This window comes from Vibrio ouci, assembly GCF_004551525.1.
Taxonomy (GTDB): Bacteria; Pseudomonadota; Gammaproteobacteria; order Enterobacterales; family Vibrionaceae; genus Vibrio; species Vibrio ouci.
Genome location: NZ_SATR01000007.1, coordinates 1 through 57,671, shown reverse-complemented (window position 1 = coordinate 57,671; position 57,671 = coordinate 1). Strand labels below are relative to the sequence as shown.

Genomic DNA, 57,671 nt, shown 5'->3' with positions numbered 1-57,671 from the left:
AACCAGACATCATTCTCTAGGGTGATATCACCGACATCACAATCAAGGTCACCTTGCCCTTGAGCACGTAATTCTGAGTCCATTGAGTGGCCAGAGTAGCCGAATAGGAATGCTCTCCCAGCAATTCGAACATTGTCTCCGATGATGACTTTATTCCCGACAGCAATGGTGCTCTGCCAGCCAATGTCAACGTTGCTACCTACAATCAGTTGAGGTTGCTTACTTAGAGGGCGTGCACTAAACGTTGTTTGTCCGGAAATGCGGCAGTCATCTCCTAATGAGATGTTGAGTGGGCCGGAGACGAGTGGAACACCACCGAATAAGTAGAGTCCACGTCCATAGTGATCAAGCTTGCCTTTAAACGCGGGAGTGTTGATAAAGATACGTGTAGCACCATGGAGGATACTTCTCATGCCGCCATACAATAGGGCAATAAGACGGTTGAGCAATTTGGGCGTAGGTAAATCACATGCTCGAATTGCTTTTAAAGCATGAAAGACGCGACGAAAAGAGGGATTGTCGTGATTTTTGAGCCAGTCTTTAAGGCCGTGAGCTTGCTGTACCAACATAACGTGCTTCCTTTTTATCTATTTGAATAGAAGCTGTATCATGTTGCATGCCAAAATAATAATATTTAAGAAACAATGGGTTATGATATGGCCGTTTCAGTGTTATTGAGATTTCTCAATTTGAGAATACTTTTGAGTAATACGCGATAGCGAGATACAAAGCGCTGCTAGGATATAGATTGGCCAAGTAAATCCTTGGGTTAGGAAGGTACCAGAAACAATGGTGCCAATAACACCAGCGTAAACTGCAAGTGCAGTGGCTGGCAGGTAAGGAGAGACGGATGGTCCTTGTTTATCTAATACCGCCAGCGTCTCTTTACTGGTTTTGATCAGCGAGACAATAATAGCAATAAATATGATCAAACCAAGGAATCCGGTTTCGGCTAAAACACCAAACCAAGTACTGTGTACTGCGTGATTTAAACCATCCCAATGCGGGCTATAGAAAAAATAATTTGCATAGAAATTGTTCAAGCCAACCCCTGTTAGTGGGTTATCTAATGCCATCTTAAAAGCGGCTTCCCACGCGTATAGTCGACCCATCGCGGATGCGTCAATCCCTTCTTCCGCGGCGCCTCCAGATTGTCGATCAGAGATGCCAGCCATTGCGAAAAGTGCAAACAGTCCAATGGTTGCGATCATGATGAGCAGTGCTTTGGATTTGATTAATCGTAGGCCGAATATGCCAAAAACAGCGATGGATCCGAGCAGGCCACCGCGACTTTGGGTAGCTATAACCGCGGCCATAGCGAGTATCAGGCATACAACGCCGATAAAACGAGAGAAACCAATCCCTTTCGTCACCGCAAAGCTAATCGCAAAGGCGAGTGGAAACATAAGAACCAGCGATAAGTCGTTAGGATCGCCGAGCACCGAACCCAATTGACGTCCGATTGTGACACGGGAGCCTTCAACAATCCCAATCCCATTGATTGAGTTAAATAACGCTACGCAAGCGGTGAGTAGGCCGGCGAGAATGATTAAAGTTGAGATCTTTTTTACCGACTCTTCGCTATTAACCAACCAAGCAATCGCCAGCGTCATGATGATTATTTTCCAATAAATATTTTTGAAATAGGTAATCGCAAGACCCGGATTGGAGGATAAAACAGCCCCAATAACCACCAGCAGCCAGAATATGGCCAGCCATGTAAAGCTAGGGTGCCAGTAGGTCTCGAGTTTACGGCTGATCAAGCTATGCCATAACAATGCTGCCAGCGCCCCCATTGACAGGAGTAACGGAATTTTAAGTGAGTAGAGAGCGGGTAAAGATTCATGAATACGGAAGAAAGAAAAGAGTACAAATAGACTGACGAACCAAAAGGTCTGATTGAGTACAAACAGAGCCCCCAATGGCGCAAAGCATATTGCAATAATTAACAACGGGTTAGGTGCAATCGCCCAGACTGCCGCGAGCAGCATGCATACGGCAGTCATTACAATAGTGGCTTTGGTTCTTTCTAGGTCGGTCATTGCGCTTTACCTAAATAGGTTTGCAGCGCATTGTACGCAGACTTAAACGACGCAATATCGATGAGTTTGGCTCTAAGCGCATAAGCCAGCAAAGCTAGAGGTTGCAAGAACAGCATCAGTAATGAAAGCTCAACATGTTGTTGATAGCGACTGGTCACCAAAAACAGTGTCGTGAGAACAATTAAGCCGGCGAGTGCTGGAGCTTGGTATTGAATTGGAGCGAGTGTCTGACTGCGCCAATAGGTCGCTAAAAAACGACATAGCTGGCCAATAATTAATGCAAAGAGAATGGCATCTATGCCCGCCCCAATGGTGGCTAGGCATATCAGAAAAGCGGTCACCGTTGCGCCGATATTGATCATCAGAAGTTGAGTTGTTTTCTTGCGATACAACACGCCAAAATTAGTAAACTCAACCAGCTCTTTAAAGAGCATCATACAAATGGTTAGGCTTACATATGAGGCGGCGAGTTTGTAGGTGTCAGGTAACGCGACCGAGATAAATACTTGGCTTAACCAGGAAACTATCACGGCGACTACGCAAAGCAGCATGATGCCTTGTTGAGTAATTTGTGCTGTGTACTGTGCTCCTAGACGTTCCATGGCTGAGAATCGCTTAGGCATCCACCACATATGAAAAGGCTGAACTAGAATGCCTACACCAATCGCGAATTTTGCTGCAATGGCGTACATACCGAGAGTTTCTAGGTCGGTAGTACCTGCAATGATCCAACGCTCTGCACCGCTTAGGCCAAAAGCGACAACACCAGAAAGCATCAACGGGGCTGAATAACCAACATATCCTTTGAATTCCGAGTAACGTGGTAGGGAAAATTTGAATCCAAGTTTATGGTGTAGGAAGAGGAATTGACCAAATGTACATAACACATTGAGTGCAAAGATAGCGGTCACGCTTGGAATAACATTGAGTGCAATGATAAGTAAACTAACTTGCAGTGATACAGTCGCAATGCATACTTTGAAAAACAGCGTAGCTTGATTTTTCAATCTTAACCACGCTAAGCAAATTGCTAGCGGTGCTTCATAACATAACACCAAAGCGATAAGACATATGATGTTGTTGGACATCGATTCTATTTCAACTGCAAACACCCAGTAAGCTAAGAGTACGATGACACTTAAGCAAAAAGAGAGGAAAAGTGTCGCACTGTAAAGTTGGCCTGCTTTCTGTTTTTGTTCTTCATCATCTTGCACCACACCAACAAAGCGGTAGAGGTTTTCGTGCATCGCAAGACCAATGACGAGGCTAAAAAACATGGTGGTGACGCCAATGAGTTCAAGTTGACCAAGCTGAGCCGGAGATAAGTAGTAAGCCATCAAGGGCAGCGTGATTAGAGAGATACCTTTCATTAAGATCACGCTACATGCGTATAGGCTGATGCTTTTAAGTTGTTTTTGACTCATTTGGCTTCTCCTACACTCATCTACTCACAAATATGAATAACTGGTGTGACGGTGTCACTATTTATATGCTGTGCAAGTCTTAAGTAGCGGTATTCTGCTTTGTATTGTTCGGCCGTTTGTAATGCGTTGGCCTGGCATCGATTCAACACACTGGCATCATTGGTTGCATAGAGCAGGGCGTTGACCAGAGAGTGAACGTCATCGGGTTGATATTTGATGCAGTCTTGGTCATGCGTGAGTTCGTTATCCCAGAACGCACCATCTTGAGGAATGATCACACACATACCAGCGGCAAGCGCTTCAAGGATTGATAGCCCGAACGGTTCTTTTTGGCTAGTTGAAATGAATATGTTGGATTGAGCTCTGATTGCATCTAAATCGACAGGGTCGTCATACCATTTGATATGGCGAATATTAATTGGCGCTTCAGAAATGGGTAAGCAAGTGTCTTTGGGGCGGATAAAACAAATGTTTGCCGATACGGGCTTAAAGCGGGAGCATTCCTTGAGCGCTTCAACGAAAAGATCCAGTCCTTTCCACTTAAGTAACGACGCCGCCCAAAAGCAGATTGGCAGATCTTGCTGTGCTTGGGTGGGCCAGCGAGCGTGTGGCAGTCCGTTGATAAAAGATTGGTAACTGGAAGAGTTGAGATAATATTTAGCAAGAACGCGGCTGTCAGACACTCCCGTTGCATGAGCTAAATAGCACTCAAGCGCTGCCAGTAAGCTTTGCTCTGTCGACGGTAAATAAAACACCGCTTCCGCTTGCGCAAGGCAATATCCAATTGAGCGCGAGCGCCCGACATTTCCGTGAATAAGTTGGGTGACACGGTAAGTGAATAGGCGTCGTGCCAAATAGATCGGCATATCAATACCGGGCCCAGAGGCACCAACGACTTGATGGATATGGCCAAATCGTAATAGCGAGAAGAGAAGTTGTATCAGTAGTAAACCCTGATTTAGCCAATAGAGATAACCATGGTGATGCTTCATCAGCCAAGCAACATGCCATAACTTGGCGACTCTAACATCGTTATCAGCGCATAGCTCTGTTGCTTGCCAATATGCAGGGTCGACAGTAAGAATGATAAATTCGCAGTTTTTACGGTCACACAGGTTCAACGCGTCACTGGTTGCTATCTTCGACCCTCCTTTAAAAGGGATAGGATCGAATACTAAGGTTTGGCTTCGACTACCCATGCTCACCCCCTAATGCTAAGCGGTTCGCGACAAATGTTTTCAGTGGCGAGAATGTATGTAAGATTGAACGCGCTTGCTCTTGAGGTTGAGATAACATTTGGCGATACAGTGCTTCAATTCGACGACATGAGTTATCAAGAGAGTGATTAAGAGAAATGTATTGGTGCGCTTGTTTGCCGAGCTTTTTACATAGATTTGGATTAGCGACGGTGATGCGCATCGCATTGGCTAGTGGGGCAATCTTGTAGTTAGGGTAAAGAATACCGGTCTTACCATGACGGATAAATTCAGGGATACCACCTTCGAATGGGGCAACAATTGGAAGCTTGGCAAGGGCCGCTTCTGCGACAACCAGACCAAACGCTTCACTTCTTGCGCCACTGACAAACGCATCACAGCCTTTAAGCCAGCCTAAAACATTGCTTTGCTCACCGACAAAATGAATATTGGCAGCAAGGTGAAGGTAATCCGCTTGTGATTCCAGTTCATTACGTAGTGGGCCATCACCAATTACGACAAGGTGTACATGCGGATACTCTAAGGTAACGTGTCGCAGAGCTGTAAGAATGCGATCAACCCCTTTGCGCTTAATTAGCGAGCCGACCGTGGCAAATACGAAGCTATCTTCAGGCAGCAATAGCTTGGTTTTGACGTCTACTTCTGGCTGAGATTCTAGGCTTTTTACATCAATACCATTATGGATAATTGATAGTTTTTCTTCTGGGTAACCGTCTTGTAGTAAAGACTTAGCAACGTAACGACTGACAGAAATGATATGCGGAGATAAATGTAAGCCAGTCGTTAGACGTTCACGCGCTGGGTAAGGGCTATGTAGCTGTGTTACTAACGGGATTTTCTTAGCGCGGGCAGCGGCGAGCATCCATTGACAAGGCGCGGCACTGTTAACATGGATCAGGTCGATCTCTCTGTGTTCAATGATGTCACACGCTTTTTTGAACAGGCGGTACCATTCGCTAACGTCATATTTAGGCGCTTTCCATCCGAGTAAAAGTGGGAAATCTGAAGTTTCACCAGGAACAAAGTCGCTATCTAATGCGGCAAGCAGCGCTTGATTGTTAGTCCAAACATACGGACGGTACTGACGATTGTCTAAATAATGAATTAAGTCGAGTAAGCACTTCTCGCTACCACGAATCCAATTATCACCGTAATGTACAAATAAGATTTTCTTAGCCATAACCCGTTCCTTCAATTCAAAATAGTATCGATACTGATGTCGACTACTATTGATAAGGCAAGGGGAGTGCCAATAAATCAATAATGATAAGCTACTGATTTTATAGGACTAAAATTAATGACTGTAATGTGAAACTGCTATTTCTCAATTTGAAAGTCAGATTGATAGCTGGATGGAAAGTAAAGACGGAGCAGTTGTGGGATAACGGCTTCGGCAGAATAAGCCTGTTTGATGGTGTTAATTGCAGAGGTCTGCATCGCCAGTAGCTGAGTATCATCAAAAGCAGCAAATTCGGCTAAAGCGCCATTTAGTTCCGTCATTGAATCGGCGAGAAAGCCGTTGTCGTTATTAACAATTAGGTGAGAAAGATTGCCAACATTAAGAGCAAGCACCGGGATGCCACGCCCCATCGCTTCTAATGCGGTCATTGGCAAACCTTCATAGCGAGAACATATGATGAGCAATCCGATTTTGTTCCAAACCGAGCTCATATCAGATTGATGACCATGAAAAGTCACATTAGGTGGCGCTGTTTTTCTTAGTTGCTCTTCCATTAGCCCACCACCATAAATTTCGAAGTTTAGTGCCTTGTTGAGCTGCGCCAAATCTACGATTCGGTCTGGGCCTTTCTCTTCACTTAAGCGGCCGACAAAGGCGATAGACTTTCCTCTGCTTGGAGTGAGATTACGGTCGTCGATAAAGTTATTAAACGCGAGTGTTTTGACTGGAAGTTTTGCAGAAATTTTCTCGCTAACCGCGATGGAGTGGCATGAGAGAAAGGCGCTAAATCGGTCGATCAAATCATATAGCCAAACTATACCATTGGGGGTCTCGCCCGCATGATAAGTCGATATTTGTCGAACGCCTGTAACTACGCGCGCTAGCTTACTGACAATACTGGCTTTGTATCCATGAGCGTGGATCAGTGCAGGGCGCTCAGATTTAATCTGCTTGAGCAAATAGCGGATGTAATGACGATTCGTTTGGTCAAGATATTCAACCTCAATGTCAGCATCGCGTAGTTTAGTCGCCAGTAGAGATTCTGAGTCATATCGACGAATAAGCCAGACTTTGACAGGGGCTTGATGTTGCTTGAGCCCATTTGCGAGCTCAAGCAAGTGTGTTTCGATGCCACCAAAAGTGAAGCTATCGATAATGAGCCATACCTGATTAGACGACTTGGTGCTCATCCTCTGCTTCCCAAGCTTGTTTCTTGCGGTAAACAGTTGAAGGGCTCAGCTCCAACAATACTGCCGCATTCAAGACGTTTCCATCACAATAATCGATCGCTTGCTGGATGGTTTCTCGCTCTATTTGCCACATAGGGCGAATGGTTACAGGACGATCCGGTGCGTTTGCAAAAGATGGCTCAGGACTTGGTGCCACATTGGAGTGAGCGGGTTCTTGTGGCGTAGGCGCTGAGACAACAGGTTGAGTCACTGCAGTTTTTGCTTTTTGGTTTCGGGTAATTTGTTCTGGCAAATGAGATAAGCGTAGGTGCGTGTCATCATTGAGGACCACAATATTACGAATAATATTTTGCAGCTGTCGGACATTGCCTGGCCAGTTGTAACGCTTTAAGGTTGATTCAGCATCACGATGAATGGCAGCGAACTTTTTACCATCTTCTTTTGCGTACATTTTCAAGAAGTGTGTTGCTAATGTGAGAATGTCATTACCGCGCTCTCTTAGCGGTGGCATATCAACAGGAACCACATGTACGCGATAATAAAGGTCTTCTCTGAAGCGGCCTTCTTCAACTTCAAGTAGAGGATCTCGGTTGGTTGCACAGATGATTCGTACATCCACCTTCATTTCCTTTGTCGCGCCAAGAGGAGTGAAAGTACCAGTTTGCAGGAAACGCAGCAGCTTTTTCTGCATTTCCAATTCCATTTCGCACAACTCATCTAGGAAAAGTGTACCTCCATTGGCCATTGATGCCGCGCCTTTGCGGTCAGCCGTCGCGCCAGTGAATGCCCCTTTTACATGGCCGAAGATTTCGCTTTCCATCAAATCTTTAGGTATCGCGCCGCAATTTATAGCAATGAATGCTTTGTCTTTACGCTTGCTTTCTTGGTGAATAGCTTCTGCGCAGACTTCTTTACCTGTACCACTTTCGCCAATCACGAATACGCTTGCGCTGGTGGGCGCGACGGAATCAATGATCTTATAGACCCCTTGCATCGGTAAGCTTGAGCCGATAAATCCGTGGAAACGATTACGGTCAAACTTGTTCTCGATATCCTCTACAAGGTTAGCAAGTTTCACTTGCTGTAAGTGCAGGGCGATTGACGTTTTGAGGCGATCAGCATTGATCGGTTTCTCTAAGAAGTCTTTCGCACCCTTTTGAACCAAATTGACCGCCAAATCTACAGAGCCATGGGCTGTTGCCACGACAACGGATGTCGGAACTTGGCGCTCATTGATCCAATCGAGTATTTCTTCCCCGTGCATATCAGGAAGTTTGAGATCAAGAATCACCAGCTGCGGGATATTGCGTTCGATGAAGGCAATAGCTTCCTTGCCTGTTTCAACATGGAAAAGATCGTAGGGTTCATCTTTTACATATTGCTTATACAAAATCGCCAAAGAGGTGGAATCTTCTATTAATAATACTTTTGGTTTCATTCGTGATGTCCTATCTATTAAGCCTTATAACTCTGTTGGCTCACTAAATCCTTGTTGTTTACGCACCTCGAGTGCCTCAAGTGAGCTTATAGCGATATGTTTTAATTCATCTTTTAATTCGAAGGCATCACTTTGCTTATTATCAAGGCATAGGTGCTCAATCTTTCTTGCTAAGTTCGATAAGGTACGATTACCCAGAGCGAGTGCTGAACTGCCTAAGGTGTGTGCTTCAAATTCCAACACATCTTTATCGGAATCATCGATTGCCTGATAGATTTTGCGTAGTCTATCCTGAGACTCCTCAATGTAATGATCGATGAGTATCGGAATAACTTCAGCAGAAGTATCTTCAATCATTTGTTTTATTACTTGCTCATCTACGAGTTCCAATTGTGCTGCATCCTCATACTGTGTCTCTACGGGTATAACTTTAGTTTTATATGTAACTTCCTGCTTATTCAATGGCGATGGTTGTAATTCTTGATCTACTTCTTCATCAGGGGCCTTATCTAAGAATAGATTAATTTTATCAACTAGTTGTGAAAGTCTTAGCGGTTTGGAAAGATAATCATCCATTCCTGATGCTAAAAACTTCTCTTTGTCTCCGGCTAGGGAATGAGCGGTAAGGGCAATAATAGGTATGTTCGCTGTTGTATCATCATCAAGATCACGAATAGCGCGGCAGGCTGTCATGCCGTCCATTTGTGGCATGGAAATATCCATAAATACTAGGTCGTATTGGTATTGCTTAACCATTTCAAGCGCTTCAAGGCCATTTTCGGCAATGTCAATTTGGCTACCAACGCGTTTGAACATTTCGCGGATCACCAGTTGATTGGCTCGATTGTCTTCGGCGACGAGAATTCGGGCATCTTTGTTGATCAATTCTCGTCGAGTGTTAGTCACTGGTGAGGCGATAAGTTCATCGGTGACTTCTAAACTAATGTCGAAGATGAAGGTACTGCCAATATCTGGCTCACTGACAACACTCACTTCACCATCCATTAAGTTACATAGACGTCGACAGATAGCGAGACCTAAGCCAGAACCTTCTTTGCTTCGAGAGTAGGTTTGGTCAACCATAGTAAATTCGTCAAATAAGTAATCAATCGCGTTTTGACTAATGCCAATACCAGTATCCTGTATTTCAAATTTAATCTTGGCTTTGTTCTCTTCGAATGTGTTTGCACAGACTTTAATTGTCACGCTACCTTCATGGGTAAATTTGATTGCATTGCCGATTAGGTTGAGCAATACCTGTTTGACTCGATTTTCATCACCGTTAACTTTGCTTGGCACGCTACCTTCAATGTAGCAATGTAAGATTAGGTTTTGGTTAGTAGCCGCAGGAGAAAAGGAGTCGACAACACTTTCTACACAGTGGCGAAAATCAAATGGCTTGTGTTCCAAGATTAGAGTGTTGGATTCCATACGAGTGAAGTCGAGGATGTCATTGATAACCGATAATAGGAAATGACCAGATTCGGTGGCCGTGCTCACCAGTTTCTGCTGCTCACGGGTCAGCTTGGTTTCTTCAAGAATATTGAGTATACCCAGAACACCATTCATAGGCGTGCGTATCTCATGGGACATGGAGGCGAGAAAGCGACTTTTAGAGTCACAAGCTTGCTCGGCACCTTCACGGGCCGCCGTCAACGTTTGGTAATCTTTTTCAAGTTTCGCTGACATATCATCGAAGGCTTTAGTTACTTCCCCTAACTCATCTTTAGAGTGGTCTTGCAATTGAAAGCCAGGCCCGCTCAGTCCAACGGTATTAACGGCACTGGTTAAACGCGTTAACCCGCGGGTTAGATAGGTGCCTAGCACAAACGAGACAATGGCAACGAGCACCACTTCAACGGTCGCAATACCAATGATCGCTTTTTGCGCTTGAGCAAGCATGGCGTTAATTGGTCCTGTTTCGAAGCCAATATCAACGTATGCATAGGGTAAGCCGCCATTTTCGATCGGTGTTCGTAAATCGAAAATTCCGTCGTCTACACTACCCAAAGAACTATCACTAGACATTGCACGGGCGAGAAGATCTTTATCGCCAGCACATGCCATGTCTTTTTCGTTGCGTAAGACGCGAACGTACGCAACGTCTTCTAGAGTCATGAACTCATTGACGAGATCATCCAGAGTGGCGAGGTCGGTTGAAAGGACAGCGTCTTTTGCTGCATGTGCAAACATGGTTGCACTTGAGTTAGCACGCTGAATTAATTGTTTCTCATTCGAATCGGATAAGAAACTCATAGCACTAAATACTAGGATCATTAATACGGTGATCTCGATAAGTGCTATACCTAATACGGTTTTTGAACGTAAGGTCATGATCAGATCCTTTTAGTCAAGTAAGGTAATATCGAGCGCTCTGACGTCATCCCAGTCACTGTCGTTAGCATCAACGAAGCCTTTGATATTGAGTTTTTTTAGCTGCGTTTTACCTGATGCGTTATTTTCTAAGTTTTGTAATGCCTGACGAATAGCATTGGCTTGAGAAGCCGACAAACGGGGGTGATAAGCAATTGCGTGTGGTGTATATGGCTTGGTGATCCATAATGGAGTGAGCTGGTCACGCAATTCGTCAGGAATGGATTTAAAGGTTCTCATCACGCCACCACCTGCGGGATAGAAACCTCTCGCGACAGAAAGATAAACCGAATCATGTGATGAAACGTAGTCGGGCTCAAAATCAACGCCAGCTTGGTTTAAATCGCTCTGCGTTAAGATAGTGGCAGCGAATGCCGCCGGAGAAGGAAAAGCAAGTTTCTGGCTATCAAGCTGCTGCAGCGACTCTATGTTTTGGTCTTTACGTACAACAATAATCCCTTTAATACGCTTATCTTTTGCTTTTGCCATCGCTTTGTAGCCTGGGTTAGCACTAAATACTGTGTAGTGATAAGGGTTCATATAAGCGATGTCATACTCACCATTAGCGAGGCGCTTCTCGAAGGTAGGAATATCTGCAGCGGTACTGAATTCGATCTTTTGCCCAGTTTGCTCTGACAAGTAGTCCATCACAGGACCCCATTGCTCAGCCAAGCGACTCGCTGATTGTTGGGGAACAACACCAAACGTCAAGGTCTCTGCGGCAAAAGAGGTGCATGAAGCAAAAGTAATTAAGAGTAGAGTGAGCTTTTTCATAATGATTACCTATGCAGATTGGGCCAAAAATTCATTGCTAAGTATTTTTTGCGCTAAATAAGCCCGCCATTTTCCTGGTAGGAATTTACAGCGGTCGATTTCTCTGACAATTTCTTGTCCGAGTGTTGGTTGATCTCTCATGTTGAGTACAGTGCCTAGCAGCTCGACTGAGTCACTATCGAGTAATGACATTGCTCTTCTCAGTTGGCTGGAGGACGTTTTACCACCTAAAACCACTAAGGCAGTTTGATCGCAAGCACTGGCAACGACTTGAGCTGGAATGTTGCCGCGATTGACGTGAAGTAGTGGGGAGGTATCGAACACCACGCGATCGAAATGATTGAGCCATTTGTCGACCGTTCTTGTTAAGCAAGATGGGTCCTTATACTCAAGTAATGCCGCTTGCGTTGTGGGGATCGTCAGTCCCGTGAACAGCTGATGCGTATCGGAATGAGAAATAAGTGAACCGATTTGCTGCTCGGAAAGAGTCTGAGAAAAATCGACGCCTTCAAATGCTGGGTGATAAGTATTGAGATCGACGACCAATGTTTTAAGGCCAGCAAACAAGTAACGCTCTGCCAATGCGGTAACGATTGATGTTACGCCGTCACCTGATTGGCAAGCGGTCACGCATAGTGAACGACACCCGCGCATTTCAGCGGCTAGATAAATCTGTTCGATTTCTGAGTGGGTTGCAGGAATAATCATTACAGCGCTCCTATTAGGACAATAGTGGTGGTGAGGCGAAGAATATCTTCTAAACCCACGCGCGCTTTCTCTAGGAAACTTTCACTTCGGTCTGGCACATAGATAGTGTCACCAGCTCTTAAAACGGGCAGTTTGTAAATATTGGCTGTTCTACTGAAATCAACTAGGTCAAATACACGGGCTTGGCCTTGGCAGCAAGACATGTTAACGATCGATATCTTCTCAAGATATGCACGCTCTGAAGGGCCACCAGCTTCCGCAAGTAGGTCAAGTACCGTCATATTGTCATCAAACACATAACGTCCTGGGCTATTAACTGCACCTAGCACGCGGACAGTGGACTCTTTAGAGCGGTCTAACCAAATTTTATCTTTTTCAGGGATATAGATGGTGTCACCCATAGTCACGAGAGGAAGTAAGCTTTCATCACCGGTTTCAAAGTAGAGTGATAGATTGAGCTTGCTGACTTTTGAATAGCTTTTGTCGCGATGAGTGATACGGATGTTGTGGATGTCGGCATCTTTGGTTGGGCCATCTGCCGCAGACAAAATATCTAAAAAGTGCATGTCTTTAGTAAATCGATAACGGCCCGGTGCATTCACTTGGCCAAATACATAAATCGATGCATCTGAACTTTGGCGTACCCATTGCGATTTATTGTCTGATGGATCTTGAGGTAGATCGTGGACGCGAATGATTGAACCCGCGCTGATGTTTGGTAGTTCGCTGCTCTGCGCGCCGCTCAGAATGAATTCATCCAGATTAAAAATGTGGAGCTGATTTCCATGGGTGACCACTTCGATTTTTGATGTGTCTGCTCGAAGTGTTGGGCCTCCGACATGAGCGAGAAGGTCCATAAGGTCCATTTCATCAGACCATTCCACACGGCCGGGGCGAACTACTTCACCAATCACACTCACTGCGCGGTTAGGTGCAATTTTTAGCCAAGACTTTTCGTTCATATCCGTTTTTTCAGGGACGAAGATCGCATCACCCGGACCGATCGAAGGTGGATTGCTGCGAGTTAAACCTTCAGTGAACGCAGTTAAATCGAACTTAACTACACGGCCATTCGCTTTAATGACGCGGATTTGGCGTGATTCGGCGTAACGTGTAGGGCCGCCAGCGTTAGCTAGTATGTCCATGAATGACGCATTGTTCTTGCCTTCATAGGCACCTGGGTGGGCGACTTCACCCATGATGTAAACCACATTAGCACCGGCTTTGATTTCGTCTTCTTGCTTAGGAACAAAAATCGTTGTGCCCGGTGTCAGCGTCGGAAGGAGTGAAACATCGCCGCTATCTAAATAGGCTTTTAGATTAAACAGCTTAGGTGCGTTATTTGAGATTACGCGAATCTGTTCTACCGATGCGTAGCGAGTAACACCACCGGCACGCATAATCACATCAACCAGATCAGTGTTATCTTTGTAGCTAAATGAGCCGGGGGCGTTTACCTCACCAAAAACTTTAATCGCGGTACGAGCGTCGGCACTATCACCTGCGTTGGCAAGCTTATTGGCGTCGAATTCTTGTTCAATATTACCCACCAATGGCGAAGCAGGGACGAAAATGGTGTCTAACGATTTCAGTGAAGGTAGTAGGGCTTCATTACCTGTATCTAGGAACGATTTGTAGTTAAACGTGACTTTTTCTGAGCCGCGTTTGATAAATAGATTATTAAGTTGCGCACCAGCTCGAAGTCCGCCTGCTGCGTGAAGGGCCATTTGAATATCGGCACTTTTGGCTAGCGTATATTCACCAGGAGAGTTCACATAACCTTGTACTGAGACAAGGATCTGTTGCTCTGCAATATAGACAGTGGCTGACGAAAGATCGCGATAGACTTTTTCTAATGCTTCTTTAACTGCGACATCCAGTTGTTGCTCGCTGTAACCAGCAACATACAAAGCGCCGACTTCAGGTAGGGTAATTCGACCACGCTTATCAACTTGGAAGCCTTTGTTTAACGTTGATTCGCCAGGTAAGTTTACTTGGATTAAGTCACCGATTTGCACGCGTTCTTCATTCGCGTAAGCACAGGTAAGCGTAACGGACAGTAATGCCGCGACGATATAGTTAGTCCATTTCATGGTAGCCTCCTTGCATGTGCATCGCCGTTTTCTCTTCAGTGTCTATGACTTCAATACTCACTCTTCGATTTGTTAAGCGAACACCGTCAGAGTCGCCTTCATACAAAGGCAGTGTGTCACCAACAGACTTGGTTTGGATTCGGCTTGGAGAAAGACCAAATATGGTGAGGTAGCGTTTAACTTGCTGCGCACGGCCCATAGCAAGCTCTTGGTTGTAGCTTACATCGCCAACAGAGTCGGCATGGCCTGTTACGGCTAGGTGAAACTGCGGGTGTTCTTTAAGAATGTTCGATGCTTGAGCTAGGTGACCCATGTATTTCGGATTTATTTCGGTTGAGTTGAAAGCGAACTGATTGTCGACATTAAGCAAGTTGTACAACTCGTCGATGGTCGCTAAGCGTCGTTGGAATGAGCGTTCATTCGTTGGCGGTAAGCATTTTGATTGTGACGTGACGTAATCTAGCTGAAGCTCTAGCTCATTCAGTCTGTTTCTTTGAATAACGAGGTCATTGGCTGCATCTAACAGTAATCCGCCTTCAAGTTCACGCGCGATACGGTTTTGTTTTTCTAGTGCTTGCACAACGGCTGCGGGAAAACACCAACGTGCGCCTTCGCGAATTAACGTATCCAACTGGAGCTTCGCGAGTTGCCAGTCAAAGCGTAGACCGTGCTCTGGCCCTAATGGCTCATCAGGCATCACCGGAGTGAAGGAGGACTGAATATAGTTTTCAGCGATGCCTCCTCGTCCTTCTTCCGGATAGCTACTACACCCAATTAAGCTTAGAGTGGTCGCAGCTAGGGCTATGTAGTGTGTAAATGTATTCATGCCAACGTCCTTTGTTAGTGCTTTAGTTTGCTAAAGCTTTATTGTTTTAATGTGTTTGAGAGTTAACAGGGATTGCTTGGTCAATGCGTAAAAGGTTCATAATCTCAAGCGGTTGGCCTGAAACGTTTTCAATACGCATATTGCGTTGACGCTCTACAAGACGTTTGTACAGATAAACAATGGCGCCAACACCTGACGAATCAAGAAACTGAACTTGGCTGAAATCGATTTCGATATCACGCTGTGCATCGTCTGCGATGATTTCATCAATGTGAGGCTGTGCGAAACGGCTGCCGTCTGCGTCTAGGTTACCGTTGATGATTAATGTGGTAATCGTGTCGTTTGCTTCGATTTTACGTAGTTCCATGATGCTATCTCCGTGTTGGGTTGAAGTAACTAGAGCAGATAGCATGCCAAGGTTTAATGTCTTTAAATTCAATGGGTTATTTTGGTGGTTGCGGGAATTGTCAAAATGAGAAAGCGTTTTCTCAATTTGACAATCAAAGTCTCTAACTCGATTTATCGCGGCACGGCCTATGTAACTCACAGTTCTATCACTAGATACTGTTCAAGATATGTATCGGATGATTCATCGTCGAGCATTGAACATTGCGTATTATCGGAAGGAAAATAGCCTCATCAAATGTGTATGAGGACAGTAAATGGAATTACGTCTTTCAGCAGTAGCGATAGGGCTACTCGTTTCTACCTTGGCTGATGCAACCACAACTCAGGATACAGAAGCGCTTATTCCTGTGATGCTGGCGACAAGCTACCACAGCGATATCGTGATAGAGGAGTACTGGAAGAGTGAAAAATTGGATGGTATCCGAGCGGTTTGGGATGGCCAGCAATTAAAAACTCGTAATGGACACCCGATTCATGCACCGCGTTGGTTTACCGACCCGCTACCTAAATATGCTTTGGAAGGGGAACTATGGGCAGGCAGAGGAAACTTCTCACTTGTTCAGCAAACGGTACTCGACCAAACACCGAATGAGGAAGCGTGGAAACAGATCGAGTACATGTTGTTTGATATTCCACACTCCGCCGGAGACTATCAAAAACGGTATTTTAGCCTTGTTCACCTTGTCCACACACTGCAAATCGATCACCTCAAATATGTCGAACATACACCAATTTCGTCTCAAGCTGAGCTGTTTAGTTATCTAGACAGTGTCGATAGCGCCAAAGGCGAAGGTCTGATGCTGCGTAAAATCACCAGTCGATACCAAGCAGGAAGGAGCAGCGATTTACTCAAATTGAAAAAGCACCAAGATGCAGAAGCGATTGTTGTTGGCTATAAGGTTGGTAATGGTAAGTACAAAGGCATGATGGGCGCATTGCTAGTGCAGCTAGACAGTGGTCTTCAATTCTATATTGGTAGTGGTTTTTCTGATGAATTACGCAGAAACCCACCAGTGATAGGAACCAAGGTGACCTACAGGTATAACGGTTACACAAGCAACGGGGTACCTAAGTTTGCCCGCTATGTTCGCGAACGTGTAGAGCAATGATGACATAAAAAAGGGTCGAATAAATCGACCCTTTTTTGTTATTTAGAAGCCAGCTCCAACTGTTTTTCGTCGCTGAGCTTATGCATCCAGTGTAGGCGTAGACCTAGCATGATAGCGGCAGAGGATAGGCCGATAATAAAGCCAAGCCAGAAGCCTTGAGCGCCCATCGGTTCGACAACCCAGTCGGTCATCGCAAGAATATAGCCAATTGGTAGGCCAAGTACCCAGTATGCAATGAATGTTCGGTTAAATATTGCAGCCATATCTTTGTAGCCGCGTAGAGCGCCAGCTGCAACGACCTGAACAGCATCGGTGATTTGATAGATAGCGGCAAACAGTAGTAGGTGCAATGCTAGTTCAATTACAGCGCGGTTGTCAGTATATAGCAGGGCAATTTGTTCTCTGAAAGCAACAGTGAGCAATGCCGTCATTGACGCTAAAACGACCGCAACAATAAGACCAACGTGTGACGCAATTCGCGCGCCTTCAACGTTTTCTTCCCCCAGACGATGACCGACACGGATACTTGTCGCGGCGCCGATACTCATCGGTAACATAAACACCAGTGACGAGAAGTTAATCGCGACTTGGTGAGCCGCCACAACAAGCGAACCGAGTGGTGCAACAAGTAATGCCACTACGGCAAACAGTGTTACTTCAAAAAACATTGCGGCTGCAACAGGGAAGCCGAGTTTTAACAGTCTGAGTAAAGCGCCAGTATCAGGTTTGTGGAAGGTCTTAAATACTTCTACTTTCGCTAGACGATCAGACGTTAGTACGTACAGCAGTAGCAACGCAAACATGATCCAGTAAACAATCGCGGTTGCGACACCACAACCAACGCCACCTAACGCTGGTGCGCCGAATTTACCGTAAACGAATATCCAGTTAAGAGGGATATTGATCAGTAAGCCGATAAAGCCAATCACCATTGCTGGCTTTGTTAATGACATTCCATCAGTCAAACTGCGCAGAGCTTGGAATAATAAGAAAGCAGGAACGGCGTAAATCACCGCATGCATGTAGCCGATGGTTTTGTCTGCCATCAGTTGCTCAACATCCATCAGTCCCAAGATGAATTTTGTTTGTAGCAAAACTAATGAGATTGGCACAGAAATAAGCAGTGCCATCGCAATGCCTTGTTGGATCTCGAAAGAGATCTTTTTCTGACGACCAGAGCCATTAAGCTGTGCGACGACTGGAACTAGCGCCATTAGCAAACCAACGCCAAACAAAATAGAAGGCAGCCAAATGCTTGCTGCAATCGAAACTGCGGCCATATCGGTTGCACTCACGCCACCCGCCATAACCGTATCGACAAAGCCCATGCCTGTTTGCGCGACAGAGGCGATCAGCACAGGTGTCGCGAGCTTTATCAAGGTATTTGCTTCAGTTTTATAACGATGCAAAGGAGAACTCCAAACTAGATAATCGAGAATAAGGCTAGGGGAAAAGAGACGGAAAGCCTTACTCTCATCAAAGAGAAAATGATTGTGTGCGATGATAAAGAAATGTCACACTAAGCGCTAATAAAAACTAACGGTAACGGACAATGTTTACTGGAATTGTGCAAGGAATGGCAGAAGTTGTTGCCATTAAGAAGAAAGATAAATTTCAAACCCATACAGTAAAGTTAACAGATGAGATGAATCATGGCTTAGCCATTGGCGCTTCCGTTGCTCATAATGGTTGCTGTTTAACGGTGACCCGCATAGAAGATGATTTAATCGACTTCGATTTAATGCAAGCAACGCTGGCATTGACCAACCTTGGATCTCTAACAGAAGGCGATTCTGTCAATATAGAGAGAGCGGCGAAGTTTGGTGACGAAATTGGCGGTCACTCTATGTCTGGGCATATTAGTTTAGTCGGTGAAGTTGTTGAAGTGATTGATTCACCAAACAACCGCACGATCTGGTTTGAGATTCCTGAAGATAAAATTAAGTATGTGCTAGCGAAAGGCTATATCGGCTTAGATGGCTGTTCTCTAACGATAGGTGAGGTCGAACAAAATCGCTTTTCTGTTCACCTTATCCCTGAAACGTTAGAACGCACTCTTTTCGGTTTACGCCAAGTAGGCGATCAAATTAATGTAGAGTTTGATCCTCAAACCCAAGCGATTGTTGATACCGTCGAGCGCGTGTTAGCGAATAAAAACCTAGCTTAGTACTCAAAATAAAAATAGGTAGCTGTTTATGGCAGCTACCTATTGCTAATTACTTAAGTGGATAAGAACACGTTAATTGTGCGTAATTGACGGATGTGAAGTTGGCTAACTAGAAAATTTGTTCGTCATCGGCATCAATGAGAAGGTCGATCTGATCCATTTGTTCATTGACTGTCATCGTTAAGTGAATGGCGTTACAACATGCTGGGCAATCATCATAGAAATTTTGATTGCCATTAGATGCATCTAACGTGATACCTATAGTGTGTCCGCAATGAGGGCAGGAAACCATTTTTTCAGTGTAATTACGCATAACTCTATTCCTTACATCTTTATACCATCTCTAGAGAAACCAGTTTTTGAGAAACTCCCTGTCGACATAGTAATAATATGCTCAGAAGTTAGTGTTAGACCTGAATTAAGTGCAAAAGTTGATAGAGCTATAGAAATAATAATTTGGCCCTTATTAAGGTCACCAAAGAACAGGCTCCAGTTTGACAATTACAAGATTCTAAACATCTAACTCATTGTAAGGTAAGAAATATTCACAATTAATATAATAAAATCTGTTTTATTAGTTTCTGTGATTGATCTAGGTAGTGTCCACCAAACTGATTGTAGTGGTTAAGCAGATGGTAAAGGTTGTAGATGTCTTTACGCTCACTGTAACGTAAATCGAGTGGAGCGACACTTTCATAGCCTTGATAGAATTCAGCTTGGAATCCTTCGAACAGCTCGGTCATGGCAATATCACACTCGCGGTCACCCCAGTAACAGGCAGGGTCGTAACACAAAGCGCCAAACACTGAGTTGGCGACGTTACCATGCCATAAATCTCCATGGAGCAGGGCAGGTTTAGGCTGGTGGTTGGCTAAGCGGTTTTGCACCAGCTGGGTGAACTCATTAATATCAACAAGATTAATGCCTTTCTCACGCAACAGTTGAAGCTGCCATCCGATACGCTGCTCAGCAAAAAAGCGCGCCCATTTTCGGTCCCACTTATTAGGCTGTAAGGTAGCGCCGATATAGTTATCTTGATCGAGCCCGTACTCTTTTTGCTCTCCCCATTGATGGAGGCGAGCGAGTTGCTGACCAAAGGAAAAACTATTCTTACTGTCATCGAGCGGTTTAGTGGGTAGGTAGTTTAGTACGATGAATGAGTGATCTTTCGATGTCCCTGTGAGGACAAGCTCAGGAACAAATACTGTCCGGCTATCGTGCAATAGACGGATATTCTCTGCTTCAATCTCAAATTTAGGTAAGAAGTCACGTCTATTTACCTTAACGAAATAGCGCTGCTCACCATCCGAAATCATATAGCAATCATTAATATCTCCCCCATGGACTTTCGTTTTTTCTTTAATTTCATAAGAAAACAATAAAACCTCAGATAACTGTTTAGAGATGGCTTGCCACATAACATATCCTGCGTCCGGTTCGATATAATTACAGTGTAGAATATGCTGATTGTGAATTCTGATTCATAGTGCAAAAAATTCAACGATTTACCGAATTTGTACAGCGCATTAGTGAAAGTGTGATTTATGTCAGGACATTAACTAGAGTCGTTATTTATTGTTGCCTGACAGGTTCGCCTTGTTCTCATCCCCAATTTACTATTTGAACTGATGTGCGGTATATTGGGTTGGGTGAGGAATTTATCAGCAACTGATTCGGTGTGAGTTGTGTATTCTTATTGATATGTCTTACTATTACTAGGATGGAACTCGCCGAGTTCGCAATTTTGGAGATAAACAGTGGTTGTAGAAACCGATGGTTACTTAGCTCTTATCGAGCACTTAGCTTTTAATCTAGACGTATTTGCTTCCGATGACGGAGATACGGGCTCAGAAAGTGTAGAAGATGTTGTAACCGACATGGTCGCGAGTAATATTATGGCCATATTCGAACAAAACCCAGAGCTCCATTCGAGTGTTCGCTTCCAATTACTCAAAGAAGCAGACTCAGTTGTAGAAGATCTTGGAGAAGTATTAGCTGGTGTTTGGACAAAGCCTGCAACTAATGAGCAAATAGGGTTTCTCGATGAGTACATCGCCCTGTTAAAAAACTTATTTGATTCTGCTGTCGCTAAGTACGACTAAATTCGCATTTGACCTAGTTTGCTTGTGGTGAATAAGCAACGCGTCGAACGTGCCAATATTTCGAAGCCCAATAAGGGTTATCTAACCTTGAAATAATCACACCTTTTGAGGTTGAGGCATGCATAAATTGTTTATTGCCTAGATAAACGCCCACATGACGGGTTTTGGGGGCCGTTTTGAAAAAGACGAGATCCCCAATCTTTGCATCTTCATATTCTATTTCCTGACCGACTTCTACTTGTGCCAGTGTTGTGCGCGGGATCTTTAGCCCTAGCGCATCTTCATATGCCGTTTGCACGAACGCAGAACAGTCGACACCATTTAGTGTTGTGCCTCCCAAACGGTAAGGGGCACCTTGCCATACCTTATAAACATCTAAGAAAGAGCTTTTGACGTTTGCTTGCTCAATCGTAATAGGCTTCGCTTCTATCTGAGCACTCTCAAAATCTGGGCTGCTTGAACAGCCAACCAAGAGGGAAGTAGCCAGCAGCAATTTACCTGTGACTACAAAACGAAGTCTGTCCTTAATGCCTAGTCCTGTGCCATTGAACTGTAACAAACGAGTCATAGTATCCCTTCTATCATGTATTCGTATTAGGACTTTCTTCTGCATGGAAGCGTTGAAAAAAGGTAAGCTGTCGTTAGTGCAAACGATAAGCGCTGTGTTTATAGCCATAACAATAATGGTCATTTTGCTTGCTGTCACCAGTATTAAGGGTATAGATCGGGTTGAACGGGAGTTTTCTCGTTTGTCAGACCAAGCACTACCTTTAGCGATGACAAATGCAGACTTGATGCAAACCATATTGGAGCAATCAAAGCAGCTTAGTTATAGTACTCAAGCGACTACTTATCAGCAGCTCGATGCGTTGGTACCACAAATCGAATTCCTGCAAGAGCAAAATATTCAGTCGTCTAACCAAGTGTTGCAGTTGTCCGCCCAATTCAGTCAAGCGATCTCTTCAATAGAATTAAAACAGCTTTCTCAGCAAGTGGTTTCATTAAACCAATTAACTAGCTCAGTTATCAATACTCAGCGAGATATTTTGTTGCTTCAGCAGGATATTGACTCAGAACTCGAAGCTTTCCGCTATGGGCTTGGTTCTGCAGGCCCAGAAATGAGCCGAATTAGTGCCTTTTTAGTCGGTGATAATCCTGAATCAGCAGATGCGGCGAATCGATTCATCGCTAATGTTAGTGCAATGGAAAGTGGTTTTGTTCAATTGTTGATGGAGCAAGACCGTGAGCAAGCGATCAAAGAATACAAACAACTTAAGAATCGACTTGCTGGCGTAGAGCTTGCGTATGATGATTTTAAACAGTGGCACCCTGATGTAACCGAGTTCAGTAGCTTGACCTCTGCGTATGAGATGGTTCTTGTGGGTTTTAAGCCGAATGCGATTGTAGACAAAATTCTGCAAAAGCTAAAAATCGCGCAGAAGCAAGGAGAGCAGGTCGCTCAAGTGGTGATGGTTGCTGATACGACGGTTGAACAGCTCAACTCAATATCTGCAAGTGCAAAGGTGTTGATCGATAACGGCCAAGGGGTTGTAACGACAACGATTGAGCGCATAACAACGACTTTATTCACCAGTAGCGGGGTGATGGTACTGCTGGTGCTTGTTGCTGGCGTTGTTCTGCGAGTTTGGATTAACCGTAGTCTCAATAATATCTTATCTTGCGTGACTAATATGACCGAGCACGACCTTACCACGACTGCGCGGTTGATTGGCCCACGTGAACTGCACGATGTTTCGATAAAGCTAAACAGCTTAGCGACTACGACTCAAGACTCAATTGCTCGCGTTACCAGCAATTGTGAAACGCTGTATCAAGCAGCAGAAGTCAGTCATTGCGCTGCTTCACAATCGAATCGCAGTCTTTCGCTACAAAATGAATCGCTCGCGACCATGGTTAACGCAGTTAATCAGTTAGATACTTCAATTCGTCAAATAGCCCAAGTGACTAACGAGTCATATCAAGATTCTGAGCATGCCTCTCAGCACTCGAACAAGGGAGTAGAGGCAATAGAGCAAAACCAAATAAGGCTAAAAGCATTGGCTGAGTCGCTGAATGCCAATGAAGCGTCAATGTTGCAACTCGATAAACGCGTTAATCAAATCAGTGAAATGGTTGATTTGATCTCTGGTATCGCGGAAAACACCAATTTACTTGCGCTGAACGCCGCGATTGAAGCCGCGCGAGCCGGAGAGCAAGGACGAGGATTTGCGGTTGTAGCAGATGAAGTAAGAAAACTTGCTAGTGATACTTCAGCCCAAACGACCAATATACGAGGAAGGATGGATCAACTAGTTGTCGCGGCTCAAGCTTCAAAGAGTGCGGTTGAAGAATCACGTATTGAAATGACTAATGCCTTAACATCAAGTGAGATGGTTAAAGAAACGTTCGCCTTCATTGAATCGTCAGTTGGGCATATTCGCGCTAGAGCCGAGCAGGTGTCTATTGCGACGAAAGAACAACAAAGCGCAACGGCTAATGTAAGCGAAGCGATTACACGAGTTACCAAGCAAGGTGAGCAGACACAAGAGCAGCTAGAGTCTATGGTTGAAAGTTCGCAGCAAGTCGCAAGCATTGCCGAGCAACAACAGGCAATGCTACACAAGTACGTGATCTAATCATTGCGAAATGGTTGAGTCAGCATTTTGTCTATCCGCTGTTCCTGACTACGTTGGAATAGCGGTATTCCAATCAATACCTTATCGTGCCCGGCTATAGGCTGAGCGCGATAAGTACCAAACCATCTGTCCCACACTGATAAAAAGAAACCAAAGTTCGAATGCGTTTCTTTGGCGACCACTGAGTGGTGGACACGGTGCATATCTGGCGTAACAACGACTTTTCTTAATATCCTGTCGAGCTTTAGTGGCAGGTAAGCATTACTGTGGTTGAACATAGCGCTGGCGTTTAGCACGATTTCGAAGATGATTACCGCAAGCGGAGGAACACCCAACACAAGGACCAAAGCAATTTTAATCCACATTGACAGTATAATTTCGATGGGATGGAAACGGCTCCCAGTAGTGACATCAATATCTTGATCGGCATGGTGCATGCGGTGCAAGCGCCACAGCAATGGAACTCGATGAAATACCCTATGTTGAAGGTAAATAGTGAAATCCATCAGCAAGACAGAAAAGGCGATGACCGCTGCGTAAGGGGCGAACTCGATAGTGTTAAATAGCCCAAGTTGCTGTTGCTGGGCATAAACCGCAGACTCATAAGCGAGGATAGGCATCAGTAACGTTAAACAGACTGAATTAAATGCAACTAATCCAAGGTTATTCATCCATCGGTAGAGCTTACTTTGAGTAAGAGTTTTTCTTGGCACAGCCCACTCCCAGACAGCGCATAAGCAAAGCACACCGATAAAAAAGCTTAAACGAATCAATTCTGGGTTCTGCATTCTCACTAATCCTTGCAACTGAAAAATGGGAGGGTACACTTGCTGCCCCTGTTTATTATCTACGATACGCCATGAGAATCCACGCCTTTCATCACTTGTATCAACAACGCCTAGAGCGTTCAACTAAACCATTCAACGCACGCGGGAGCAAAGTCTCTCGTTGTCAGTACTGCCAAGTCTCACAAAAAGACTGCCTTTGTCAGTATCAGCCAGACATTGAGAGTGATTTAGCTGTGATGTTGCTGATGTCGGAAAATGAAGTGTTTAAGCCTAGTAATACAGGTCGATTGATTCTCGACACGGTTAAAGAAGGCTACGCATTTCAATGGAGTCGTACAGAACCTGAGCAGGCAATGTTGGATCTACTAGAGAATCCTGACTATCAACCGATCGTTGTCTTCCCTGACGAATATGTTGAAGACAAGAGTAGGTTACTGTTTAGTGAAACAAAGCCGCTAGAGTCAGCGAAAAAGCCGCTACTTATTTTCCTTGATGGCAGTTGGCGTGAAGCAAGACGTATTTTCAAAAAATCGCCTTATTTAGATTCATTACCGGTGCTATCAATCAGCCCTACAGAAGTTTCTCAATATATGATGAGGCGCTCTGAGAATGAACAGCACCTCGCGACAGCAGAAGTAGCGATCTTAGTGTTTAAAGAACTCGGGCAGTTAAAGGTCTCTGAGACTCTATCGAGTTGGTTTAACGTTTTTAGAGAGTCGTACATGAATAGCAAAACGCGTAACAAGCCTGATGAATCTAGACCAGCTCTGAAACAATTCTTAGCGCAGTTCGGAAACGAGAAATCACTCTAATATTTGCGCTTTGGTTGGATAGAGAGTGTTCACTTAACTCTGTCTCACAGTTAAACCGGTTCTAAATCACAGTTTGTAGGCGTAGCAATATGGATAATGGCAAAATTAGTAATTTTATGAATATTGTCTGGGAGAGATGAAATGTACTACGGCTTTGACGTTGGTGGCACTAAGATTGAATTTGGTGCGTTTAACGATAAGTTGGAAAGAGTCGCAACTGAGCGTACTCCAACACCAACCGAAGACTATGAGCAATTAGTGGAAACCATCGCTGGGTTAGTTAATAAATATGACCAAGAGTTTGGCTGCGAAGGTAAAATTGGCTTAGGTCTACCAGGTATGGAAGATGCCGATGATGGTACAGTTCTGACGGTTAATGTTCCGGCAGCAAAAGGCAAGCCGTTACGTGCAGACCTTGAAGCGAAAATTGGTCGCAGTGTTAAAATTGAAAACGATGCGAACTGTTTTGCTCTATCTGAAGCGTGGGATGACGAGCTAAAAGATCAGCCATCCGTTATGGGCCTTATTCTAGGCACTGGTTTTGGCGGTGGTTTGATTTACGATGGTGCGGTTTTCTCGGGTCGTAACCACGTTGCAGGTGAGATTGGCCACACTCGTTTACCTTTGGATGCTTGGTTCCACTTAGGTGAGAACGCACCTCTACTTGGTTGTGGCTGTGGCAAAAAAGGTTGTCTAGACAGCTATCTTTCTGGCCGTGGCTTCGAGCTAATCTACTCGCACTACTTCGGTGAAGAGAAGAAAGCGATTGAGATCATCAACGCGTACAAAGAGGGTGAAGCGCAAGCAGTAGAACACGTTGAGCGTTTCATGGAGCTGTTGGCGATTTGCTTTGCTAATATCTTTACTGCTAACGACCCACATGTAGTTGCACTTGGCGGTGGCTTATCTAACTTCGAACTTATCTACGAAGAAATGCCAAAACGTGTACCTAAGTACCTATTGTCAGTCGCTAAATGTCCTAAGATCGTGAAAGCGAAACACGGTGATTCAGGTGGTGTTCGCGGCGCGGCATTCTTGAATATCAAGTAATTGAAATAAAAAAGAGCTTGCTACGGCAAGCTCTTTTTTGTAGTTAATAACGAGTGGTTAGCAACTGTGCTCGCTGTATTTTTCTAACAACGTCATTGCTTTATCGAAAGGAACGGGTTTACTAATGTAGTAACCCTGGATGTAACGGCACCCCATCGACTCTAGCAGTTCTAATTGCTGTTTAGTTTCAACGCCTTCAGCAATCACATCTAGCCCCAACTGACTCGCCAGCATATTGACTGACTCTACGAGTACGGCGTTGTTCTTATCGCTTTCAATATCACGAATAAACGATCGATCAATTTTTAATAGGTCGACAGTATTCTTCATCAAGTTAGAAAATGACGCAAAGCCAGTACCGAAGTCATCTAGCGCTAATTTAAGCCCACGCTTTCTTAAACTCGCCAATAACTCCTGTACTTGGGGCTTATCTTCAAGCGGGATCGATTCAGTGATTTCGATAATGACATCTTGGGTCGTTAAGCCTGATTGGTCTAACTGGTTCAGGATAGAGCAGTTATCGATATTCTCATTGAGTAGCTCTTCAATTGAGCGGTTGACTGATATCGCTATCGACTCAAACCCTAATGCTCTCATCGACAGTATATCCTGACACACTTTCTTAAGGATCAAGTTACCTAATTGAGAAATATAGCCGAGCTCTTCTGCAATTGGAATAAACTCAAATGGAGAGATGTTTTGATTGCCTTCGCTCCAGCGAGCAAGAGCCTCAAACTTAACAATAGTTCGAGTTTTTAAGTCATAGATAGGTTGATATTCAACATGCAAGCGCTCTTCATCTAACGCTTGTTTGAGCATGACGCCGAGCTGATGTTTGCGCTCAACGCATTGCTCTAAGTAGTCTGAATATCTAACTGTACCAGGCGTCAGTTGGGATTTAGCTTCTTCAAGCGCGTAATACGCTTTCGTCAAAGGGTGCGTATCGCTGGTGGACTCAATCGGAATGGAATAGCCCATATTAACGGCCAAACTCATGCTCTTCCCATCTATAGAAAACTCTTCTTCGACCGTTGCACGGATAGTTGAGATAAGCTGATCTATATCGGAAACGTTTGCTAAATTCCACGCGAGAGCAAACTGATCCGCGCCATAGCGACAGATATTCACTTTTTCTGCATTGTAATTGGTGTAAAGAACCTGACCTACATAGCTAAGCACCTTATTACCAAACTCTTCACCGTAGAGGTTATTTATCTCAGAGAAGCGACTAATGTCGACCAATAGCACCACAAGATCAGGGTGGTCTTCGAGCATCTGAATAAACTTGGTACGTGTCATCAAGCCAGTGAAGTCTTGCTTGTTCCTGTACTTGAGTAGCTCGTTTTCAATCGACTTTTTGTAACTTAGGTCATCAAAAATGGCGATGTAATTTTGAATGTCGCCTTTGCGTCCTCTAACCACGTGAATAGAGAGCTGCTCGGGGTAAATCGCGCCTGATTTGGTTTTATTCCACACTTCACCAGACCAACGATCACTTGATTCTATTGACTGCCACATTGTCTTGTAGAATTTGCGGTCATGAATGTCAGAGCTGAAAGTCGATGGAGGCTGGTTATACATCTCCTTCAGAGTGTAGCCAGTAATCTCTTCAGCTTTCGAGTTCATGTTTAAGATGAGATTGTTCGCGTCAGTCAGGATCACGCCACTACTGGATAGCTCAATGACTCGCTGAGCGATGAGATGATCATTTACAAGCTCGGAGATATCCGAAATATTTCGAATGTTCCCTTCTATTCGGCTTAATGCACCATTGGGGTGAAAATGCTTGCTGTAGGTGATCTCCAAATCAAGATTAGACTTGGATTCTTCACTATGAATGATCGTTGTTGTCACTTGGTCATGCACGCAATCGGTAGTCAAAAGCTTGTTGTATTGCTCACATGACTTAAATACGTAGTGATTGAAAAACTCGTAAAACGATAGCTTGTTATCGAGAGCTAAGTTAAACATCACATTTAAGTTGGAAGAGTATTTAAACTTATCTTTGTCTACGTCCCAACGCCATGAACAAGACTGAGTAATTTGTTCTGAACGTTGTAATTGGCGTAGAAGGGTGTTCTTTTGCCGAGTTAACCGATGCTGAAGGATAGATTTTCCGACTAAAAAACCGACCGTAAGTAGCCAATCTTCATCGAGAGAATCCACCGTGAGGTTATCGTCAAATAGCAGCGCTAATACGCCAACAATGGTTCCGTCGGTAGATTGCAGCGGTATTCCAACATAACTTTCCGCGTTTAAGTGTTGCAACGCGACATCGTCTGGAAAACGTTGTTGAATTTGAGAAGGGTATGCACAGATACCTTTATCATTCAGTACTTGTTCACATGGGCTTCCAGTTAAGCTGTAGGAAATGTTTTGCGCCTTTTCACCGTTAACTAAGTAGTGAATGGTATTCGCCATTTTAGTTTGTAAATCGTATTCGGCGATTAGGCAGTGAGTTGGTTGGTAACGTGAATAAACTTCTTTAAGGCAGCGGGCGTATAGCTCGTCTTCATTGTGAGCGAAGATAACTTCCTTGATGAGGGCGTCCATCGAAAGCTAGATTCCTATTGATTAATTATTATTAGAAAAGAATATGACTCTTTGTTTATAGGATACCAGTTTGGTATAGGGAATGCGTTGATCGCGATAACAATAATGAAATGATGAATACAAATGAGCGTTACAGTTTACTAACAAACAAAATGGGCCAGTTGATAATACTGGCCCATGTGATTTTATTTGCTTTTTTTACCGACGCCCAAGTTCTCTTTCTGAGCTAGGGTGATCTTACCGAATCCTAATTTTCTGAAGTGATTGTCGCGATAATTGCGCATCGATTTGGTATCCGATATTGCTTCAATCTGCTGCTCCATCTTTAGATATTCTGAAATATCAATACCTTCCGCTTCAGCCACCGCTTCATGAATATTGCGGTGTTGTTGGTAAGAAAACGTAAGCGTTTTATCTTCGTTTTTGTAGGTATAAAGAATTGTACGAGCCATAAGTGATTCCAAGTAAGTAAAACAAAAGGCCAGTAAACTGGCCTTATACTTTGAAGGTTAGATTCTGCCTTGAAGTGGGATAATTGTCACGCTTTCTCCTACCTTAACTGTGTCAACAGAAGGAGAAATTTCAATTAAGCAGTTTGCTTCACTCATAGAGCGAAGAATTCCTGAACCTTGTTTACCTGTGGTCCTTACGGTTAGCTGGCCACGCGAATCAAGTTCGTATACACCACGACTGAATTCAGTACGCCCTTGGCGAGAGCGTAGGTTCTCTGTCGCAACTGCATTAACTTTCAGTGGCTGCCAATCGACTTCACCTTGCATTTTACGTAATGCTGGCTCGACGAAGTTGATGAAGGAAACCATTACAGCGACCGGATTACCCGGTAGACCAAAGAAAGGCTTATTGTTGATTTGACCGAAAGCAAGAGGGCGCCCCGGACGCATGTTGATGCGCCAGAAATCAATTTGACCTAACTTATCCAGTGCTAACTTAATGTAATCCGCATCACCGACTGAAACACCGCCTGAAGTCATCACTACATCTGCATTTTGTGAGGCTTCTTCGAGTGCCTGAATCATCAGATCTTCGTTATCTTCGATAATGCCGTAATCGAGAATCTCACAGCCAAGCGCTTGTAACATCCCCATGATGGTAAAGCGGTTTGAATCATAGATAGAGTTTTCTTTCTGTTCGGTGCCCGGAGCTTGTACTTCATCGCCAGTAGAAAATACCGCGACTTTTAGTTTGCGGAAAACCGTGCACTCTCCAAAACCCAGTGACGCTAACATGCCCATTTCTGGTGACGCGAGACGCTGACCCTGACTGAATACAGCTGCGCCTATTGCTAAGTCTTCACCTGCTTGACGGACATTTTGTCCCACTTTGATCTCGGCGTTGAACGTGACAATGTCACCTTGTTGTGATGATTGTTCACGCATGATTACGGTATCAACGCCAACCGGAGTAGGTGCCCCCGTCATGATTTTTACCGCTTGACCCGCAAGCAGAGGCGCATTGTGTGCGTAACCTGCCATCACTTCGCCCACGACTTGATATTCAGCAAGGCCGATATCTTCACCGCGGATGGCATACCCATCCATAGCAGAGTTGGTGTATTGAGGGACGTTAACTGGGGAGATGACATCATCCGATAACACGCGACCTGACGCATCGAACATCGCACATGCCTCGGTACCTTCGACGCGGTTTACCATCGAAAGGATCTTTTCCTGACCTTGCGTTACTGATAGAAATGCAGGAGATAAGGTATCGCAGCAAGCACCTTCAGACTTTGTCACAACAGGGTTTGCTTGACGATTTACGTAATCCACAACGAAGGCACTGATCGCATCCAGATCATTGATGTTCATTTGTGGTAGCTCTGAATCTGTTACTTCGGTATCTGCGGCAATAGCAATAATGTTGTCGTCGCTAGGGTAGAGCCAAGGTTTACCTACGACTTCTCTATGAAGTTCAATTTTTGGAAACGCAATATTTTTACAGCCTTCAACAAGAATAACGTCGAGCTTGTCGGTATCAAATCTTGTTAGCAGGTATTCAAATTCTGATTCCGCTTCTGGCGTTTCTGTCATCAGAGCAAAGCGGTTACGTGATGAGATCAGCATTTGTGAAGCCCCAGCTTTTCTTAAGCGGTAGCTATCTTTGCCTTCTTTATCGACATCAAAATTATGGTGAGCATGCTTTAGCATACCAATGCGCAAACCCGCTTCAGTCAGTTTTGGCAGAAGAACTTCTAATAGGGTTGTTTTCCCAGTACCTGAGTACGCGGCAAAACCTAAAATTGGGATAGGCAATTGAAAATTCATTAATTAATCGTACCAAATTGCGCCAACTCTTCTGGCGTGTTTAAGTTAACAAAGCATTGAGGAGAGTCGCTAAAATCGACGTATTTAGTATTACATTCGTTGTAAAGTAAAATGATCTTACGATCGCCTCGCTCTAAGAATGCCGTCAATCTATCTAGCACGGATTTGTGGTAAAGGGTGAAAACAGGCTGTTGGTGATCGCCGTCATGAGCGACCAAAATCTCGCTCTCATCATTCACTTCACGACAAAAACGTTCCACGATGTCGTTACTGATAAGAGGGCTATCACAAGGAACGAAACCAACCCAGTCGGTTTTAGCATTAACTAGCCCTGCATGTATGCCACCCATAGGGCCAGGGAACTGTTCAAACTGATCACAAAACACTTCACCATACTGTTGGTAGGTATCAAGGTTTCGATTGGCGTTGATCAGGATTTGGGATGTTTGAGATGAGAGGCGTTCAATCACATGCTCGATTAATGGCTTATCGTTTAGTTGAACGAGGCCTTTATCTTGGCCTCCCATTCGGCTTGCTTGTCCACCAGCTAAGATTACCCAGCTAGTTTGCTTTGGAAGAAGCATAAGTTTTATCTAACTCTTTATCTGAAATTACTTGTAGCAGTGGAGACTCTATCAAAGTTGTCTCTTTTATCCACCATTGTTTACGGCATAAATCGGTTAATGCGTTTTGCTGGTGACTCGTAATAACCAGACTAGAGCCTCGATCGATGAGATCTTGGGCCATAATCACTAGACGTTCAATAGACTCTTGATCGAGTGAAGCGCTAGGTTCATCCATCAGTAGAATCGAAGGCTTAAGAATCCAGGCGCGCGCCATTGCTACTCTTTGCTTCTCACCACCAGACAAAACGGAAATATGTTCATCCGCTAATGTTTCTAAGCCTACCATGCGCAGGGCAGTGATAACTTGAGCTCGCTTATCTTTTGCTTCTTCTTTTTGATAGCGAATGCCATAAACGACGTTCTCGTAAACCGTACCGTCAAACAAATAAGGTGATTGATGCAGATAGATAACGTCTTTTCGGCCTGTACGCGGAAATAGACGATGTAGCCAAGTGTCGTTTGGTGCAACTACATTACCTGTAGTGGGTTTGATTAACCCAGAGAGGATCTTAAGCAGGGTTGTTTTACCGACACCGTTATCGCCTTTTAGATAGATAGCATCATTTGGCCCGATAGAAAGTGTTGGTATATGGAACAGCACGCGTTGTTTGAAACGCATAGAGAGTTGCTGTGCCGTAATTTTTATTGTCATTTAGGGCCTAGCTCCTTAAGTAACCTTTACCGCGCATACTGGTGAGCATGAAGTTCAAGACCAGTGCGAGAGTAAGTAACACAATGCCGAGCGCGACACCTTGTGCAAATGCACCTTTATGGCTCTCCATTGCGATTGCAGTTGGAATATTACGAGTAATCCCCATGATGTTACCACCCACCATAGTAGAACAGCCGACTTCAGTAACAATACGAGAAAACGCAGCAATAGCAGCAGCAAGAAGAGGGAAGCGAGTTTCCCAGATCATGGTTGCTATAATGCGCGGAATAGACGCCCCAAGTGTGATGGACGTTTCAACCGCACGGCGATCGCTCGATTGCAATGCGCCATGCATCATTGAAACTAACACGGGGAAGCCTATGAGCATTTGACCTACGATCATTGCCTTTTGCGTAAATAGCATTTGCCAGTCTCCTAGCGGACCTGAACGTGACAGCATCATGTACAGGAGAAGGCCGATAACGACCGTTGGGATGGCTTGCAAAGTATTCACCAGTGATAGCAGTAACCATTTGCCTCTGAAGTTGGTGTACGCGAGGACAAACGATAACAAAATCGCTGGAAGTAAAACGATCGATATTGCAGATAGTGACACGCTAAAGGAGACCGCAACGATCTCCCAAAGCTCAGTATCAAAACTCACTAATAGCGTGAGCGCATCTAAGGTGGTTTGCCATAGGCTCATAGAGGGTTATTTCTCGTTCGCGTTTGCGACAAACAACTGCTTGCCGTGTAACTTGAACTTATTGATCAGATCTTGGCCGCGAGGGTTTACCAGCCAATCACTGAACTCTTTTGCACCTTGGTAGTTGATGCTTGGGTAGCGCTCTGGATTAACTAGGATAACTTGGTACGGGTTAAACAACTGCTTGTCACCTTGGAATAAGATCTCTAGATCAAGCTTGTTGTTGTATGCCAGCCAAGTACCACGGTCAGTCATGGTGTAGCCTTGCATTTCGTTCGCCATGTTGAGCGTTGGGCCCATACCTTGACCTACGCTGCGGTAGCCACCGAAGTTAGGTTCGATTTTGGTTTGTTCCCAGATGCCTTTTTCTTTCTTATGAGTACCAGAGTCGTCACCACGAGACACAAAAGTCACATTGCTATTTGCGATACTCTCAAATACATGAGCAACGTCTTTCTGAGAAGTAACTTTCGCTGGATCGTCATGTGGTCCAACGATAACAAAGTCGTTGTACATCAGTTTTCTTGGCAGAACGCCGTAGCCATTCTCAACAAAGTTAGCTTCTGCTTTTGGCGCATGTGTCATCACAAGATCCACATCGCCATTTTGTCCCATCTTAAGAGATTTACCTGTACCGGCGGCGATTACATCTACCTTGTAACCAGTATCTTTTTCAAATTCAGGGAGAAGATAGTCTAAAAGGCCAGAGTGGTAGGTACTGGTTGTAGTAGCGAGTCGGACGTGTGTGTTGTCGCCTGCTGCTGAAGCGGAATAACTAACCAAGGCCAAAGACGCTGTCGCGAGAGTAAAAGTGATTGCTTTCATGTTGTTTTTATCCGTTTTTTATTTGATTTCGGCTTTCCATTCTGAAATGTATAAAACCAATACCGTCAGTCAGTGTTATAAACTGGCACGCATATAAAGCAATCTTAATGCCAAAACTTTGTGACTATTTTCAAATGTAATTTCAATGACTTAGCATATTAAAATTTGATCTGGGACAAAATGTCTCACATTCGAAGAGTTGTGGCCTTATAAACTTGGTACACTCTGTCCCAATAACCTCATGAATAAGTAAAAGACTATGCCTGTGTCACTTGACCCACTTAAAGCATCTCAATACCAAGCTTTCTCTGTTCTTGTTGTAGACGATGAAATCGGTATGCAGACCATTCTAAACAAAGCATTAAGCAAATGGTTCGCGAAAGTAGATTGTGCAGGGAGTATAGAAGAAGCGGAAGCGCTTCGTCTTACCAATCACTATGACCTGATCGTTTTGGATATTAACCTTCCAGGTCGTTCGGGTATTGAGTGGGAAGAAGCGTTCAATGACCAGGATAAGAAAGCCGATGTGATTTTCATGACTGGCTACGCCGATCTTGAAACTGCGATTTCTGCATTAAAGCTGGGCGCATCTGACTTCATTCTAAAGCCGTTCAATTTAGACCAGATGCTACAAGCCGTACAACGTTGTATGGATAAGCGTCTTGAGCAAAGACATCAGCTTGCACTTAAGCACGAATTTAAGCGTCACATCAAAACAGAAATTGTGGGTGGGTCAGAAAAAACCAAACAGCTTAAGCAGTTAATTACTCAGTTCGCGCCTTCTAGAGCCTCAGTGTTAGTGGAAGGTGAGTCGGGCACAGGTAAAGAGCTGGTTGCCCGCGGTGTGCATGAAGCAAGCGGACGAAGTGGGCCGTTTGTTCCTATTAACTGTGGTGCCATTGCGCCAGAGCTTTTAGAAAGTGAGTTATTTGGTCACACAGCCGGCGCGTTTACCGGTGCAAAGAAAAGTCGCGAAGGTCTGTTCAGAGTCGCGAGTGGTGGCACCTTGTTTCTCGATGAAATTGGTGAAATGCCGTTAACTATGCAGTCGGCACTATTGCGAGTATTGGAGCAACGGACAATTAGACCTGTCGGTAGCGAGAAAGAAGTCACGGTCGATGTACGTGTCGTAGCGGCGACCAACCGTAATCTCCAAGAAGAAGTAAACAAAGGCAACTTTAGATCGGATCTTTATTATCGCTTAAACGTGCTGAAGATTGATGTTGCGCCACTTAAAGAGCGTAAGGCCGATCTTATTGAGCTAGTTCCATTCTTTACCAAAATGCTGATTGCCGAGCTTGGGATGCCGGACCCTAAGTGGGCCCATGAAGACATTCATGCAATGAACGACTACGACTGGCCGGGCAATATTCGCGAGCTGAAAAATCTGATTGAGCGCTGTATCTTACTCGGCAAGCCGCCAGCTCATTACTGGCGTGAAGTCAACGGCGAGCACCTTAAGCCTTCGATTACCATGACGGTATCGAGTGGCGCTGAACTGATTGAAATAAACGATGGCGTAACATCATCTGGCTACCCAAACACTTGGGCATTGAAAGAGGTCGAAAGGGCGCACATCGAGCAATTAGTTGATTTTCATGATGGCAATAAATCGGCCGCAGCCAGAGACTTAGGTGTTGCCCGCAAAACATTAGAGCGCAAATATAAAGAGTGGGACAGCGAGGGCTCTAGCTATGCCGACTAGTACGACGTTGTGGGGGAAATGGCGATATCGGTTCAAGACCATGGTTCGATATCGACTCATGTTTCTAACGTCTGCGCCGATTTTTCTCACCCTTATTGCTTTGATCGGTATTACTGTCTATTGGTCGATTCACTACACCTGGCAAAGTGCATTATTGGATGTTTCGGAGCGTTTGGGTGTTGCAGAAAACAGTATTGAGCTAATTCAAGAAAAGCAGGCGAACCATGTTAAAGCGTTTGCTGATTCCTATGAATTCATTACCCATGTCAGGGGTAAGAAACCAGACGAAGCAGAATTGCAACAATGGGTTGCCGAGCAGAGACATCGTTATAAGCTCGATTTTCTACGTTTTCACCGCGTCGATACGATCGAAAACAAGTTCCGCTTCTTGGATTTAACGCGTAAAGAGTCGTTTTTCGATGTCCTTACTGCCAAGGAGCTCAAAGAGCTCAGCCAAGATTTAACCATACGCGCTCAAACCCCGATCTTAGACGGCAATCAAGTTGAAGGGCGAGGTTTAGTCAGTCGCACCGTCATCCCTATCTACAATGAAACCAATGATCTGATTGGTTTCTTAGACGGCGGGTTGCTGCTAAATAACAGTACATCGCTGGTCGATACCATTCGTGACTTAATCTATCCGTCAAAAGGAGACAGTCTTCGCCCAGTCGGCACACTAACTGTGTTCTTAGATGATCTTCGTGTCAGTACTAATGTTCCGCTTAATAGTGAAGTTAGACAGGGCCGTGCTATTGGTACACGTGTTTCGCAAGAAGTAAAACAGTCGGTTTTGGTTGAAGGGCAAGAGTGGGTAAACCTAGCATTTGTTTATGATGCTTGGTACATCACTGCGTATAAGCCGCTTCACGACCAGTACGATAACGTCATTGGTATGCTGTATACCGGCTATCTTCTGTGGCCGTTTGTGACCACTTATATGACAAACATCGCTGAAGTGTCGATTACCACACTCTTCCTGCTCTTGATATCGAGTCTTCTGGTGTATCGCGGTTCTCGCGATCTGTTTGTACCGATAGAACACATCCACCGTGTGGTGAAGATGATTCAACTTGGCAAAGAGACGCGAATTGGCCATCTAGGCTTAGATGAGAACCACGAGCTGGCGATGCTAGCGAAGCAATTCGATAATATGCTCGACCTGCTTAAACAGCGCAAAAATGAGCTACAAAAAGCAGCTGAGGGTCTTGAATGTAAGGTTCAAGACCGAACCGCGAGTTTAAAGGAGAAAACCGAAGAACTTGAGCTTCATATCCAGTTATTAAACCAGACCAGAGATAAACTGGTTATCAGTGAGAAACTCGCGGCATTAGGTGAATTAACCGCAGGCATTGCCCATGAGATCAATAACCCTACGGCGGTGATACTTGGTAATGTTGAATTGATTCAATTTGAACTAGGCGATGACTCTAAAAGGGTGACAGAGGAAATCGAAGCGATTCATGCACAGATCGACCGTATCCGAAATATCACCCGAAGCTTACTCCAATACAGTCGTCAGGGTGGCGTGCAAGATGAGATCACTTGGCAGCACGTTAACCCAATTATTGAGGAAAGCGTGACCTTAGTGAAAACGGGCGCGAAGAAGCGGGACATTAGTTTTGAAACCCAGCTTGACGCTCACACCTGTGTAGAGGTCAATCGCCATCAATTGTTGCAGATACTTGTTAACCTACAGATGAATGGTATCCATGCAATGCAAGGTAAAGGTCGATTGGTCATTTCAAGCGAAGATTGGATTGAAGGCGGTAAGAGCCAAGGTGCGATCATCCACGTTCAAGATGAAGGGTGTGGAATCAAAGAAGAAAACCTTAAGCGAATCTTCTCTCCGTTTTATACCACTAAGCGAGAAGGTACTGGGCTTGGGCTATCTGTCTCTCAAAGTATCTTAAGTCAATCAGGTGGGGAGCTGAAAGTCGCCTCGGAGTGGGGTAAAGGAAGTGTATTTAGCATCTATTTACCGGAGCGCACTGAGAACGAGTTAAAGATAACAAACCTTTAAGTGAAGAATAGAGCAAATAAAAAAGCGGCCACAGAAATGGCCGCTTTTTCGTTTTCAAGGAGAGGAGTGTTCAATGAAAGAACGCTACTGATTGTTCGTTTTCGCCGCTAGTCTTTTCTTACAATCTTGATACTTAATCTTCTCTTCTAATGCTTTTGGCGGCATACCGCACTTGGCCAATACTTCCTTGTCATAGCACTTGTTGGATTTACCATGCAGACAAATGATTTCGTCATCTTGGTAAACAATATCCCCAGTATCCAATTGGCCGTATGTGTTATTGCCCCAAACTGAGTTGGAACTGAAAGTGCTCTTCGCTATTACAGCACTAGAAGTAACAGCCAGAAGGAGGGCGAACAAATATTTAGTCATGGTTGATACAGTTGCTATACAAATTAAGCGGGCGATTATATTGGGATTGAAAATGATTTCAAGCCAACGAAAAACGGCCAAACATGATAGTTTGGCCGTTGGTTATGAGGTAAGAGTGCGCTTAGTGGGCGAGCACCGCGATCTTCGGTGGGCTAATGTTATGTTTCTTAAACTCTTTCATCACCCTCAGGGTAATGTCGGTCTCAAACAACTTCTCATAGGCTGTATCAACCACATAAGCCTTACACGTTAACTGAATCGCTAGGTAGTTATCAGTAATAGTTTGCTTGACCAATACGGTTACAGGCTTTGGCAAGTGAATATAGCGACTCGATGAGGCTGCTTCTTGGATTAAATCACGCGCAAGGGTGATGTCTTCATCCATTCCCACGTAAAACGGAATCACCACCTGCATATCAAGTGCGCCATAGTTGCCACTGACGGTAACTTCACTTAAGAACTTGTTGTTTGGAATAGTGATGATGTCGTCGTTAAGTGTCCGCATACGTACTGAACGCAGACCGATAGCAATAATGTCTCCGTAGTTACCTTCAAACGTGACGCGGTCACCAACCTGAAACGGTCGATCAACCATTACCGTCATACCAGCGATGAAGGATGCCGCGAGGTCTTTTAATGCGAAACCGACCGATACAGCGAGCGTACCGCCAATCAGAGCCAATATTTGGTCGTTGATGCGGAAACTCATCATAAATACTAGAATACCGGCACTCATGTAGATGAAGAACTGCATGAATGATTGCAGCTTCTGTAGCAACATTCGGTACTGAGCAAACTGGCTACCGATACTCTCAACCATTGAGTTGATAAACTTGAGCAGTAACCAAGTTGCCGCGATCACCAAGAAAGAGAAGAACACGCCACTCCAGCGAATCAAACTGGCGATTTGAGTAATGTTATCGACATTAGCCATCTCTTCCGTTGCTAGCGCGGGAAGGGCGATAAACGATGACAAAATAACGAGTAGAAAACGAATCATATTATTTCACCAGTAAGTGTTGACGGTCGAGTACATTAGTAATGTGGCGGAACCAATGATCAGAGATACGAGCTTTATCTTCTGACCACTCAATATAGCCTCGGCTTTGGAAGTATCTTAACGTACCAGTTATCTCTGCAATGGTGAGCTGAGTACAGTCAGACAATACTTCTGGAGAAGCAATCTCCAACTGAACAATCGAGCGCAAAACAGCAAGCATTGGCTTAGGCATTTTTTCGAGCTCTTGCGATTCAGGCGCTTTAAACAAACGCACGTAAACTTGTTCAGTTTCTTTATCTTTATTTAGAGAGAAACGGAAAAAGCGCAACGCGACGGTTGGGTTACCATCAGAGTAATGCCAAAGAATACGGTAGAAGCCCTGTTTGGCACGCTCTTCCTCTGTACATTCTTCCTGGTCCCATTGCTTCGGTACCATTAATCCGTCAAACGAAAGGCGATAGTCGTCCGTTTGATTGATGCGCGTGTCGAGCAGCTGTCCAACTTGTTTTTCAGTCCAGCGAGGCAGGAAGCTGACTAAATCAAACAACAGACGTTCACCACGAGCACGGTCGACAAAACGCCAGCTCGCTTTCTCAATACCAAATACTACGCGGTGATTCTTACGCGAGCGACGCAGTAAGTTGGTAATACGGATAAGTTCGGCCAAACCACCGACCATCGGCTTAACCAGTCGCTGAGCATTATCAATCGCGATGAGGTAAGTGGTGTCACTTTTACGCAAATGGGCCAAGATTTGGATCTCTGTGGCATCTTCTTCTAGGCCAATGCTTACCGCAAGGTGAACCAGCAATTCTTTATAGCCAGCATAAGGGCAGCTTAAATAAATCGGCTCAGCATTCTTCACTCGACTAAGTAAAGAGCGCAGGGCAGTTGTCGTACCGGCGCCACGCTCACCAGATAGGATACAAACAGCAGGGCTGTCAGTTAGCAGGTATTGAGATAGCTGTTTGATCTCATCAGTGGCGTAATCAATCAATTCACTGTCTGCATTGCCAGGAAGAACATACTTAAATGTCGCATCACCACGGACTCGAACCAGCTTTTCTTGATTGCTGTGGCTATTGGTCTGTTTAGCCACTTCAATTCGAAACAGGTACGCCAGTGCTTGACTGAAGAAGCTAAAGCTCGAAAGCGCACCAACAATCTTGTGTTTTAGTACGTGGACCGACAACCAAACGATGGTAATGGCAGTAGCGACAATATTGAGTAGGAATGTATCTTTGCGGCTGATTGACCATTGAACCCAAACTGGGCGTTCAGGAATATGTGCAGCGGTCTCAAATACTTTTGTACGCCAAAGGCGCAGGACTGAAACAGTAACCAAGACAAACCAGAAGAACAGAGCGCTGTAGATCCAGTAATAGATGGTACCTTTACCAAGGGTGCGCATCGAGATTTGCAGGATTACGCCTGCGACAATAATGCTCCATACGTAACGACGGATGGTTGAAAGGCGCAAAGCAATAACTTCTGGGCTGGTAGTGCGGCTGTGGCGATAGGTCAGCTCAAGAATAAAGCTTACTGCGATCGAACCGCCGAGAATCCACCAAGTAAAAATCTCAAGGTATATAAGATGCTGAAGACTTGGAATACCTGACAGTACTCGCAAGGAAAGCGTAATACCGATCAGCCAAGCAATAGCGCGATTGGCACTACTAATGTACCAAACGACACGCACCCAGAAAGGAGGCTTATTCGAGTTTTCGACAAACGAAGATTTAAACAGTGCGATCAGGCGGCGGTTGTTCGCTAGCCACCAAACCAAGACAAAATAGATGAATAGAACCTTCAGCGCCGCCCAGATAACCGGAACAGGCGAAATTAGAAGGTCATTGATCAAAGACTTAAAGCTACGAATCTGAAAATGGAATAGGTATTCGCCATTTAGCTTAGTTAACTGCAGTTCACGCTTAAATTGCGTCACACCGTAAGGACCGAAGCCCGTTAGTTTTTCGCGTATCGCATTATCAGTCAGCTCAAGTAGGCGTTGTTTGCTTTGAGCCAAGCTATTTAATGTTAGATAGCTTGATTCTACTTCAAACCAAGTTTTATCGTTGCCGGATTCACGGTAAGAAGCTAAATGCTGATCAAATGAAACGCGCTGTTTGTCTTGCTCTTGCAAAACCGCGTTTAACAGCAGTGAAACTTTACGGTGATCCTTTGACGTCATAAACAGAGGATCAGGAATCTGGTTTACTTCATCTGCTATGTCACTGGCGACAGATTTAGCTTCTGGCACTGGCTGGAAGTCATAATCCCAGCTGGCATAAGAAAAACTAGAGATGAGTAGAGAAAAAATCACACATAAGCGTGTTATGGAACGCATAGAAATCTCTTAAATCTTATGAGGTTAGAGTTAGTTTAGCGACTTTCATACGAAAAGCGAACGATCGCTGGCAAAATATAAGCGCACAGCCTAATAGTCTTACACATAAGAATCGTCAGTGTAGTGTCATGAATCTATCGTAAAACAATGCTTGAAGTTAGACGCGGTAAACAGTAGTGTGGCGCGGTTTTTCATATTAAATAGGTAACGACATTGATTTCCACTAACAACATCACACAACAATTTGGTGCTAAGCCACTGTTTGAAAACATTTCAGTTAAGTTTGGTGAAGGTAACCGTTACGGCCTGATCGGTGCGAACGGCTGTGGTAAATCTACGTTCATGAAAATTCTAAGCGGTGAGCTAGAGCCAACGGGTGGTAACGTAAGTTACGATCCTAATGAACGTGTCGCTAAGCTAAATCAGGATCAGTTTGCTTACGAAGAGTTCACGGTAATCGATACGGTTATCATGGGTTACAAAGAGCTATGGAAAGTTAAACAAGAGCGTGACCGCATTTACTCTCTACCAGAGATGAGTGAAGAAGAAGGCATGTTAGTGGCTGATCTAGAAGTTCAGTTCGCAGAAATGGACGGTTACATGGCTGATGCTAAAGCAGGAGAACTTCTTCTTGCTGTAGGTATCCCAGAAGAGCAGCACTACGGTCTAATGAGTGAAGTTGCACCTGGTTGGAAACTGCGTGTTCTGCTTGCTCAAGTCCTGTTCGCTGACCCGCACATCATGCTTCTTGACGAACCAACCAACAACTTGGATATGGATACTATCCGTTGGTTGGAAGATACGTTGAACCAGCGTAACTGCACCATGATCATTATCTCGCACGACCGTCACTTCCTAAACTCAGTATGTACACACATGGCTGACTTAGACTACGGTGAGCTACGCGTGTACCACGGTAACTACGATGAGTACATGACAGCAGCTTCACAAGCTCGTGATCGTCTATTGTCTGACAACGCGAAGAAGAAAGCACAAATTGCTGAACTGCAAACTTTCGTCGCGCGTTTCTCTGCAAACGCATCTAAAGCGAAACAAGCAACGTCTCGTGCGAAACAGATCGATAAGATCCAGCTTGATGAAGTTAAAGCGTCAAGCCGTCAAAACCCATTCATCCGTTTTGAGCAGTCTAAAGAACTGTTCCGTAACGCTCTTGTGGTTGAAAACCTAAGCCAAGGCTTTGAAGACGATCTATTCAGCAAATTCGATGCTATCTTCGAAGTGGGTGAGCGCGTTGCAATCATCGGTGAGAACGGCGTGGGTAAAACGACACTACTAAATACACTAGCTGGCGTTCTAGAGCCGCGTACAGGTGAATACAAGTGGTCAGAAAACTCTAACATTGGTTACTACGCTCAAGACCATGCTCATGATTTTGAAGAAGACATGAACCTAATGGACTGGATGGGTCAATGGCGCCAAGAGGGTGATGACGAACAGGTACTACGTAGCTTCTTAGGTCGTATGCTTTTCTCGCAAGACGACATCAAGAAGTCAGTAAAAGTTCTGTCTGGTGGTGAGCAAGGTCGTATGCTTCTAGGTAAGATTCAGATGCACAAGCCAAACATGCTGCTAATGGACGAACCAACTAACCACATGGATATGGAATCTATTGAATCTTTGAACAACGCACTTGAGCAATACAAAGGTACACTGTTCTTCGTTTCTCATGACCGCGTATTCGTAGATTCTCTAGCGACACGTATTCTAGAAATCAAAGATGGCCAGATTCATGACTTCCGCGGCACATACGCTGAGTTCCTGAAAGCGCGTGGTATCGCAGGTTAATCGACCTGTAATTGTTTGATATAAAAAAGAGCCTCCTAGTGAGGCTCTTTTTATTTTTAAGCTCGATTTAGTATTTAAACTGCGAAACGATATTAGCCAATTTGTGGCTAACCCCTGATACTTGTTCGCTGCATCTTACAGAGCCTGATACGACTTCATAGGTGTCTCCGGCAAGGTGAGCGATTTGAGTGATGTTTCTGTCGATTTCAGCGGAAACCATCGATTGCTCTTCAGATGCCGTTGCTATCTGAGTGTTCATATCAAACATTTCACTGATTTGAGCACTGATGCTCTCTATCGCTGTCACGACATTCTCGGTATTAGCGTTAGTACCTTTTGCTTGAGCTAGGCTGTCGGACATCATGGCAACCGCTTCGTTAACACCATTGGTTAACGCAGTTACCGTAGATTCGATTTGATGCGTTGAGGTGTTCGTCATTTGAGAAAGCTGTCTTACCTCATCTGCTACAACAGCAAAGCCGCGGCCACTTTCACCTGCGCGCGCAGCCTCTATCGCAGCATTAAGAGCGAGTAGGTTGGTTTGCTCTGCGATTCCTTGAATGGTCGATACGACGTTATGGATCTCTCGGCTTTGCACTTCAAGACGCTCAATTTGGCTCTGAGAATTTTCTATCGATAGTGATAGCGAGGAAATCTCATCTCTCGTCGAGTGGGTGACACCCAAAGCATTATTCGCTTCGTTTTTCATTCGTTCAGCATTTTGCGCGGCGGATTCGATGTTGGCAGTAATCTCGTTACTGGTCATAACTAATTCATTCACAGCGGTTGCAACAGATTCTGATTCAGCTTTTTGCTGCTCGGCATTACTCATACTCTTAGTCGCTGCTTGTTCAGAACTGCATGAGCTCTCACTGAGTACATTCATCACTTGAGCAAGGTCTTTGATATGCACATGTAATTGACTGATGAAACTATCAAAGGAGTGTGCAAGTTGCGCTAATTCATCACTGCCTTTGGCATTCATACGCACCGTTAAGTCACCGTCACCAGAGGCGATATCGCGCATTAATACGTTGATCGCTTTAATGCGCTTAAGGATACTTCTGCCAATTAAAAACAGCAGTATCGACAATAGAGTCACCATGGTAAGGCCGATGATTTGTAGCTGTTGTTTGACACTGTCTGTCGCGCTCGTTACCTCACTAACGATCTCGCCTTGTAAAGCGGCGATAGACTCCTCCGTCTTATGGACATTATTACGCAATTTCCCGCGTAATCCTTCATTAGGGGATAAGCCAAGAACAATGTTCGCTTGTTTCAGCGCTTCCGCTTGTTGGCGGTAGGTTTGGAAATAATTGCTAATCGTAGGGTGCTCAATCAACTGCAGAGAGAAGCTCACCAGAGCATTTTTAAACGCCTCTTGGTTGTCAGTAGTTGGATTACTTAAATAGCGATAGTCTGCTTCCATCAATTCAAATAAAGTGACTTTCAATGGCAGATTTTGTAGTTCGATCGTTTTAGCTTTTAACTCACTGCGCGCAGTTGCCAGTAAGGATACGTAACTGTCGCTATTGCCTTCAATTCGCTTAGTTTGCGCGACAAGGGCATGGAACTGTTGCTGGTATTGCTGCAACGTTTGGGTAATCTCACTGGTTGATTGGGCGAACACCAATTCATGTGAGGCAAGCTGAGAAAATAGAGTGTTGAGCCTGCTATCCAACTGATCAAATGTTGTGTCAAAACGTTGGGTATATTTGTCATCCTTCCGGGCAAGGAAATCTTTTTCATGCCTTCTAAGCATTAACAGATCGATGCCGCTCGATAGGTTCTCTGAGGAGGCTTTTTCTAATGATTGTAGTCTTTGCAGACTGAGGTGTTCATAGTACCCGTAAGCACCAACAAAAAGTAGTAATGCAAGATTAATGAGAACCAGCTTTGCTCTTATTGATAAAGTTAAGCCATGTGTTTTTGTCGTGCTTGGATTTTCATCCATGAACACCTCCCTAGAAGCCAATGTCAACGTTGTTAGTTGATGAGTGTGTCATTTGTATGAATATTATGTGACACATATAAAACTAATAGTATATGAGTGAGGTATTGCAAGAAGTTGAATAAAAAAACGCACCGATAGCGGTGCGTTAGAATTGAATGATTGGGAGGAGGGTTATTGATTACCCTTAACGTCGAATTCGATTTTTTCAGCGCCGGTAAATACTTGAAAACGTAGACCTTTAGCTCGCGCAATGGTGGTAATACCAAATTTCTCAGCTAGCTCTAAACCCATTTGAGTTACCCCAGAACGAGACAGAAGCACTGGAATACCCATTTGCGCTACTTTGATCACCATTTCAGAGGTTAAACGCCCGGTGGTATAGAAAATTTTGTCTTCACCAGTTTGTTGGTTAAGCCACATTTCACCGGCCAGTGTATCAACAGCATTGTGACGGCCTACATCTTCAACGAAAGAGAGCACTTCATTGTCACGGCATACCGCACAGCCATGAACCGCGCCAGCCTTTTTATAGGTTTCGTTATAGTGGGTTAATGCTTCAAGGGCAGAGTAGATCTCTGACTGTTTAATTTGGATTTGTGGTACTTGGTAGTTCTCCAGTTGCTTCATCACGTTGCCGTACATAGTGCCTTGACCACAACCGGAAGTGACCGTTTTCTTTTTAAGTGCAGATTCAACTTGTTGAGTGTCTTCTTTAGTAATAACGGCGGCTGAGTGAGTTTCCCAATCGATAATGACAGACTCTAGAGAATCAGGATCTGAAATAAAGCTTTGGTTTTTCAAATAACCTAAAACCAGTGACTCAGGACGGGAGCCTAAAGTCATCAAGGTCACCACTTCTTTCCAGTTAAGCATAACGGTTAAAGGGCGCTCACAAGCGATCTGTTTGGTCAGCTTTTCTCCATATTCGTCGAAGACAACCACTTCGAGCGTCTGGAGAGGGTTTTCACTGGTTTTGATTATGTTTGGTTTAACCACGACGTATCCTATTCGATCTATCAGTATTATTTTTGCTACACGTTTCTTGCAAATAACGTTCCTATTACGGGAAAGCTCTAAGTTTAACTATCTCTTGTCACAAAGTGGCCGAACATGCACTAAGTTGAAATTAGGTAAAGGCTAAGTGTTTGGGTACAAATATTGCTTTGTGATGTGAACTATTTGCGAGAACTCTATTAGCCGAAACAACTTAATATCAAATTTCAAGCTGGTGAACCATGTCGAAACAAGAAACTGTGAGCCCAAAACTACACAAATCAGAAGAACTTTGGTCCATTGATTGTCAATTAGTCTCTCATGAGATTGCGACAGGGTTATGGACCACAACTCAATGGCAATTAAAGGGCTTTGAACTACAGCCTTCAGAGCTAAATGAATCGGTCGCGTTACTTCAACTGCATAGAGATGAACGAACCGACTACCGTTTCAATCTCAGTTCTGCTCAGCCTAAGTTGTTTTTAGTTTTAGATAATGTAGATAGTGATGAGCAACCAAACATCGTAACGCTGACAGCCTCTCAAAGTGTTGCTGGTCAGTATATGGATGGTGATTACCTAGTGCTTTCCAATGATATGCCTTTGGCTGTTCAAGCTTGGATGGAAGCCTTTATCGGTCGCCACGGAGAGCTACTAGAACAGAGACGTAAAAAGAGAAAAGGTGCGGGGCGCGCAAGTGGCAACTAGTTTTTTAAGTCGTTGGTCGAAAAGAAAGCTTGAAGGTGATGAAGCCGAACAACCAAGTGAGATTGTCGAGCCAACTGCGCCTGCCTCAGAAGATGTAGAAGGTATTGAAGATTCTCCAGTTGTGGAGCCAACGGAGAATACTGTAGCAACTGAAAGCACTGAGACACAGGAGTCTGAAGGCGGTGTTGCAGCATTACTTGCGTCAGAAGCGGAGTCAGCAGTTAAGAAGGCGGCGTTAAGAAAACTGTTTCTCTCGGGTGAGTTTAGCGCGGTTGATGGCCTCAATGATTATGATCATGACTATAAAGCCGTTAAGAGTCTATCTACTGAAGTGGCGAGTAAGCTGCGTGACTGGATGAATGCCGACGAAGAAGAGCAAGAAGAACAGGTAATTGAAGAGCCCTTGGCTCAGAATGAAGAGGACGTTGTGCCTGAAATCGAACAGGCACCGATGACTAGCGATGATGTAGCCAATAATCAAGATGACCAAGTGGGACAAAATATACCACACAAAAAATAGGTACATTTTGACTAATCAATCAACTAACGGGGTGGGACAATTTGTCTCACCCCGTTTTTTTGTCGCATGGAACTTTTAAAATGCTCACTAAGATACTGATTTTATGGGTATAAAAAGTTGGTACAGCATTTGCTAATACTCGCCTAAGTGAATATTCCGTTTCTAACTGGAACTGAGCAATGCTAAAACAACTATTACAACAATCTAATTCTGTAAATGGTAAAGCGCGTCTTTACGCATTTGAGAATACCGTTGAGCTGACAAATTTAATCCCACCTACAGTAAGCTACGAAAGTGGTGGTAATACGTTAATCGTTGGGCCTACTTCAATTATTGAAAGTGCGGCGCATCAATTAGAGCAAATGAAAAGTGTCACACTACTGTCTACTGATGGGGAGAAGGGCGAACATAGTAATTTGTACTACGCGAGCTCAGTTCAAGTATCTGGTTTTCTAGGTACGTTCACCGTAATCACTGAGAATAATGGCATAGAAAGCAATCTCGCTAAGGTTGCGCTAAATCATGACTGTTTCGATATCGTTTTAGATTTATGTCTTAACAGCTGTATGAATGAAGAAGTGCCTGTCCCTGGTTATTACCCAGTTGGTCGTGGATATCCAAAGCTCGCTGAGGCACTTGAAGAAATCCCTACCTTGATGGGCACGTTTGATAAACCAAAATTCTTCCGCCTTGATACCGACTTATGTGCACATAGCTCACGCGGTGTAAAAGGTTGTGATCGTTGTGTTGATGCGTGTCCTGCTGGCGCACTCTCAAGTGAAGGCAATGAGAAGACTGGGCATAGAATTGAGATTAATCCATATCTATGTCAAGGCGTTGGTACCTGTGCCACGGCTTGTCCTACTGAAGCGATTCATTACGCACTACCAAACCCACAAGATACGCAAAAGTTCATTGAACGCACGCTAGCGAATTATGAAGCTGAAGGTGGCGTTAATCCTATCGTGCTTATTTGTAGCTCACGTCATGAATCTTACAATGTTATGGCTCTTAAAGCGTTGCCTGATAACGTCATTCCCCTTGTGGTAGAAGAGCTTCCATCCATTGGGATCGATTCTTGGTTTGCTGCTTTAGCGAATGGCGCGACGCAAGTTCTCTTTGCAGCAAGCCGATTCATGCCTCAAACCATTCAACGAGTCCTTAATAGTGAAGTCGCGGTTGCTCAAGAGCTTCTGACTCAATTGGGTATCGCAAAAGAAACCATCGATATTTTATATCTAGAATCGCTTCGTGAAGGTGTGCCTACGCTGTGTACTGAGTCGTTTGATTTGGCACTTGGTGATTTAGAGGGCAACAAACGTCAACGTCTGTTTACGTCACTTGATGCGCTTGCTCAATCACGTATTCCCGTCGAAAACATTGTCGAGCTGCCGACCAATGCGCCATACGGCACCATTAGCTGTGAAAGCAAAGACTGTACGTTATGTATGAGTTGTGTGGCGGTATGTCCGACACGTGCACTACATACTGATGGAGCTTCGCCTTCACTTCAGTTTATCGAACAAGACTGTATTCAATGTGGCCTTTGTACTAAGGCTTGTCCGGAACAAGTTCTTAGCATGACACCGCGTATGAATTGGGACAAAGCCAGCCGTCAGCAAGCACAGGTCATTCACCAAGAAAAAGCAGCAGAGTGTGTTCGTTGTCATAAGCCATTCGCTCCACAGTCAATGATTGACATGCTGCAAAGTAAGTTACGTGGTCACTCTCATTTCGCTGATGAATCGGCGCTAAATCGCATTGCCATGTGTGAAGACTGCCGAGTGGTGGACATGTTTGAGTCAATGGCTGAAGACCCAACGAAACAACTGAATTACTAAGGCGAACTATCAATGGACAATCAACAACAAACCATTCGCGCTGACATTTACTTGATGCTTTCGACATTGTTTCGTCAGCAACCAACCAATGAGTTGATCGCGTTTCTATCAGAACTAGAAACCGAGCAGAGTGAAAGTGCAATGCAGCAAGCTTGGAACCAGCTTAAGCAAGCGGCTATAGAGAGCCAGCCACAAGCACTAGCTGATGAATACCAAGAGCTCTTCATCGGTATTGGCCGTGGAGAAGTCGTTCCATTTGCTTCTTGGCATTTAACCGGTTCGTTAATGGAAAAGCCACTTGCGTCTATCCGTCATGACCTAGCCTTACTTGGTTTAGAGCGAGAAGAGCAAGTTAAAGAACCTGAAGATCATTTCTCAGCATTGTGCGAAGTAATGTCGGTTCTAACAGGAGAGGAAGAGGAGCTTCAGCAGGTTTTCTTCAATAAACACCTGGGCACTTGGTTTGAGTCTTTAACCAAGCAAGTTAAGAGCGCGAAAAATGCAAACTTCTATCGCGCAGTTGCAGACCTTACTCAAGCGTTTATGGCGTTAGAGCAGGTGCGTTTTAGTGCCAATACTGCAAGCAGCAAAACCAAATTAAAAATTGATGTGAAAAATGTCACTGAGTACGAGCAAGCTCAGAAATAGCATCTCACATCGATAGCAATACCTACTAAAAGGGTAAGGAAGCAATAATGAAAGATAATAAAGAGTTAAACCAAAGCCGTAGGGACCTTCTCAAAGGCTTGACGACTGCAGCAGTTGCTGGAGCCGTAGTCGCTGGAACAACAAAAGTGGCTAGCGCTTCAGAGTCTGTAGCACCGAAAAAAGACGTTAAGAAGACGGGTTACCACGAAACTCAACACATTCGTGACTACTACGAAACGCTATAGGAGCTAACCGATGAAATTAGTCAAACGCTCCGATAACGTGAGCAAAGAACAAAATCAATTAGGTGTCTCGCGCCGCGCATTCATGAAAAACAGCTCGCTTGCTGCTGGTGGTGCTGTGGTTGGCGCCAGTCTTTTCGCACCGGGGATGATCAAAAAAGCGGAAGCTAAATCTATTGATCCAAACGCGAAAACCGAGATCAAACGTACGATCTGTTCTCACTGTTCAGTGGGCTGTGGTATTTATGCAGAGGTACAAAATGGTGTATGGACTGGTCAGGAACCTGCATTCGACCACCCATTCAATGCTGGTGGCCATTGTGCAAAAGGTGCAGCACTGCGTGAGCACGGCCATGGCGAACGCCGCCTTAAATACCCTATGAAGCTTGAAAACGGTAAGTGGAAGAAACTATCGTGGGACCAAGCGATCGAAGAGATTGGTAATAAAACACTAGAGATTCGTAAAGAGTCTGGCCCTGATTCGGTCTACTGGTTGGGTAGTGCGAAGCACAATAACGAACAAGCGTACATGTTCCGCAAAATGGCGTCTCTTTGGGGCACCAATAACGTTGACCACCAAGCGCGTATTTGTCACTCAACAACAGTTGCAGGTGTAGCAAACACTTGGGGCTACGGTGCAATGACAAACTCGTTCAATGACATGCACAACTGTAAATCGATGCTGTTCATTGGTTCAAACCCAGCTGAAGCTCACCCAGTAGCGATGCAGCACATCCTAATCGCAAAAGAGAAAAACAACTGTAAGATCGTTGTTGCCGATCCTCGCCGTACTCGTACTGCTGCGAAATCGGATCACTATGTGTCACTTCGTCCGGGTTCAGACGTTGCTTTCATCTGGGGTATTCTATGGCATGTGTTTGCTAACCAGTGGGAAGACAAAGAGTTCATTCGCCAACGTGTATTCGGCATGGATGAGATCCGTGAAGAAGTCGCTAAATGGAACCCAGCAGAAGTTGAACGCGTAACGGGTGTGACTGAAGCCGAAGTGTACCAAACTGCGAAGCTTCTATCTGAAAACCGTCCAGGTTGTGTTGTTTGGTGTATGGGTGGTACTCAACACACCACTGGTAACAACAACACTCGTGCATACTGTGTGCTTGAGCTAGCGCTGGGTAACATGGGTAAATCAGGCGGCGGTGCGAACATTTTCCGTGGCCACGATAACGTACAAGGCGCGACGGACCTTGGTGTATTGTCTCATACACTTCCTGGTTACTACGGTCTTTCAGACGGTGCTTGGAAGCACTGGTCAAAAGTTTGGGATCTTGACCATGCGTGGGTTCAGAACCGCTTTGATCAAAACGAATACCGCGGTAAGAAACCAATGAACAACATGGGTATCCCTGTTTCTCGTTGGATTGATGGCGTATTAGAAAACAAAGACAACATCGAACAGAACGACAACATTCGCGCTATGTTCTACTGGGGTCACGCGGTTAACTCGCAGACTCGTGGCGTTGAGATGAAGAAGGCGATGCAGAAGCTGGATATGATGGTTATCGTTGACCCATACCCAACAGTTGCAGCGGTAATGAACGATCGTACTGACGGCGTTTACCTTCTACCTGCGACGACTCAATTCGAAACTTACGGTAGTGTGACAGCATCAAACCGCTCAATTCAGTGGCGTGACAAAGTTGTCGACCCATTGTTTGAGTCTAAGCCTGACCACGAAATCATGTACCTTCTAACCAAGAAACTTGGCTTTGCAGATCAGCTGTTCAAAAACGTTAAAGTTGAGAATAACCAACCACTAATCGAAGACATTACTCGCGAATTCAACAAAGGTATGTGGACGATCGGTTACACGGGTCAAAGCCCAGAGCGTCTAAAAGCACACCAACAAAACTGGCATACGTTCCACAAAACGTCTCTAGAAGCAGAAGGTGGCGTTGTGCATGGCGAGACTTACGGTCTACCGTGGCCATGTTGGGGTACGCCTGAAATGAAGCACCCTGGTACGCACATCCTATACGATACATCTAAACCTGTTGCTCAAGGTGGTGGTAACTTCCGTGCACGCTTCGGTGTTGAATACGAAGGAACGAACATTCTTGCAGAAGACAGCTACTCGAAAGGCTGTGAGATTGAAGATGGCTACCCAGAATTCAGTGATAAGTTACTGAAGTCTCTAGGTTGGTGGGATGATCTAACCGCTGAAGAAAAAGCAGCTGCTGAAGGCAAAAACTGGAAAACTGACCTTTCTGGTGGTATCCAACGCGTTGCAATCAAACACGGTTGTATTCCTTTTGGTAATGCGAAAGCGCGTGCTGTTGTGTGGACATTCCCAGACCGAGTGCCACTTCACCGTGAGCCGCTTTACACGCCTCGTCGTGATCTTGTTGCTGATTACCCAACATGGGATGACAGCGAGTCTATCTACCGTCTACCGACAATGTATAAGTCTATTCAAGATCAAGACAAGTCTGGCGAGTACCCAATCATCCTGACTTCTGGTCGTCTGGTTGAATACGAAGGTGGTGGTGAAGAAACGCGTTCTAACCCATGGCTAGCAGAACTACAGCAAGAGATGTTTGTTGAAGTGAACCCGAAAGATGCTAATGACCTTGGCTTCAAAGATGGCGACATGGTTTGGGTTGAAGGTGCAGAGAAAGGCCGTATTCACGTTAAAGCAATGGTCACACGCCGCGTTAAGCCGGGTCTGGCATTTATTCCATTCCACTTCGGCGGTAAGTTCCAAGGTGAAGACCTACGAGCTAAGTACCCAGAAGGTGCTGATCCATACGTAATTGGTGAATCTGCCAACATCGCAACGACTTACGGCTATGATCCTGTGACACAAATGCAGGAAACCAAAGTCACCCTATGTAACATTCGCAAAGCTTAAGGAGTCAACAGATGGCTAGAATGAAATTCCTTTGTGACACTAAGCGCTGCATCGAATGTAACGGCTGTGTCACTGCATGTAAGAACGAAAACGATGATGCGCTAGAGTGGGGTATTCAACGTCGCCGTGTGGTAACACTTAACGACGGTGAGCCGGGTGAAAACTCGATTTCTGTTGCTTGTATGCACTGTACTGACGCGCCATGTATGGCAGTTTGTCCTGCTGACTGTTTCGAACACACAGAAGATGGCATCGTGCTTCACAATAAAGATCTTTGTATCGGTTGTGGTTACTGTCTGTTTGCTTGTCCGTTTGGCGCTCCTCAGTTCCCTAAACAAGAAGCGTTTGGTGAGCGTGGCAAGATGGACAAATGTACCTTCTGTGCCGGCGGTCCTGAAACTGAAACAGGCTCAGTAGAAGAGCGTCAGAAATACGGTGCGAACCGTATTGCTGAAGGCAAACTACCAATGTGTGCTTCACTATGTTCAACGAAAGCGCTTCTAGCGGGTGATGCAGAGAAAGTCTCTGATATCTTCCGTCAGCGTGTTGTAGAGCGCGGTGCGAAAGGCGCGGGTTGGACAGACGGTAACGATCTGTCTTACGACGCAACGAAAAGCTAAGACTGGAGAGATACATGTTTTCAATGTTTAAACGTGCATCTCTTGTAATGCTGTCTATGATGGCAGCATTACTGTTTGCTTTGTCGTTGCCTGCGCATGCTGAGCAAAAAGAGTCTGAAGTTGCACAACGTGAAATGACCCAATTGGCTGGTGCCGATTTTTGGCGTCAAGTTCGTGATGGTGAAGTAGGCTACACAACATCTCAGTCCCCAGAGCACGGAATGCTGATTAGTACCCCGGGTCAAACCTGGTACATTTTGAAAGAAAAATGGATGTCACCAGCGGGAGCTGTTGCGATATTCGGTAGTATTGCCTTTGTCACCATGATGTATATCGTCATTGGTCCGCTAATGTTAAGCGCGCCTAGAACGGGTAAGAAAATTAAGCGTTGGTCTCGACTCGATCGAGCTCTCCACTGGAGCATGGCGTTTACCTTCTTAACACTAGCGTTTAGTGGCTTGATGCTGGTTTATGGTAAGCATTTCCTAAAACCTTACATCCCGTCTGAGTTGTGGGGCTTCATCATTATGTTGGCGAAGCAATACCACAACTATATTGGTCCAATCTTCTACGTATTACTACTCTGCGTGCTTGTGAAGTGGTGGCGTAAATCGACCTTTAAGAAGATTGATATTGCTTGGTTCATGAAACTCGGCGGCATGGTGGGTAAGCACAAGGGATCGCACCCTTCGGCTGAGTTCTCTAACGCGGGTGAAAAAGCGCTATTTTGGCTACTGATTGTGGTTGGTACCGTGGTGGCACTGAGCGGCTTAGTGCTAGATTTCCCTATTTTCGGTCAAACACGCCGTGATATGGAGTTTTCAAACCTTGTTCACATGCTTGCAGCTTTGATCCTAATTTGTGGTTTTGTTTTCCATATCTACATCGGTTTGTTTGGCATGGAAGGCGCGCTAGAAGGTATGGTTACTGGTGAAGTCGATGAGACTTGGGCGAAAGAGCACCATGACTTATGGTACGAAGAAGTCATGGCAAAAGAGCGTGAAGAGCAGGGCAATGTAGCGGTTAAAGAAGTAAAAGGAGCGCCAACAAATGAACAAGCCTAACAAAGGTATTTGGGTCGCGTATATTCTTAGCTTTTTTACCCCATTTACTTGCCTGATCTCAGGTGTAGTTGCGATCATCTACGCGGGATATCGACTAGATAAAGGCGATGATGGCGAGATCATTGATTCACATTACTATGGTCTGATTCGCTCATTTTTCTTGAACCTAACCTATTTTGTTGTGCTGATTATTACCGTCGCTACATCAAATGGCGTATTAGTTGGCCTAAACGACTATTGGTACAAGAGCCACATCATTGATGAGATCGCCTATTACATTCCATACGTTGGTATGGTGTTTGGCATGGTCGCAATCGTTTTTTGGCTATTGCGAATGATCCAAGGTATGAAAAAGCTACAAGCCAATGAGCCATTCAGTTTTTCTAAAGGGCCTAACCTTTAATAAACGCGGTACTCAAAAGCTAAAGTCTCAAGCCCTGACATTGTCAGGGCTTTTTATTTTGCACCACAAGCAATCGCATTGTTCTGGTGCATGCTCACCAAATCTGTGCGAATTAATATATAGATTGTTTGTATGGTGCAATGGTCACGAATTGCACCTGCATATAAAATACCCCTAATTCAATTACTTAGTCGGAATCTATAAAATCATCAGTTAATGGCATACAACTTGCCACATCCGGTCTACTAGCGAGCTCACCACAATGGTGAGCTCGATTATTTGATGCACAGGTAAAGTGCGCAACAACAGAATGGAGACATATACGGATGAGCGTCACAGCCAGTCAGGTTCACGGAGCGGTTCAAACTCTGACTCAAAGTTCAGACACACTATTTCTTTTACTCGGGGCGATTATGGTGTTCCTGATGCACGCGGGTTTTGCTTTCCTTGAAGTAGGGACGGTGCGCCATAAGAATCAGGTCAATGCGTTGGTAAAGATTCTTGCTGACTTTGGTATCTCAGCACTCGCGTATTTCTTTATCGGTTATTGGGTTGCCTATGGAGCGAACTTCTTTGCTGATGCACAAACGCTGTCGCAAGGAAATGGATATGAACTGGTGAAGTTCTTTTTTCTGCTAACCTTTGCGGCAGCTATTCCGGCGATAGTATCCGGAGGCATCGCGGAACGTGCGCGTTTTTACCCTGTATTGATCGCGACGTTCTTTACTGTCGGGCTGGTTTATCCGGTATTTGAAGGGATGATCTGGAACGGTAATTTTGGCTTACAAGCATGGTTTGAGTCCCAGTTCGGTTACGGTTTTCATGACTTTGCGGGATCTGTTGTGGTTCACGGTGTCGGCGGCTGGATTGCCTTAGTTGCTGTTATTTTTCTAGGTATGCGTAAAGGTCGTATTCGCGCGGGTAAACACACCAACTTTGCCCCTTCTAACATTCCATTTTTAGCGTTAGGTGCATGGATTCTTTGTGTCGGTTGGTTTGGCTTCAATGTGATGTCAGCGCAGACGCTCAATGGGATCAGTGGTTTGGTCGCAATGAACTCTCTAATGGCCATGGTTGGCGGTATAGTCGCAGCGTTAATTGCAGGTAAAAATGACCCAGGCTTTATTCATAACGGTCCTTTAGCGGGATTAGTCGCGATCTGTGCAGGCTCAGATTTAATGCACCCAATTGGCGCTCTGATTACTGGTGCTATTGCTGGAGCCTTGTTTGTCTATCTGTTCACCTACTTACAAAACAGAACCAAGATTGATGATGTGCTTGGCGTGTGGCCATTACATGGCGTTTGTGGCGCGTGGGGCGGCGTTGCTGCGGGTATCTTTGGCCAAACGGCTTTAGGCGGGCTAGGAGGGGTTAGTTTGACTGTTCAGGTGCTAGGAACCGTCACTGGTATTGCGGTGGCTGTGATTGGCGCGCTGATTGTCTACGGCATTATCGACAAGCTATCAGGTCTACGCCTTTCAGAAGAGGATGAGTTCAATGGTGCTGACCTAGCGATTCATAAAATATCCTCGACGAGTGAAGATTAATCATTTATCAAATCAAACAATTGAGGCAGCTATGATGGCTGCCTTTTTGTTTAACCTCACAAAAACTAGGTTAAAAATCGCGAGTTCGACTATGGTCTAACTTCGAATACTAGGGAAGATAAACATACGATGCTAAGCTAACCTCACGAACACTAATAAGGATGTAGTATGAACTTCCCATATCGTAATGTCGTTGTATTGACAGGTGCAGGAATCTCAGCGGAGTCGGGGATTCAAACATTTCGAGCTCAGGATGGTCTTTGGGAAAATCACCGAATTGAAGACGTTGCGACACCCGAAGGGTTTGAACGTAATCCTGATCTTGTTCAAGACTTTTATAACCAGCGTAGACTTGGGCTGCAAAATCCATCGATTGAACCCAATGCAGCGCATATCGCGTTAGGTGAGCTTGAAAAGCAGTTGGATGGTAGCGTTACCATCATTACGCAAAACATCGACAACCTGCACGAACGTGGCGGCAGTGATAATGTAATTCATATGCACGGTGAGCTACTAAAAGCGCGTTGTAGTGAATCTAATCAAGTGATCGAAGAGAAAGGCGAGATTAAAACAGGCGATCTTTGCCATTGTTGTCAAATACCATCACAAATGCGCCCTCATGTGGTCTGGTTTGGTGAAATGCCACTGAGAATGGGCGATATCTATTCCTCACTAGAAGAAGCGGACCTTTTCATCTCCATCGGTACATCTGGCGTGGTATACCCAGCAGCGGGTTTTGTACATGACGCGAAAATGCATGGTGCTCATACGATTGAAATCAATCTAGAGCCGAGTGCGGTCGAGAGTGAATTTGAAGAAAAGCGCTACGGTAAAGCGAGTATTGAAGTCCCGCGACTAGTCAAAGAGATTCTAGCTTTACATGTACTAATTCAGACCTGATCTGACAGTTACCCACTTTTCGACTCGGTGCCTGTCAGATTATATCTGGGCTAGATTCTTTTCAGCCCAGATTGATTTCCCATCTTCTAATGTTTCTATAGGCGTCCTGCCACAGCACATTTTTCCTTG

Annotated in this window: 50 protein-coding genes (1 of these 50 running past the window's edge); 20 read left to right on the top strand and 30 right to left on the bottom strand. The window is 44.7% G+C overall.

What is annotated here, in order from left to right; genetic code table 11:
- The 13 genes from ELS82_RS06735 to ELS82_RS06675 all read right to left on the bottom strand — a co-directional run.
- On the bottom strand, window positions 1-569 hold the 5' portion of the coding sequence (locus ELS82_RS06735; RefSeq protein ID WP_134834806.1) for an acyltransferase. Its footprint begins 163 nt before the window's first position; 569 of the gene's 732 nt are visible here — the first part of the coding sequence; the start codon lies at window positions 567-569; the stop codon falls past the left edge of the window.
- Window positions 570-671: 102 nt separating this feature from the next.
- Window positions 672-2,042: an O-antigen ligase family protein gene (locus ELS82_RS06730; RefSeq protein ID WP_134834805.1), complete on the bottom strand. Its 1,371-nt coding sequence runs from the start codon at window positions 2,040-2,042 to the stop codon at window positions 672-674.
- Window positions 2,039-3,466, bottom strand: coding sequence for a lipopolysaccharide biosynthesis protein (locus ELS82_RS06725; RefSeq protein WP_134834804.1), 1,428 nt, complete (start codon window positions 3,464-3,466; stop codon window positions 2,039-2,041). Before ELS82_RS06725 ends, ELS82_RS06730 begins: the two co-directional genes overlap by 4 nt.
- 20 nt (window positions 3,467-3,486) lie before the next feature.
- Window positions 3,487-4,665 (bottom strand): glycosyltransferase family 4 protein, encoded by a 1,179-nt coding sequence (locus ELS82_RS06720; RefSeq protein ID WP_134834803.1) that lies wholly within the window; start codon window positions 4,663-4,665, stop codon window positions 3,487-3,489.
- Window positions 4,658-5,863: a glycosyltransferase gene (locus ELS82_RS06715; RefSeq protein ID WP_134834802.1), complete on the bottom strand. Its 1,206-nt coding sequence runs from the start codon at window positions 5,861-5,863 to the stop codon at window positions 4,658-4,660. Before ELS82_RS06715 ends, ELS82_RS06720 begins: the two co-directional genes overlap by 8 nt.
- A gap of 137 nt (window positions 5,864-6,000) precedes the next feature.
- A complete protein-coding gene (locus ELS82_RS06710) occupies window positions 6,001-7,053 on the bottom strand; it encodes a glycosyltransferase family 4 protein (RefSeq protein ID WP_134834801.1) in 1,053 nt (350 codons plus the stop codon).
- Window positions 7,034-8,491: a sigma-54-dependent transcriptional regulator gene (locus ELS82_RS06705; RefSeq protein WP_134834800.1), complete on the bottom strand. Its 1,458-nt coding sequence runs from the start codon at window positions 8,489-8,491 to the stop codon at window positions 7,034-7,036. The genes ELS82_RS06710 and ELS82_RS06705 overlap by 20 nt, the downstream gene beginning before the upstream one ends.
- A 24-nt stretch (window positions 8,492-8,515) precedes the next feature.
- Window positions 8,516-10,825 (bottom strand): response regulator, encoded by a 2,310-nt coding sequence (locus ELS82_RS06700; RefSeq protein ID WP_134834799.1) that lies wholly within the window; start codon window positions 10,823-10,825, stop codon window positions 8,516-8,518.
- A 12-nt stretch (window positions 10,826-10,837) separates the two neighbouring features.
- Window positions 10,838-11,638, bottom strand: coding sequence for a phosphate/phosphite/phosphonate ABC transporter substrate-binding protein (locus ELS82_RS06695; protein ID WP_134834798.1), 801 nt, complete (start codon window positions 11,636-11,638; stop codon window positions 10,838-10,840).
- Between the two features lie 9 nt (window positions 11,639-11,647).
- On the bottom strand, window positions 11,648-12,346 hold the full coding sequence (locus ELS82_RS06690) for a P-loop NTPase family protein (protein ID WP_134834797.1): 699 nt from the start codon (window positions 12,344-12,346) through the stop codon (window positions 11,648-11,650).
- Window positions 12,346-14,439: an SLBB domain-containing protein gene (locus tag ELS82_RS06685; protein WP_134834796.1), complete on the bottom strand. Its 2,094-nt coding sequence runs from the start codon at window positions 14,437-14,439 to the stop codon at window positions 12,346-12,348. Before ELS82_RS06685 ends, ELS82_RS06690 begins: the two co-directional genes overlap by 1 nt.
- Window positions 14,426-15,265 carry an OmpA family protein gene (locus tag ELS82_RS06680; protein ID WP_134834795.1) on the bottom strand — a complete coding sequence of 280 codons (840 nt, stop codon included), beginning with the start codon at window positions 15,263-15,265 and terminating at the stop codon, window positions 14,426-14,428. The genes ELS82_RS06685 and ELS82_RS06680 overlap by 14 nt, the downstream gene beginning before the upstream one ends.
- A 46-nt stretch (window positions 15,266-15,311) precedes the next feature.
- Window positions 15,312-15,632, bottom strand: coding sequence for an STAS domain-containing protein (locus tag ELS82_RS06675; RefSeq protein WP_134834794.1), 321 nt, complete (start codon window positions 15,630-15,632; stop codon window positions 15,312-15,314).
- A gap of 295 nt (window positions 15,633-15,927) precedes the next feature.
- On the opposite strand from ELS82_RS06675, the gene ELS82_RS06670 reads away from it, so the two are divergent.
- Window positions 15,928-16,782: a DNA ligase gene (locus ELS82_RS06670; RefSeq protein ID WP_134834793.1), complete on the top strand. Its 855-nt coding sequence runs from the start codon at window positions 15,928-15,930 to the stop codon at window positions 16,780-16,782.
- Window positions 16,783-16,820: 38 nt separating this feature from the next.
- Here the strand turns inward: ELS82_RS06670 and ELS82_RS06665 are convergent, their stop codons facing one another.
- Window positions 16,821-18,191 (bottom strand): MATE family efflux transporter, encoded by a 1,371-nt coding sequence (locus tag ELS82_RS06665; protein ID WP_134834792.1) that lies wholly within the window; start codon window positions 18,189-18,191, stop codon window positions 16,821-16,823.
- A gap of 143 nt (window positions 18,192-18,334) precedes the next feature.
- On the opposite strand from ELS82_RS06665, the gene ELS82_RS06660 reads away from it, so the two are divergent.
- Complete coding sequence (locus ELS82_RS06660; protein ID WP_134834791.1) at window positions 18,335-18,949, top strand: riboflavin synthase subunit alpha; 615 nt, start codon at window positions 18,335-18,337, stop codon at window positions 18,947-18,949.
- Window positions 18,950-19,058: 109 nt separating this feature from the next.
- On the opposite strand, the gene ELS82_RS06655 is transcribed toward ELS82_RS06660, so the two are convergent.
- Together ELS82_RS06655 and ELS82_RS06650 are read right to left on the bottom strand one after the other, a co-directional pair.
- Entirely contained in the window at window positions 19,059-19,262 is a 204-nt protein-coding gene (locus ELS82_RS06655; protein ID WP_053441297.1) for a CPXCG motif-containing cysteine-rich protein, read from the bottom strand.
- 238 nt (window positions 19,263-19,500) lie between these two features.
- The gene (locus ELS82_RS06650; RefSeq protein WP_134834790.1) at window positions 19,501-20,367 is read right to left on the bottom strand and encodes a fructosamine kinase family protein; all 867 of its coding nucleotides are present in this window, start codon (window positions 20,365-20,367) and stop codon (window positions 19,501-19,503) included.
- 339 nt (window positions 20,368-20,706) lie between these two features.
- On the opposite strand from ELS82_RS06650, the gene ELS82_RS06645 reads away from it, so the two are divergent.
- Window positions 20,707-21,051 carry a DUF3802 family protein gene (locus ELS82_RS06645; RefSeq protein WP_004414118.1) on the top strand — a complete coding sequence of 115 codons (345 nt, stop codon included), beginning with the start codon at window positions 20,707-20,709 and terminating at the stop codon, window positions 21,049-21,051.
- Between the two features lie 13 nt (window positions 21,052-21,064).
- On the opposite strand, the gene ELS82_RS06640 is transcribed toward ELS82_RS06645, so the two are convergent.
- The gene (locus ELS82_RS06640) at window positions 21,065-21,619 is read right to left on the bottom strand and encodes an NlpC/P60 family protein (protein WP_134834789.1); all 555 of its coding nucleotides are present in this window, start codon (window positions 21,617-21,619) and stop codon (window positions 21,065-21,067) included.
- A 43-nt stretch (window positions 21,620-21,662) separates the two neighbouring features.
- On the opposite strand from ELS82_RS06640, the gene ELS82_RS06635 reads away from it, so the two are divergent.
- Window positions 21,663-23,687, top strand: coding sequence for a methyl-accepting chemotaxis protein (locus ELS82_RS06635; RefSeq protein ID WP_134834788.1), 2,025 nt, complete (start codon window positions 21,663-21,665; stop codon window positions 23,685-23,687).
- Here the strand turns inward: ELS82_RS06635 and ELS82_RS06630 are convergent.
- A complete protein-coding gene (locus ELS82_RS06630) occupies window positions 23,684-24,475 on the bottom strand; it encodes a sterol desaturase family protein (protein WP_134834787.1) in 792 nt (263 codons plus the stop codon). The two genes, ELS82_RS06635 and ELS82_RS06630, sit on opposite strands and share 4 nt — an antisense overlap.
- Before the next feature lie 71 nt (window positions 24,476-24,546).
- On the opposite strand from ELS82_RS06630, the gene ELS82_RS06625 reads away from it, so the two are divergent.
- Window positions 24,547-25,287, top strand: a complete 741-nt coding sequence (locus ELS82_RS06625; protein WP_134834786.1) for a tRNA-uridine aminocarboxypropyltransferase — start codon at window positions 24,547-24,549, stop codon at window positions 25,285-25,287.
- Between the two features lie 141 nt (window positions 25,288-25,428).
- Window positions 25,429-26,337, top strand: coding sequence for an N-acetylglucosamine kinase (gene nagK / locus ELS82_RS06620; RefSeq protein WP_134834785.1), 909 nt, complete (start codon window positions 25,429-25,431; stop codon window positions 26,335-26,337).
- Window positions 26,338-26,394: 57 nt separating this feature from the next.
- Here nagK and ELS82_RS06615 read toward each other — a convergent pair whose 3' ends face one another.
- The 7 genes from ELS82_RS06615 to ELS82_RS06585 all read right to left on the bottom strand — a co-directional run bounded on the left by ELS82_RS06615 (window position 26,395) and on the right by ELS82_RS06585 (window position 33,984).
- On the bottom strand, window positions 26,395-28,890 hold the full coding sequence (locus tag ELS82_RS06615; protein ID WP_134834784.1) for a sensor domain-containing phosphodiesterase: 2,496 nt from the start codon (window positions 28,888-28,890) through the stop codon (window positions 26,395-26,397).
- A gap of 185 nt (window positions 28,891-29,075) precedes the next feature.
- On the bottom strand, window positions 29,076-29,342 hold the full coding sequence (locus ELS82_RS06610) for a DUF2960 domain-containing protein (protein ID WP_134834783.1): 267 nt from the start codon (window positions 29,340-29,342) through the stop codon (window positions 29,076-29,078).
- Window positions 29,343-29,399: 57 nt separating this feature from the next.
- Window positions 29,400-31,175, bottom strand: coding sequence for a bifunctional molybdopterin-guanine dinucleotide biosynthesis adaptor protein MobB/molybdopterin molybdotransferase MoeA (locus ELS82_RS06605; RefSeq protein WP_134834782.1), 1,776 nt, complete (start codon window positions 31,173-31,175; stop codon window positions 29,400-29,402).
- Window positions 31,175-31,759: a molybdenum cofactor guanylyltransferase MobA gene (gene mobA, locus ELS82_RS06600; protein WP_134834781.1), complete on the bottom strand. Its 585-nt coding sequence runs from the start codon at window positions 31,757-31,759 to the stop codon at window positions 31,175-31,177. Before mobA ends, ELS82_RS06605 begins: the two co-directional genes overlap by 1 nt.
- Window positions 31,737-32,453, bottom strand: coding sequence for an energy-coupling factor ABC transporter ATP-binding protein (locus ELS82_RS06595; RefSeq protein ID WP_134834780.1), 717 nt, complete (start codon window positions 32,451-32,453; stop codon window positions 31,737-31,739). The genes mobA and ELS82_RS06595 overlap by 23 nt, the downstream gene beginning before the upstream one ends.
- Before the next feature lie 7 nt (window positions 32,454-32,460).
- Window positions 32,461-33,159, bottom strand: a complete 699-nt coding sequence (locus ELS82_RS06590) for an ABC transporter permease (RefSeq protein ID WP_134834779.1) — start codon at window positions 33,157-33,159, stop codon at window positions 32,461-32,463.
- Window positions 33,160-33,165: 6 nt separating this feature from the next.
- Complete coding sequence (locus ELS82_RS06585; RefSeq protein ID WP_134834778.1) at window positions 33,166-33,984, bottom strand: ABC transporter substrate-binding protein; 819 nt, start codon at window positions 33,982-33,984, stop codon at window positions 33,166-33,168.
- 259 nt (window positions 33,985-34,243) lie between these two features.
- On the opposite strand from ELS82_RS06585, the gene ELS82_RS06580 reads away from it, so the two are divergent.
- Window positions 34,244-35,689 carry a sigma-54-dependent transcriptional regulator gene (locus tag ELS82_RS06580; RefSeq protein WP_134834777.1) on the top strand — a complete coding sequence of 482 codons (1,446 nt, stop codon included), beginning with the start codon at window positions 34,244-34,246 and terminating at the stop codon, window positions 35,687-35,689.
- Window positions 35,679-37,709: a cache domain-containing protein gene (locus ELS82_RS06575; protein ID WP_134834776.1), complete on the top strand. Its 2,031-nt coding sequence runs from the start codon at window positions 35,679-35,681 to the stop codon at window positions 37,707-37,709. The genes ELS82_RS06580 and ELS82_RS06575 overlap by 11 nt, the downstream gene beginning before the upstream one ends.
- Before the next feature lie 84 nt (window positions 37,710-37,793).
- Here ELS82_RS06575 and ELS82_RS06570 read toward each other — a convergent pair whose 3' ends face one another.
- The 3 genes from ELS82_RS06570 to ELS82_RS06560 form a co-directional block, all read right to left on the bottom strand.
- Entirely contained in the window at window positions 37,794-38,081 is a 288-nt protein-coding gene (locus tag ELS82_RS06570) for a hypothetical protein (protein ID WP_134834775.1), read from the bottom strand.
- A gap of 121 nt (window positions 38,082-38,202) precedes the next feature.
- On the bottom strand, window positions 38,203-39,081 hold the full coding sequence (locus ELS82_RS06565; protein ID WP_134834774.1) for a mechanosensitive ion channel family protein: 879 nt from the start codon (window positions 39,079-39,081) through the stop codon (window positions 38,203-38,205).
- Window position 39,082: 1 nt separating this feature from the next.
- Complete coding sequence (locus ELS82_RS06560) at window positions 39,083-41,428, bottom strand: ATP-binding protein (protein ID WP_134834773.1); 2,346 nt, start codon at window positions 41,426-41,428, stop codon at window positions 39,083-39,085.
- Window positions 41,429-41,641: 213 nt separating this feature from the next.
- Between ELS82_RS06560 and ELS82_RS06555 the strand changes: the two genes are divergently transcribed.
- A complete protein-coding gene (locus tag ELS82_RS06555; protein ID WP_134834772.1) occupies window positions 41,642-43,234 on the top strand; it encodes an ABC-F family ATPase in 1,593 nt (530 codons plus the stop codon).
- 67 nt (window positions 43,235-43,301) lie between these two features.
- On the opposite strand, the gene ELS82_RS06550 is transcribed toward ELS82_RS06555, so the two are convergent.
- Together ELS82_RS06550 and fdhD are read right to left on the bottom strand one after the other, a co-directional pair.
- Window positions 43,302-45,188 (bottom strand): methyl-accepting chemotaxis protein, encoded by a 1,887-nt coding sequence (locus ELS82_RS06550; protein ID WP_134834771.1) that lies wholly within the window; start codon window positions 45,186-45,188, stop codon window positions 43,302-43,304.
- Between the two features lie 171 nt (window positions 45,189-45,359).
- Window positions 45,360-46,184: a formate dehydrogenase accessory sulfurtransferase FdhD gene (fdhD, locus tag ELS82_RS06545; protein ID WP_134834770.1), complete on the bottom strand. Its 825-nt coding sequence runs from the start codon at window positions 46,182-46,184 to the stop codon at window positions 45,360-45,362.
- A gap of 239 nt (window positions 46,185-46,423) precedes the next feature.
- Between fdhD and ELS82_RS06540 the strand changes: the two genes are divergently transcribed.
- The 11 genes from ELS82_RS06540 to cobB all read left to right on the top strand — a co-directional run bounded on the left by ELS82_RS06540 (window position 46,424) and on the right by cobB (window position 57,542).
- Window positions 46,424-46,888 (top strand): DUF3305 domain-containing protein, encoded by a 465-nt coding sequence (locus ELS82_RS06540; RefSeq protein WP_134834769.1) that lies wholly within the window; start codon window positions 46,424-46,426, stop codon window positions 46,886-46,888.
- Window positions 46,878-47,408 carry a DUF3306 domain-containing protein gene (locus tag ELS82_RS06535; protein WP_134834768.1) on the top strand — a complete coding sequence of 177 codons (531 nt, stop codon included), beginning with the start codon at window positions 46,878-46,880 and terminating at the stop codon, window positions 47,406-47,408. Before ELS82_RS06540 ends, ELS82_RS06535 begins: the two co-directional genes overlap by 11 nt.
- 179 nt (window positions 47,409-47,587) lie before the next feature.
- Entirely contained in the window at window positions 47,588-49,249 is a 1,662-nt protein-coding gene (locus tag ELS82_RS06530; RefSeq protein WP_134834767.1) for a 4Fe-4S dicluster domain-containing protein, read from the top strand.
- Between the two features lie 12 nt (window positions 49,250-49,261).
- Window positions 49,262-49,897: a TorD/DmsD family molecular chaperone gene (locus tag ELS82_RS06525; RefSeq protein ID WP_134834766.1), complete on the top strand. Its 636-nt coding sequence runs from the start codon at window positions 49,262-49,264 to the stop codon at window positions 49,895-49,897.
- A gap of 47 nt (window positions 49,898-49,944) precedes the next feature.
- Window positions 49,945-50,142: a twin-arginine translocation signal domain-containing protein gene (locus tag ELS82_RS06520; protein WP_167489251.1), complete on the top strand. Its 198-nt coding sequence runs from the start codon at window positions 49,945-49,947 to the stop codon at window positions 50,140-50,142.
- 10 nt (window positions 50,143-50,152) lie between these two features.
- A complete protein-coding gene (locus ELS82_RS06515) occupies window positions 50,153-53,008 on the top strand; it encodes a formate dehydrogenase subunit alpha (protein WP_134834764.1) in 2,856 nt (951 codons plus the stop codon).
- 11 nt (window positions 53,009-53,019) lie between these two features.
- Window positions 53,020-53,628 (top strand): formate dehydrogenase FDH3 subunit beta, encoded by a 609-nt coding sequence (gene fdh3B / locus ELS82_RS06510; RefSeq protein WP_134834763.1) that lies wholly within the window; start codon window positions 53,020-53,022, stop codon window positions 53,626-53,628.
- Between the two features lie 14 nt (window positions 53,629-53,642).
- Window positions 53,643-54,692, top strand: coding sequence for a formate dehydrogenase subunit gamma (locus tag ELS82_RS06505; protein WP_134834762.1), 1,050 nt, complete (start codon window positions 53,643-53,645; stop codon window positions 54,690-54,692).
- Window positions 54,679-55,095 carry a hypothetical protein gene (locus tag ELS82_RS06500; protein ID WP_134834761.1) on the top strand — a complete coding sequence of 139 codons (417 nt, stop codon included), beginning with the start codon at window positions 54,679-54,681 and terminating at the stop codon, window positions 55,093-55,095. Before ELS82_RS06505 ends, ELS82_RS06500 begins: the two co-directional genes overlap by 14 nt.
- Before the next feature lie 326 nt (window positions 55,096-55,421).
- Complete coding sequence (locus ELS82_RS06495) at window positions 55,422-56,642, top strand: ammonium transporter (RefSeq protein ID WP_134834760.1); 1,221 nt, start codon at window positions 55,422-55,424, stop codon at window positions 56,640-56,642.
- A 168-nt stretch (window positions 56,643-56,810) separates the two neighbouring features.
- On the top strand, window positions 56,811-57,542 hold the full coding sequence (cobB, locus tag ELS82_RS06490) for a Sir2 family NAD+-dependent deacetylase (protein WP_134834759.1): 732 nt from the start codon (window positions 56,811-56,813) through the stop codon (window positions 57,540-57,542).
- Window positions 57,543-57,671: the final 129 nt, after the last annotated feature.

Bases quoted from the DNA above. Each gene is read 5' to 3' on its own strand.
- ELS82_RS06605 (WP_134834782.1), bottom strand. From the start codon at position 31,175: ATGAATTTTCAATTGCCTATCCCAATTTTAGGTTTTGCCGCGTACTCA.
- ELS82_RS06715 (WP_134834802.1), bottom strand. From the start codon at position 5,863: ATGGCTAAGAAAATCTTATTTGTACATTACGGTGATAATTGGATTCGT.
- ELS82_RS06580 (WP_134834777.1), top strand. From the start codon at position 34,244: ATGCCTGTGTCACTTGACCCACTTAAAGCATCTCAATACCAAGCTTTC.
- ELS82_RS06530 (WP_134834767.1), top strand. From the start codon at position 47,588: ATGCTAAAACAACTATTACAACAATCTAATTCTGTAAATGGTAAAGCG.
- ELS82_RS06700 (WP_134834799.1), bottom strand. From the start codon at position 10,825: ATGACCTTACGTTCAAAAACCGTATTAGGTATAGCACTTATCGAGATC.
- ELS82_RS06675 (WP_134834794.1), bottom strand. From the start codon at position 15,632: ATGGAACTACGTAAAATCGAAGCAAACGACACGATTACCACATTAATC.
- ELS82_RS06710 (WP_134834801.1), bottom strand. From the start codon at position 7,053: ATGAGCACCAAGTCGTCTAATCAGGTATGGCTCATTATCGATAGCTTC.
- ELS82_RS06540 (WP_134834769.1), top strand. From the start codon at position 46,424: ATGTCGAAACAAGAAACTGTGAGCCCAAAACTACACAAATCAGAAGAA.
- ELS82_RS06595 (WP_134834780.1), bottom strand. From the start codon at position 32,453: ATGACAATAAAAATTACGGCACAGCAACTCTCTATGCGTTTCAAACAA.
- fdh3B (WP_134834763.1), top strand. From the start codon at position 53,020: ATGGCTAGAATGAAATTCCTTTGTGACACTAAGCGCTGCATCGAATGT.
- ELS82_RS06630 (WP_134834787.1), bottom strand. From the start codon at position 24,475: ATGCAGAACCCAGAATTGATTCGTTTAAGCTTTTTTATCGGTGTGCTT.
- ELS82_RS06560 (WP_134834773.1), bottom strand. From the start codon at position 41,428: ATGCGTTCCATAACACGCTTATGTGTGATTTTTTCTCTACTCATCTCT.
- ELS82_RS06705 (WP_134834800.1), bottom strand. From the start codon at position 8,491: ATGAAACCAAAAGTATTATTAATAGAAGATTCCACCTCTTTGGCGATT.
- ELS82_RS06590 (WP_134834779.1), bottom strand. From the start codon at position 33,159: ATGAGCCTATGGCAAACCACCTTAGATGCGCTCACGCTATTAGTGAGT.
- ELS82_RS06515 (WP_134834764.1), top strand. From the start codon at position 50,153: ATGAAATTAGTCAAACGCTCCGATAACGTGAGCAAAGAACAAAATCAA.
- ELS82_RS06680 (WP_134834795.1), bottom strand. From the start codon at position 15,265: ATGAATACATTTACACACTACATAGCCCTAGCTGCGACCACTCTAAGC.
- cobB (WP_134834759.1), top strand. From the start codon at position 56,811: ATGAACTTCCCATATCGTAATGTCGTTGTATTGACAGGTGCAGGAATC.
- ELS82_RS06640 (WP_134834789.1), bottom strand. From the start codon at position 21,619: ATGACTCGTTTGTTACAGTTCAATGGCACAGGACTAGGCATTAAGGAC.
- ELS82_RS06525 (WP_134834766.1), top strand. From the start codon at position 49,262: ATGGACAATCAACAACAAACCATTCGCGCTGACATTTACTTGATGCTT.
- ELS82_RS06565 (WP_134834774.1), bottom strand. From the start codon at position 39,081: ATGATTCGTTTTCTACTCGTTATTTTGTCATCGTTTATCGCCCTTCCC.
- ELS82_RS06655 (WP_053441297.1), bottom strand. From the start codon at position 19,262: ATGCGTAATTACACTGAAAAAATGGTTTCCTGCCCTCATTGCGGACAC.
- ELS82_RS06650 (WP_134834790.1), bottom strand. From the start codon at position 20,367: ATGTGGCAAGCCATCTCTAAACAGTTATCTGAGGTTTTATTGTTTTCT.
- ELS82_RS06520 (WP_167489251.1), top strand. From the start codon at position 49,945: ATGAAAGATAATAAAGAGTTAAACCAAAGCCGTAGGGACCTTCTCAAA.
- ELS82_RS06625 (WP_134834786.1), top strand. From the start codon at position 24,547: ATGAGAATCCACGCCTTTCATCACTTGTATCAACAACGCCTAGAGCGT.
- ELS82_RS06570 (WP_134834775.1), bottom strand. From the start codon at position 38,081: ATGACTAAATATTTGTTCGCCCTCCTTCTGGCTGTTACTTCTAGTGCT.
- ELS82_RS06660 (WP_134834791.1), top strand. From the start codon at position 18,335: ATGTTTACTGGAATTGTGCAAGGAATGGCAGAAGTTGTTGCCATTAAG.
- ELS82_RS06670 (WP_134834793.1), top strand. From the start codon at position 15,928: ATGGAATTACGTCTTTCAGCAGTAGCGATAGGGCTACTCGTTTCTACC.
- ELS82_RS06725 (WP_134834804.1), bottom strand. From the start codon at position 3,466: ATGAGTCAAAAACAACTTAAAAGCATCAGCCTATACGCATGTAGCGTG.
- ELS82_RS06495 (WP_134834760.1), top strand. From the start codon at position 55,422: ATGAGCGTCACAGCCAGTCAGGTTCACGGAGCGGTTCAAACTCTGACT.
- ELS82_RS06500 (WP_134834761.1), top strand. From the start codon at position 54,679: ATGAACAAGCCTAACAAAGGTATTTGGGTCGCGTATATTCTTAGCTTT.
- mobA (WP_134834781.1), bottom strand. From the start codon at position 31,759: ATGCTTCTTCCAAAGCAAACTAGCTGGGTAATCTTAGCTGGTGGACAA.
- ELS82_RS06610 (WP_134834783.1), bottom strand. From the start codon at position 29,342: ATGGCTCGTACAATTCTTTATACCTACAAAAACGAAGATAAAACGCTT.
- ELS82_RS06720 (WP_134834803.1), bottom strand. From the start codon at position 4,665: ATGGGTAGTCGAAGCCAAACCTTAGTATTCGATCCTATCCCTTTTAAA.
- ELS82_RS06635 (WP_134834788.1), top strand. From the start codon at position 21,663: ATGGAAGCGTTGAAAAAAGGTAAGCTGTCGTTAGTGCAAACGATAAGC.
- ELS82_RS06695 (WP_134834798.1), bottom strand. From the start codon at position 11,638: ATGAAAAAGCTCACTCTACTCTTAATTACTTTTGCTTCATGCACCTCT.
- ELS82_RS06615 (WP_134834784.1), bottom strand. From the start codon at position 28,890: ATGGACGCCCTCATCAAGGAAGTTATCTTCGCTCACAATGAAGACGAG.
- ELS82_RS06575 (WP_134834776.1), top strand. From the start codon at position 35,679: ATGCCGACTAGTACGACGTTGTGGGGGAAATGGCGATATCGGTTCAAG.
- ELS82_RS06685 (WP_134834796.1), bottom strand. From the start codon at position 14,439: ATGAAATGGACTAACTATATCGTCGCGGCATTACTGTCCGTTACGCTT.
- ELS82_RS06585 (WP_134834778.1), bottom strand. From the start codon at position 33,984: ATGAAAGCAATCACTTTTACTCTCGCGACAGCGTCTTTGGCCTTGGTT.
- ELS82_RS06730 (WP_134834805.1), bottom strand. From the start codon at position 2,042: ATGACCGACCTAGAAAGAACCAAAGCCACTATTGTAATGACTGCCGTA.
- nagK (WP_134834785.1), top strand. From the start codon at position 25,429: ATGTACTACGGCTTTGACGTTGGTGGCACTAAGATTGAATTTGGTGCG.
- ELS82_RS06690 (WP_134834797.1), bottom strand. From the start codon at position 12,346: ATGATTATTCCTGCAACCCACTCAGAAATCGAACAGATTTATCTAGCC.
- ELS82_RS06505 (WP_134834762.1), top strand. From the start codon at position 53,643: ATGTTTTCAATGTTTAAACGTGCATCTCTTGTAATGCTGTCTATGATG.
- ELS82_RS06550 (WP_134834771.1), bottom strand. From the start codon at position 45,188: ATGGATGAAAATCCAAGCACGACAAAAACACATGGCTTAACTTTATCA.